This window comes from Pseudomonas imperatae (assembly GCF_057128625.1).
The window spans coordinates 105,343-160,882 of sequence record NZ_JBSKHP010000011.1 but is presented as its reverse complement, the minus strand read 5'-3'; the positions used below and the strand labels follow the sequence as shown (position 1 = coordinate 160,882).

Annotated in this window: 54 protein-coding genes (1 of these 54 cut by a window edge); 24 read left to right on the top strand and 30 right to left on the bottom strand. The window is 65.3% G+C overall.

From position 1 onward, the window contains the following. The 6 genes from ACWKWX_RS15970 to ACWKWX_RS15945 all read right to left on the bottom strand — a co-directional run. A protein-coding gene (locus ACWKWX_RS15970; RefSeq protein ID WP_483828267.1) for a CDP-6-deoxy-delta-3,4-glucoseen reductase crosses the window boundary here: on the bottom strand, positions 1-636 show its 5' portion. 333 nt of this gene lie to the left of the window's left edge; the window shows 636 of its 969 coding nt (coding positions 1-636); the start codon lies at positions 634-636; its stop codon lies off the left edge, out of view. After that, positions 636-2,102 (bottom strand): 4-hydroxy-3-polyprenylbenzoate decarboxylase, encoded by a 1,467-nt coding sequence (ubiD, locus tag ACWKWX_RS15965; protein ID WP_416421901.1) that lies wholly within the window; start codon positions 2,100-2,102, stop codon positions 636-638. Before ubiD ends, ACWKWX_RS15970 begins: the two co-directional genes overlap by 1 nt. A 69-nt stretch (positions 2,103-2,171) precedes the next feature. Next, positions 2,172-4,172 carry an acyltransferase family protein gene (locus ACWKWX_RS15960; RefSeq protein WP_483828266.1) on the bottom strand — a complete coding sequence of 667 codons (2,001 nt, stop codon included), beginning with the start codon at positions 4,170-4,172 and terminating at the stop codon, positions 2,172-2,174. A gap of 143 nt (positions 4,173-4,315) precedes the next feature. Next, a complete protein-coding gene (rho, locus tag ACWKWX_RS15955) occupies positions 4,316-5,575 on the bottom strand; it encodes a transcription termination factor Rho (protein ID WP_027979976.1) in 1,260 nt (419 codons plus the stop codon). Between the two features lie 247 nt (positions 5,576-5,822). Continuing rightward, positions 5,823-6,152: a thioredoxin TrxA gene (trxA, locus tag ACWKWX_RS15950; protein WP_027979977.1), complete on the bottom strand. Its 330-nt coding sequence runs from the start codon at positions 6,150-6,152 to the stop codon at positions 5,823-5,825. 119 nt (positions 6,153-6,271) lie between these two features. Next, on the bottom strand, positions 6,272-6,970 hold the full coding sequence (locus ACWKWX_RS15945; RefSeq protein ID WP_416427519.1) for a FadR/GntR family transcriptional regulator: 699 nt from the start codon (positions 6,968-6,970) through the stop codon (positions 6,272-6,274). Positions 6,971-7,191: 221 nt separating this feature from the next. Here ACWKWX_RS15945 and ACWKWX_RS15940 point away from each other — a divergent pair, with 221 nt between their 5' ends. The 5 genes from ACWKWX_RS15940 to ppx all read left to right on the top strand — a co-directional run bounded on the left by ACWKWX_RS15940 (position 7,192) and on the right by ppx (position 11,728). Further along, on the top strand, positions 7,192-7,977 hold the full coding sequence (locus ACWKWX_RS15940) for a transporter substrate-binding domain-containing protein (RefSeq protein WP_416421899.1): 786 nt from the start codon (positions 7,192-7,194) through the stop codon (positions 7,975-7,977). A 15-nt stretch (positions 7,978-7,992) separates the two neighbouring features. Then, positions 7,993-8,658, top strand: coding sequence for an amino acid ABC transporter permease (locus ACWKWX_RS15935; RefSeq protein ID WP_416421898.1), 666 nt, complete (start codon positions 7,993-7,995; stop codon positions 8,656-8,658). After that, positions 8,655-9,305, top strand: coding sequence for an amino acid ABC transporter permease (locus ACWKWX_RS15930; protein ID WP_416427518.1), 651 nt, complete (start codon positions 8,655-8,657; stop codon positions 9,303-9,305). Before ACWKWX_RS15935 ends, ACWKWX_RS15930 begins: the two co-directional genes overlap by 4 nt. Then, positions 9,292-10,023: an amino acid ABC transporter ATP-binding protein gene (locus tag ACWKWX_RS15925; protein ID WP_416421897.1), complete on the top strand. Its 732-nt coding sequence runs from the start codon at positions 9,292-9,294 to the stop codon at positions 10,021-10,023. The genes ACWKWX_RS15930 and ACWKWX_RS15925 overlap by 14 nt, the downstream gene beginning before the upstream one ends. 202 nt (positions 10,024-10,225) lie before the next feature. Continuing rightward, a complete protein-coding gene (gene ppx, locus ACWKWX_RS15920; protein ID WP_416421896.1) occupies positions 10,226-11,728 on the top strand; it encodes an exopolyphosphatase in 1,503 nt (500 codons plus the stop codon). Here ppx and ppk1 read toward each other — a convergent pair. Further along, positions 11,715-13,940 carry a polyphosphate kinase 1 gene (gene ppk1 / locus ACWKWX_RS15915; protein ID WP_416421895.1) on the bottom strand — a complete coding sequence of 742 codons (2,226 nt, stop codon included), beginning with the start codon at positions 13,938-13,940 and terminating at the stop codon, positions 11,715-11,717. The two genes, ppx and ppk1, sit on opposite strands and share 14 nt — an antisense overlap. A 393-nt stretch (positions 13,941-14,333) precedes the next feature. Here ppk1 and ACWKWX_RS15910 point away from each other — a divergent pair, with 393 nt between their 5' ends. Continuing rightward, complete coding sequence (locus ACWKWX_RS15910) at positions 14,334-14,918, top strand: DedA family protein (RefSeq protein ID WP_416421894.1); 585 nt, start codon at positions 14,334-14,336, stop codon at positions 14,916-14,918. Here ACWKWX_RS15910 and ACWKWX_RS15905 read toward each other — a convergent pair whose 3' ends face one another. Next, positions 14,919-16,163: a sterol desaturase family protein gene (locus tag ACWKWX_RS15905; RefSeq protein WP_483828265.1), complete on the bottom strand. Its 1,245-nt coding sequence runs from the start codon at positions 16,161-16,163 to the stop codon at positions 14,919-14,921. A 114-nt stretch (positions 16,164-16,277) separates the two neighbouring features. On the opposite strand from ACWKWX_RS15905, the gene elbB reads away from it, so the two are divergent. Then, positions 16,278-16,937 carry an isoprenoid biosynthesis glyoxalase ElbB gene (gene elbB, locus ACWKWX_RS15900; protein ID WP_483828264.1) on the top strand — a complete coding sequence of 220 codons (660 nt, stop codon included), beginning with the start codon at positions 16,278-16,280 and terminating at the stop codon, positions 16,935-16,937. A 122-nt stretch (positions 16,938-17,059) separates the two neighbouring features. On the opposite strand, the gene ACWKWX_RS15895 is transcribed toward elbB, so the two are convergent. The 3 genes from ACWKWX_RS15895 to ACWKWX_RS15885 form a co-directional block, all read right to left on the bottom strand. Continuing rightward, the gene (locus tag ACWKWX_RS15895; protein ID WP_416427517.1) at positions 17,060-17,512 is read right to left on the bottom strand and encodes a YaiI/YqxD family protein; all 453 of its coding nucleotides are present in this window, start codon (positions 17,510-17,512) and stop codon (positions 17,060-17,062) included. A 17-nt stretch (positions 17,513-17,529) separates the two neighbouring features. After that, positions 17,530-18,162 (bottom strand): LysE family transporter, encoded by a 633-nt coding sequence (locus tag ACWKWX_RS15890; protein WP_416421891.1) that lies wholly within the window; start codon positions 18,160-18,162, stop codon positions 17,530-17,532. Between the two features lie 149 nt (positions 18,163-18,311). After that, the gene (locus ACWKWX_RS15885; RefSeq protein WP_483828263.1) at positions 18,312-20,222 is read right to left on the bottom strand and encodes an ATP-binding cassette domain-containing protein; all 1,911 of its coding nucleotides are present in this window, start codon (positions 20,220-20,222) and stop codon (positions 18,312-18,314) included. A 50-nt stretch (positions 20,223-20,272) separates the two neighbouring features. On the opposite strand from ACWKWX_RS15885, the gene ACWKWX_RS15880 reads away from it, so the two are divergent. Continuing rightward, positions 20,273-20,740: a TIGR02444 family protein gene (locus ACWKWX_RS15880; protein ID WP_416421889.1), complete on the top strand. Its 468-nt coding sequence runs from the start codon at positions 20,273-20,275 to the stop codon at positions 20,738-20,740. Here ACWKWX_RS15880 and ACWKWX_RS15875 read toward each other — a convergent pair. Next, positions 20,737-21,660 (bottom strand): AlgP family protein, encoded by a 924-nt coding sequence (locus ACWKWX_RS15875; protein ID WP_483828262.1) that lies wholly within the window; start codon positions 21,658-21,660, stop codon positions 20,737-20,739. The two genes, ACWKWX_RS15880 and ACWKWX_RS15875, sit on opposite strands and share 4 nt — an antisense overlap. Before the next feature lie 239 nt (positions 21,661-21,899). Here ACWKWX_RS15875 and ACWKWX_RS15870 point away from each other — a divergent pair, with 239 nt between their 5' ends. Further along, on the top strand, positions 21,900-22,556 hold the full coding sequence (locus ACWKWX_RS15870) for an FKBP-type peptidyl-prolyl cis-trans isomerase (protein ID WP_483828261.1): 657 nt from the start codon (positions 21,900-21,902) through the stop codon (positions 22,554-22,556). A gap of 28 nt (positions 22,557-22,584) precedes the next feature. Here ACWKWX_RS15870 and rsd read toward each other — a convergent pair whose 3' ends face one another. The 8 genes from rsd to ACWKWX_RS15830 all read right to left on the bottom strand — a co-directional run bounded on the left by rsd (position 22,585) and on the right by ACWKWX_RS15830 (position 30,007). Continuing rightward, positions 22,585-23,061 carry a sigma D regulator gene (gene rsd, locus ACWKWX_RS15865; RefSeq protein ID WP_416421886.1) on the bottom strand — a complete coding sequence of 159 codons (477 nt, stop codon included), beginning with the start codon at positions 23,059-23,061 and terminating at the stop codon, positions 22,585-22,587. Between the two features lie 229 nt (positions 23,062-23,290). After that, entirely contained in the window at positions 23,291-23,806 is a 516-nt protein-coding gene (locus ACWKWX_RS15860) for a disulfide bond formation protein B (protein WP_473005074.1), read from the bottom strand. 195 nt (positions 23,807-24,001) lie between these two features. Further along, a complete protein-coding gene (locus tag ACWKWX_RS15855; RefSeq protein WP_416421884.1) occupies positions 24,002-25,240 on the bottom strand; it encodes a heme biosynthesis HemY N-terminal domain-containing protein in 1,239 nt (412 codons plus the stop codon). Beyond that, positions 25,237-26,349 carry a uroporphyrinogen-III C-methyltransferase gene (locus ACWKWX_RS15850; protein WP_483828260.1) on the bottom strand — a complete coding sequence of 371 codons (1,113 nt, stop codon included), beginning with the start codon at positions 26,347-26,349 and terminating at the stop codon, positions 25,237-25,239. The genes ACWKWX_RS15855 and ACWKWX_RS15850 overlap by 4 nt, the downstream gene beginning before the upstream one ends. 27 nt (positions 26,350-26,376) lie before the next feature. After that, entirely contained in the window at positions 26,377-27,141 is a 765-nt protein-coding gene (locus ACWKWX_RS15845; protein WP_416421882.1) for a uroporphyrinogen-III synthase, read from the bottom strand. Next, complete coding sequence (hemC, locus tag ACWKWX_RS15840; protein ID WP_483828259.1) at positions 27,138-28,079, bottom strand: hydroxymethylbilane synthase; 942 nt, start codon at positions 28,077-28,079, stop codon at positions 27,138-27,140. Before hemC ends, ACWKWX_RS15845 begins: the two co-directional genes overlap by 4 nt. A gap of 90 nt (positions 28,080-28,169) precedes the next feature. After that, positions 28,170-28,916 carry a LytR/AlgR family response regulator transcription factor gene (locus ACWKWX_RS15835; protein WP_416421880.1) on the bottom strand — a complete coding sequence of 249 codons (747 nt, stop codon included), beginning with the start codon at positions 28,914-28,916 and terminating at the stop codon, positions 28,170-28,172. After that, positions 28,913-30,007: a sensor histidine kinase gene (locus ACWKWX_RS15830; protein ID WP_483828258.1), complete on the bottom strand. Its 1,095-nt coding sequence runs from the start codon at positions 30,005-30,007 to the stop codon at positions 28,913-28,915. Before ACWKWX_RS15830 ends, ACWKWX_RS15835 begins: the two co-directional genes overlap by 4 nt. Positions 30,008-30,102: 95 nt before the next feature. Here ACWKWX_RS15830 and argH point away from each other — a divergent pair, with 95 nt between their 5' ends. Continuing rightward, on the top strand, positions 30,103-31,497 hold the full coding sequence (argH, locus tag ACWKWX_RS15825; protein ID WP_416421878.1) for an argininosuccinate lyase: 1,395 nt from the start codon (positions 30,103-30,105) through the stop codon (positions 31,495-31,497). A 19-nt stretch (positions 31,498-31,516) separates the two neighbouring features. Here the strand turns inward: argH and ACWKWX_RS15820 are convergent, their stop codons facing one another. Then, positions 31,517-32,191 carry a glutathione S-transferase family protein gene (locus tag ACWKWX_RS15820; RefSeq protein ID WP_416427516.1) on the bottom strand — a complete coding sequence of 225 codons (675 nt, stop codon included), beginning with the start codon at positions 32,189-32,191 and terminating at the stop codon, positions 31,517-31,519. Between the two features lie 145 nt (positions 32,192-32,336). Between ACWKWX_RS15820 and ACWKWX_RS15815 the strand changes: the two genes are divergently transcribed. From ACWKWX_RS15815 to ACWKWX_RS15805, 3 genes are all read left to right on the top strand, one after another. Further along, positions 32,337-32,633: a hypothetical protein gene (locus tag ACWKWX_RS15815; RefSeq protein ID WP_473005071.1), complete on the top strand. Its 297-nt coding sequence runs from the start codon at positions 32,337-32,339 to the stop codon at positions 32,631-32,633. Between the two features lie 129 nt (positions 32,634-32,762). Next, complete coding sequence (locus tag ACWKWX_RS15810) at positions 32,763-33,008, top strand: TIGR02647 family protein (protein WP_416421876.1); 246 nt, start codon at positions 32,763-32,765, stop codon at positions 33,006-33,008. A 155-nt stretch (positions 33,009-33,163) separates the two neighbouring features. Beyond that, complete coding sequence (locus tag ACWKWX_RS15805; RefSeq protein ID WP_483828257.1) at positions 33,164-35,998, top strand: class I adenylate cyclase; 2,835 nt, start codon at positions 33,164-33,166, stop codon at positions 35,996-35,998. Positions 35,999-36,001: 3 nt separating this feature from the next. Here the strand turns inward: ACWKWX_RS15805 and ACWKWX_RS15800 are convergent, their stop codons facing one another. Further along, positions 36,002-36,226: a DUF1289 domain-containing protein gene (locus ACWKWX_RS15800; protein ID WP_416421874.1), complete on the bottom strand. Its 225-nt coding sequence runs from the start codon at positions 36,224-36,226 to the stop codon at positions 36,002-36,004. A gap of 2 nt (positions 36,227-36,228) precedes the next feature. Then, positions 36,229-36,555, bottom strand: a complete 327-nt coding sequence (cyaY, locus tag ACWKWX_RS15795) for an iron donor protein CyaY (RefSeq protein ID WP_416421873.1) — start codon at positions 36,553-36,555, stop codon at positions 36,229-36,231. A 182-nt stretch (positions 36,556-36,737) separates the two neighbouring features. Here cyaY and lptM point away from each other — a divergent pair, with 182 nt between their 5' ends. The 6 genes from lptM to ACWKWX_RS15765 are packed head-to-tail and all read left to right on the top strand — an operon-like array spanning position 36,738 to position 41,330. Further along, positions 36,738-36,890, top strand: coding sequence for an LPS translocon maturation chaperone LptM (gene lptM, locus ACWKWX_RS15790; RefSeq protein WP_416421872.1), 153 nt, complete (start codon positions 36,738-36,740; stop codon positions 36,888-36,890). 9 nt (positions 36,891-36,899) lie between these two features. Continuing rightward, the gene (gene lysA, locus ACWKWX_RS15785; protein WP_416421871.1) at positions 36,900-38,147 is read left to right on the top strand and encodes a diaminopimelate decarboxylase; all 1,248 of its coding nucleotides are present in this window, start codon (positions 36,900-36,902) and stop codon (positions 38,145-38,147) included. A 4-nt stretch (positions 38,148-38,151) separates the two neighbouring features. Further along, positions 38,152-38,982: a diaminopimelate epimerase gene (gene dapF, locus ACWKWX_RS15780; RefSeq protein ID WP_473005068.1), complete on the top strand. Its 831-nt coding sequence runs from the start codon at positions 38,152-38,154 to the stop codon at positions 38,980-38,982. A gap of 13 nt (positions 38,983-38,995) precedes the next feature. Beyond that, positions 38,996-39,733: a DUF484 family protein gene (locus ACWKWX_RS15775; protein WP_473005067.1), complete on the top strand. Its 738-nt coding sequence runs from the start codon at positions 38,996-38,998 to the stop codon at positions 39,731-39,733. Positions 39,734-39,735: 2 nt separating this feature from the next. Further along, on the top strand, positions 39,736-40,635 hold the full coding sequence (xerC, locus tag ACWKWX_RS15770; RefSeq protein ID WP_416421868.1) for a tyrosine recombinase XerC: 900 nt from the start codon (positions 39,736-39,738) through the stop codon (positions 40,633-40,635). Next, positions 40,632-41,330 (top strand): HAD family hydrolase, encoded by a 699-nt coding sequence (locus ACWKWX_RS15765; RefSeq protein ID WP_416421867.1) that lies wholly within the window; start codon positions 40,632-40,634, stop codon positions 41,328-41,330. Before xerC ends, ACWKWX_RS15765 begins: the two co-directional genes overlap by 4 nt. 61 nt (positions 41,331-41,391) lie before the next feature. On the opposite strand, the gene sutA is transcribed toward ACWKWX_RS15765, so the two are convergent. The 4 genes from sutA to glnK all read right to left on the bottom strand — a co-directional run bounded on the left by sutA (position 41,392) and on the right by glnK (position 44,154). Further along, complete coding sequence (gene sutA, locus ACWKWX_RS15760; protein WP_416421866.1) at positions 41,392-41,715, bottom strand: transcriptional regulator SutA; 324 nt, start codon at positions 41,713-41,715, stop codon at positions 41,392-41,394. A gap of 101 nt (positions 41,716-41,816) precedes the next feature. After that, a complete protein-coding gene (locus tag ACWKWX_RS15755) occupies positions 41,817-42,242 on the bottom strand; it encodes a secondary thiamine-phosphate synthase enzyme YjbQ (protein WP_483828301.1) in 426 nt (141 codons plus the stop codon). Positions 42,243-42,442: 200 nt separating this feature from the next. Then, positions 42,443-43,780: an ammonium transporter gene (locus tag ACWKWX_RS15750; protein ID WP_416421864.1), complete on the bottom strand. Its 1,338-nt coding sequence runs from the start codon at positions 43,778-43,780 to the stop codon at positions 42,443-42,445. Positions 43,781-43,815: 35 nt separating this feature from the next. Then, positions 43,816-44,154 carry a P-II family nitrogen regulator gene (gene glnK / locus ACWKWX_RS15745; protein WP_002555808.1) on the bottom strand — a complete coding sequence of 113 codons (339 nt, stop codon included), beginning with the start codon at positions 44,152-44,154 and terminating at the stop codon, positions 43,816-43,818. A gap of 412 nt (positions 44,155-44,566) precedes the next feature. Between glnK and ACWKWX_RS15740 the strand changes: the two genes are divergently transcribed. The 3 genes from ACWKWX_RS15740 (at position 44,567) to ACWKWX_RS15730 (ending at position 47,877) form a co-directional block, all read left to right on the top strand. Then, positions 44,567-44,827, top strand: a complete 261-nt coding sequence (locus ACWKWX_RS15740) for an accessory factor UbiK family protein (protein WP_416421863.1) — start codon at positions 44,567-44,569, stop codon at positions 44,825-44,827. 129 nt (positions 44,828-44,956) lie between these two features. Further along, the gene (locus ACWKWX_RS15735; RefSeq protein ID WP_416421862.1) at positions 44,957-45,868 is read left to right on the top strand and encodes a LysR family transcriptional regulator; all 912 of its coding nucleotides are present in this window, start codon (positions 44,957-44,959) and stop codon (positions 45,866-45,868) included. A 515-nt stretch (positions 45,869-46,383) separates the two neighbouring features. Then, positions 46,384-47,877 carry a YifB family Mg chelatase-like AAA ATPase gene (locus tag ACWKWX_RS15730; protein ID WP_483828256.1) on the top strand — a complete coding sequence of 498 codons (1,494 nt, stop codon included), beginning with the start codon at positions 46,384-46,386 and terminating at the stop codon, positions 47,875-47,877. Position 47,878: 1 nt separating this feature from the next. Here ACWKWX_RS15730 and ACWKWX_RS15725 read toward each other — a convergent pair whose 3' ends face one another. Next, positions 47,879-49,876: an FUSC family protein gene (locus ACWKWX_RS15725; RefSeq protein ID WP_483828255.1), complete on the bottom strand. Its 1,998-nt coding sequence runs from the start codon at positions 49,874-49,876 to the stop codon at positions 47,879-47,881. A 144-nt stretch (positions 49,877-50,020) separates the two neighbouring features. Between ACWKWX_RS15725 and ACWKWX_RS15720 the strand changes: the two genes are divergently transcribed. Continuing rightward, positions 50,021-51,457, top strand: coding sequence for a mechanosensitive ion channel family protein (locus ACWKWX_RS15720; protein ID WP_483828254.1), 1,437 nt, complete (start codon positions 50,021-50,023; stop codon positions 51,455-51,457). 114 nt (positions 51,458-51,571) lie between these two features. Here ACWKWX_RS15720 and amaA read toward each other — a convergent pair whose 3' ends face one another. Continuing rightward, entirely contained in the window at positions 51,572-52,858 is a 1,287-nt protein-coding gene (amaA, locus tag ACWKWX_RS15715) for an L-pipecolate oxidase (protein ID WP_483828253.1), read from the bottom strand. Positions 52,859-52,905: 47 nt separating this feature from the next. After that, positions 52,906-54,396: an L-piperidine-6-carboxylate dehydrogenase gene (gene amaB / locus ACWKWX_RS15710; protein WP_416421852.1), complete on the bottom strand. Its 1,491-nt coding sequence runs from the start codon at positions 54,394-54,396 to the stop codon at positions 52,906-52,908. 145 nt (positions 54,397-54,541) lie between these two features. Between amaB and gcvA the strand changes: the two genes are divergently transcribed. Then, complete coding sequence (gcvA, locus tag ACWKWX_RS15705) at positions 54,542-55,429, top strand: transcriptional regulator GcvA (protein WP_416421851.1); 888 nt, start codon at positions 54,542-54,544, stop codon at positions 55,427-55,429. Positions 55,430-55,540: the final 111 nt, after the last annotated feature.

The window sequence follows — 55,540 nt, the reverse complement described above, 5'->3', positions numbered from 1 at the left end:
CTCGATCAGGCTGTGCATCTGCGCCATGCCGGTGCCAGCGGCGATCAGCACCAGCGGGCCGTCCGGCAACTCGGCCAGGTGGGTGTCGCCGAACGGCAGTTCCACGCGGGCCATGCGGTTGCGCTGCAGCTGCTCGACCAGGCTCTGGGCGCTGGCTTCGCGCACCAGCACGTGCAGTTCCAGGTCGCGGCCGCTGTGGGGCGCCGAGGCCAGGGAAAACGCCGATTTGTCGCCGTTCTCGCGCTCGATCATCAGGTACTGCCCGGCATGGTAGCGCGGCGGCTTGCCGGCCGGCGCGCGCAGGCGCACGCGCCAGACGTCGCCACCCACGGGGGTACAGTCGCTGAGCTGGCAGGCGAGGCTGCGCACCGGCAGCTCGCCCAGGGCCAGCACGCCGTCCCAGAGCACTACGCAATCTTCCAGGGGCTCGGCGATGCAGGTGTAGATTTCACCGTGGTCGCGCTCTTCTCCGTCCTGGCGCACACGGCCCTCCACCAACAACGCCGAGCACACGTGGCAATTGCCATTGCGACAGCTTTGCGGGCACTCGTGGCCTAGGCGCTGGGCGGCTTCCAGGATTCGTTCGCCGGGTAGCGTGTCCAGCACCGCGCCCGATGGCTGCAAGGTTACGCGCATCAATCTATTCCTAGCTGGTTCCACAGTTCATCGATGCGCTTGGTAACGGCGTCGTCCTTGACGATCACGCGCCCCCACTCACGGGTGGTTTCGCCGGGCCACTTGTGGGTGGCGTCCAGGCCCATCTTCGAGCCCAGGCCCGATACCGGCGAGGCGAAGTCCAGGTAGTCGATCGGGGTGTTGTCGATCATCACCGTGTCGCGCTTGGGGTCCATGCGCGTGGTGATAGCCCAGATCACGTCGTTCCAGTCCCGCGCGTTGATGTCGTCGTCGGTCACGATAACAAACTTGGTGTACATGAACTGTCGCAGGAACGACCACACGCCCAGCATCACCCGCTTGGCGTGGCCGGGGTACTGCTTCTTCATGGTCACCACCGCCATGCGGTAGGAACAGCCTTCGGGCGGCAGGTAGAAGTCGGTGATCTCCGGGAACTGCTTCTGCAGGATCGGCACGAACACCTCGTTCAGCGCCACGCCCAGGATCGCCGGCTCATCCGGCGGCCGGCCGGTGTAGGTGCTGTGGTAGATCGGCTTGATACGGTGGGTGATGCGCTCCACGGTAAACACCGGGAAGCTGTCGACCTCGTTGTAATAGCCAGTGTGGTCGCCATACGGGCCTTCGTCGGCCATCTCGCCAGGGTGAATCACCCCTTCCAGGACGATTTCAGCGCTGGCCGGCACCTGCAGGTCGTTGCCACGGCACTTCACTAGCTCGGTGCGGTTGTCGCGCAGCAGGCCGGCGAAGGCGTATTCCGACAGGCTGTCGGGCACCGGCGTCACGGCGCCGAGGATAGTGGCCGGGTCGGCGCCCAGGGCGACCGAGACCGGGAACGGCTGGCCCGGGTGCTTCTCGCACCATTCGCGGTAGTCCAGCGCGCCGCCACGGTGGCTCAACCAGCGCATGATGACCTTGTTGCGGCCGATGACCTGCTGGCGGTAGATGCCCAGGTTCTGGCGGTCCTTGTTCGGCCCGCGGGTGACGGTCAGGCCCCAGGTGATCAGCGGCGCGACGTCGCCCGGCCAGCAGGTCTGCACCGGCAGCATGCCCAGGTCGACGTCATCGCCCTCGATGACCACTTCCTGGCACGCGGCGTCCTTGACCACCTTGGGGGCCATGGCAATGATCTTCTTGAAGATCGGCAGCTTGGACCAGGCGTCCTTCAGCCCCTTGGGCGGCTCGGGCTCCTTGAGGAACGCCAGCAGCTTGCCGATTTCACGCAGCTCGCTGACGTCTTCGGCGCCCATGCCCAGGGCCACGCGGCCGGGGGTGCCAAACAGGTTGCCCAGCACCGGGATGTCGTAGCCGGTGGGCTTTTCGAACAGCAGCGCCGGGCCCTTGCTGCGCAGGGTGCGATCGCAGACTTCAGTCATTTCCAGCACCGGCGAAATCGGCACCTGGATGCGTTTCAACTCTCCGCGCTGCTCAAGCTGCTGCACGAAATCCCGAAGATCCTTGAATTTCATTGACCATGCCACTCGTAAAATAGGCGTACATCGTACCTGCTCCGGCGACGGCTGGCAGCCGCCGAACCGTCAATCTGCAGAATTGGCCTGGATTTGCGCGTTGGCATGGGCCGCCGCTGCCCCAGTGAACAGCGGCGCCAGCAGCGGTTGCAGGTAGGTGGCCGCCGCATCGCCGTAATGATTGGTATCCATATAGAGCGATTGGCCATTGCTTTCGACCCGGCAGATGCCGCCCCGGGCGCAGAACAGCGCCGTGGGATCGATCACCCGCACACCAGCGTCTCGGGCCGCAAGGCCCCCAAACAGCTGGTGAATGAATGCCTGGCGCGCCAAATGCTCGGCCACGGGCCGGCCGTCATCGGCCGCCGACCGGCCGAGCATGGCCAGCCGTGTCAGGCGCCAGGGCACCGGTTGCTTCTGCAGCGGCACCTCGGCCACCAGCCACACCCGGTGGCCATGCTGGCGCAGCAGCGTCACCAGCGTGCCCAACCGCTGCGCCAACTGCTGTTCGGCGTACGCGCGGTCAGCCTTGCCCGAATGAGGGTCGTGCAGCATGTAGGTGGTGTCGCCGTCTTCCTCCCCGTAAAGGTACAGGCTCCAGCGCGCCGCCAGCACCACATCGCTCACCCCCGGGGTGTCGGTCAAGGCCAGCATGCGCTGGTTGAACGCCTGGCAGCCGGGCTTGGTTTCAAGGCCCGGCACTGGGATGCACCCCGACTTGGCGGCCAGCGACACCGGCGTGGCGTGCTGCTCGGCGGCTATCTTCAGCGCGGGGCCCATGCCGGCCGCATGGCTGTCGCCCCATATCAGCGTCGCCGGCACGCCCTGCCCTTGCGGGCCCAGCCGGCAGACTGGCTTGGAGTCCTCGAAACCGGACAGGCAGTCACGTTCACCGCCCTCCCATTCCTTCGCCTGGGCATACCTGAGCGCCTGTTCAGGCAGGCGCGAGGGAATTCCGTCGGTCCAGCGCAGAGCCTGGCCCGCCAGGCTGATCGTCACCAGCACCACCAGCGCGCCCGCCAGCACCTGCCGCGGCGTGGCGGCGGGCCTGGCCTGGCGCAGCGGCTGCTCAACCCAACGCCAGCTGGCATAGGCCAGCACCAGGCTGAGCGCCAGCAACCCGGCCACCTGCCAGCCACCCAGGCCATCCACCGCGGCGTAGCTGGCGAACACGTGGACCGGCCAGTGCCACAGGTACCAGGAATAGGAGAGCAGCCCGATACCCACCAGCAGCCGCGTGCCCAGCAGGCGCGCAACCCAGGTAGCGTGGGCACCATTGGCCCAGATCAGCAACACGGTGCCCAGCACCGGCAACAGTGCCGCCGGGCCAGGGAACGGCGTGGCAGCATCGAACAGCAGGGTGGCCGCCAGCAGCATGGCCAGCCCACCCAGGCTGGCCGCCTGGTAGAGCCATGGCGCGCGGCGGTTCTGCGCCACCGGCGCCACGGCCAGCAGGGCGCCCGCCAGCAGCTCCCAGGCACGCAGGGGCAGCAGGAAGAACGCCGCCGAAGGGTCGTGTTTCACCGCCCAGGTGCTCATGCCCAGGGACAGCAGCGCAAGCCCCAGCAACCACAAGCGCCAGAGCGGGGCCCAGCGCATCAGCAGCCCCAGCAGCAACGGGAAGACGATGTAGAACTGCTCTTCCACCGACAGCGACCAGGTGTGCAGCAGCGGCTTGAGGTCCGAGGCCGTGTCGAAGTAGCCATCCTCGCGGCGGAACAGAATGTTGGAGGCGAACATGGCCTGGTAGCGCACGGTGCGGCCCAGGTCGCTGTAGTCATGCGGCGCCAACAGGAACCACCCTGCGACCAGGCTCGCCAGCATGACCACGCACAGCGCCGGCAGAATGCGCCGTGCCCGCCGGGTCCAGAAGTCGAGGAAGCTGAACTGCCCCGCCTGGCGTTGCCGCCAGATGATCGAGGTGATCAGGAAGCCGGAAATGACGAAAAACACGTCCACGCCGACGAACCCACCGGAAAATCCGGTGATGCCGAAGTGAAAGAGCACGACCACCAGGACAGCCAGCGCGCGCAGGCCGTCGATGTCGCGACGGTATGACAGTACAGCCATGACAGTCCCTTGTGTTCTTGTGTTCCCCGATATCGGGGGCATCGCATCCATAGAAGGGCTGGCTGTGTATCAGTTCCGAAAAAATGTAAAAAAAAATGGCGCCCCGCAGGGCGCCATTTTTTCAAGCAGGCTGAAAAGCGTGCTTACTTGCGTTTCATCGACAGGAAGAACTCGTCGTTAGTCTTGGTCTGCTTCAGCTTGTCGACCAGGAACTCGATGGCGGCAACTTCGTCCATCGGGTGCAGCAGCTTGCGCAGGATCCACATGCGCTGCAGTTCGTCATCGGCAGTCAGCAACTCTTCGCGGCGAGTGCCGGAACGGTTGATGTTGATGGCCGGGAAGACGCGCTTCTCAGCGATCTTGCGGTCCAGGGGCAGTTCCATGTTGCCGGTACCCTTGAACTCTTCGTAGATCACTTCGTCCATCTTCGAGCCGGTCTCGACCAGCGCAGTGGCGATGATGGTCAGCGAACCGCCTTCCTCGATGTTACGCGCAGCGCCGAAGAAACGCTTTGGCTTCTCCAGGGCGTGGGCGTCGACACCACCGGTCAGTACCTTGCCGGAGCTCGGGATGACGGTGTTGTAGGCACGGGCCAGACGGGTGATGGAGTCCAGCAGGATGACCACGTCCTTCTTGTGCTCGACCAGGCGCTTGGCCTTCTCGATCACCATCTCGGCAACCTGCACGTGGCGGGTTGGCGGCTCGTCGAAGGTGGAGGCAACCACTTCGCCGCGCACGGTGCGCTGCATTTCGGTCACTTCTTCCGGACGTTCGTCGATCAGCAGCACGATCAGGTGAACTTCAGGGTTGTTACGCGTGATGTTCGACGCGATGTTCTGCAGCATGATGGTCTTGCCCGCCTTCGGCGGAGCAACGATCAGGCCACGCTGGCCCTTGCCGATCGGTGCGCACAGGTCGATGACACGACCGGTGAGGTCTTCGGTGGAACCGTTGCCGGCTTCCATCTTCATGCGCACGGTCGGGAACAGCGGCGTCAGGTTTTCGAACAGAATCTTGTTCTTGGCGTTTTCCGGGCGGTCGAAGTTGATGGTGTCAACTTTCAACAGGGCGAAGTAACGCTCGCCTTCCTTTGGAGGGCGGATCTTGCCGACGATGGTGTCGCCGGTGCGCAGGTTGAAGCGACGGATCTGGCTTGGGGAGACGTAGATGTCATCCGGGCCCGCGAGGTACGAAGCGTCAGCCGAACGCAGGAAGCCGAAGCCGTCCTGGAGAATCTCCAGCACGCCATCACCGGAGATTTCCTCGCCGCTTTTGGCATGTTTCTTCAACAGGGAGAAAATCACATCCTGCTTGCGCGAACGGGCCATATTTTCTATGCCCATCTGTTCGGCCATTTCGAGCAGATCGGTAATCGGCTTTTGCTTGAGTTCAGTCAGGTTCATAAGGGAATGACGTAATCATGTATGGAGGGAGAAATTAAGCTTTGGGCTTAATGAGGCCGCGCCGCAGAGAAGGCGACAGGATCGCGTACTAATTCGAGTAGGAGTGCGTCGGCGACGGCTTGCAGGGGGCGCTAGAGATACTAGTGCGAGGCCGAATGTAACACCTGAATTTCTGGGCGTCTAGTCGTTCGCCCAAGAAAAAGCCCCGCAAGGTGCGGGGCTATTACCACTGGATATTTCAGCGCTATTACAGGCTGGCATCCAGGAAAGCGGCCAATTGCGACTTGGACAGGGCGCCGACCTTGGTCGCTGCCACTTCACCGTCCTTGAACAGCATCAGCGTAGGAATGCCACGCACGCCGTGCTTGGCTGGGGTTTCCTGGTTGTCGTCGATGTTCAGCTTGGCGATGGTCACTTTACCTTCGTAGGTACCGGCGATCTCGTCCAGCACGGGTGCGATCATCTTGCATGGGCCACACCACTCAGCCCAATAGTCAACGAGGACAGGGCCCTTGGCCTTGAGTACTTGCTCCTCAAAGGTTGCATCAGTGACGTGCACGATTTTGTCGCTGCTCATAACGGGCTCCGCGGTCGAATTCTGGAAAAACGTCGCCCATCATAACGGCACAGGCGCCCTACAGGAAGCCGATGATGATTGTCTCTAACTATAGTGATTCCAGATTTAACCAATCGCTATCAGGGCGCGACGAAGGCAATGCCCGTGCGCAGGGCCGCCGCGCGGATGTGTTCCTGCATGGCGCGGGAGGCCGGTGCGGCGGCGTGACGCGCCAGGGCACGAAGGATCTTGCGGTGCTCTTGCCAGGTCTCCATGGCCCGCTCGGCGCGGATGAACGGTAGCTTCTGGCTTTCCAGGAAGATATCGGCGCTGGCGACCAGGATGCTGGCCATGGCCTGGTTGCCGCTGGCCACCAGGATGCGCCGGTGGAAGTCGAAGTCCAGGCGCGCGGCGGCCTCGAAGTCGCCACCACGCAGCTCGGCGCGCATGGCCTCGACGTTATCCTGCAGGCCGTCCAGTTCGTCGGCGCTCAGGCGCACGGCCGCCAGGCCCGCGGCGAAGCTTTCCAGGGCGTAGCGCAGCTGGAAAATGTCCTCGGGCGTGGCCTGGGCCGCGAACGGCCAGGCCAGCCCGGCGGGTGCAGCCTGCCCCGCCCCCGGCGCTTGCACGAACACGCCCTTGCCCGGCTGGATACTGACCACCCCCAAGGCGCTGAGGGTCGACAACGCCTCGCGCAGCGACGCGCGGCTCACCCCCAATTGCTCCGCTAGGTCGCGCTGCGAGGGCAGCGCGGCGCCGGCTTCGAAGCCGTGCTGGCTGATCAGTTGGCGAATGCCCTGGATGGCGAGATCAGGTACCGCTCGGTTCATTGAATTCATCATGGGCGCAGGGCGTTTCGGGCGTATGGAATAACTGTTGTAACGCCATTTTTTCCGCCTGGCAAATCACGCCCTTTAACGGTTCACCCCCGTATTTATTGCTCGAAACCGGTGCAGCTGTTCAGACCAGTATGACCAACCAAAAGCCCGTGGCCAGGGGCTTCGGCGTTCCTGGCATGGGCTGTGCACTGGGCTTGGCACTCACTTTCGGAGACCGTGCCATGATCCAGCGCTGTACCGCCCTGCTCACCGCTCTGTTCGCCAGCCTGATGCTTTGCCAGGCCCCCGCCCACGCCGACGGCCTGGAGGACGTGGTCAAGCGCGGCACCCTGAAAGTCGCTGTGCCCCAGGACTTCCCGCCCTTCGGCTCGATTGGCCCGGACATGAAGCCGCGCGGCCTGGACATCGACACCGCGCAGCTGATTGCCGACCGCCTCAAGGTCAAGCTGGAACTGACCCCGGTCAACAGCACCAACCGCATCCCCTACCTCACCACCGGCAAGGTCGACCTGGTGATCTCCAGCCTGGGCAAGAACCCCGACCGCGAGAAGGTCATCGACTTCTCCAGCGCCTACGCGCCCTTCTACCTCGCGGTGTTCGGCCCGCCCGACGCGCCCATCGCCAGCCTCGACGACCTCAAGGGCAAGACCATCAGCGTCACCCGCGGCGCCATCGAGGACATCGAGCTGACCAAGGTCGCCCCCGAGGGCGTGACCATCAAGCGCTTCGAGGACAACAACTCGACCATCGCCGCCTACCTGGCCAACCAGGTGGACCTGATCGCCAGCGGCAACGTGGTGATGGTGGCCATCAGCGAGCGCAACCCCAAGCGCATCCCGGCGCTGAAGGTGAAGCTCAAGGATTCGCCGGTGTACGTGGGCCTGAACAAGGACGAGCCGCAGCTGCTGGCCAAGGTCAACGAGATCATTGCCGCGGCGAAACAGGACGGCGCCCTGGAAAAGAATTCGCAGACCTGGCTGAAGCAGCCGCTGCCCGCCGACCTCTGAGGTAGCAGACCCTATATGGCTTACCACTTCGACTTTGCACCCGTGCTGGCCAACACCGACCTGCTGCTCAAGGGCGCGCTGTTCACCCTGGAACTGACGGCCATCGGCGCCCTGCTGGGCGTCAGCCTGGGGATCGTGGGCGGGGTGGTGCGGGCCTGGAAGATCCAGCCGTTCGCCCGCCTGTTCGGCGTGTACGTGGAACTGATCCGCAACACGCCGTTCCTGGTGCAATTGTTCTTCATCTTCTTCGGCCTGCCGTCCCTGGGCGTGCAGATCAGCGAATGGCAGGCGGCGGTGCTGGCCATGGTGGTGAACCTGGGCGCCTACAGCACGGAAATCATCCGCGCCGGCATCCAGGCCATTCCCCGCGGCCAACTGGAGGCCGCCGCCGCGCTGGCCATGAGCCGCGCCGAGGCGTTTCGCCACGTGGTGCTGGTGCCGGCGCTGGGCAAGGTGTGGCCGGCCCTGAGCAGCCAGATCATCATCGTCATGCTGGGTTCGGCGGTGTGCTCGCAGATCGCCACCCAGGAGCTGAGCTTCTACGCCAACTTCATTCAGTCGCGCAATTTCCGCGCCTTCGAGACCTACCTGCTGACCACCCTGGTGTACCTGGCCATGGCCATGCTGATCCGCGCCCTGCTCAATTGGCTGGGCCGCCGTTACCTTGCAAGGAGTCGCTGATGGATTTCACCTTATGGGACATCGTGCGCAACCTGCTCACCGGCCTGCAGTGGACCCTGGCCCTGAGCCTGGTGGCGTTCATCGGTGGCGGGCTGATCGGGCTGCTGGTGATGACGATGCGCATCAGCGACAAGGCCCTGCCTCGCGGGCTTGCGCGCGGCTATATCGAACTGTTCCAGGGCACGCCGCTGCTGATGCAACTGTTCCTGGTGTTCTTCGGCGTGGCGCTGCTGGGCATCGATATTTCGCCCTGGGTGGCCGCCGCCCTGGCCCTGACACTGTTCACCAGCGCCTACCTGGCCGAGATCTGGCGTGGCTGCGTGGAATCCATCGGCAACGGCCAGTGGGAGGCCTCCGCCAGCCTGGCCATGACGCCTTATGAACAGCTGCGCCATGTGATCCTGCCCCAGGCCCTGCGCATTGCCGTGGCGCCCACCGTGGGCTTCTCGGTGCAGGTGGTGAAAGGCACCGCCGTCACCTCGATCATCGGCTTCACCGAATTGACCAAGACCGGCGGCATGCTCGCCAACGCCACCTTCGAACCCTTCACCGTCTACGGCCTGGTTGCGCTGGGCTATTTCGCCCTGTGCTACCCGCTGTCGCTCAGCGCCCGCTACCTGGAAAGGAGACTGCATGCCACTGCTTAGAATTTCCGCCCTGCACAAATACTACGGCGACCACCACGTGCTCAAGGGCATCGACCTGACCGTGGAAGAAGGCCAGGTAGTGGCCATCATCGGCCGCAGCGGCTCGGGCAAGAGCACCCTGCTGCGCACCCTCAACGGCCTGGAGTCGATCAACGACGGCGTCATCGAGGTGGACGGCGAATACCTGGACGCCGCCCGCGCCGATTTGCGCAGCCTGCGCCAGAAGGTCGGCATGGTGTTCCAGCAGTTCAACCTGTTCCCGCACCTGAGCGTGGGCGAGAACGTGATGCTGGCGCCGCAGGTGGTGCAGAAGGTGCCCAAGGCCAAGGCCGCGGCGCTGGCCCGGCAGATGCTCGAACGGGTGGGCCTGGGCGACAAGTTCGACGCCTTCCCCGACCGCCTGTCGGGCGGCCAGCAGCAGCGCGTGGCCATCGCCCGCGCCCTGGCCATGTCGCCCAAGGTGCTGCTGTGCGACGAGATCACTTCGGCGCTGGACCCCGAACTGGTCAACGAGGTGCTCAGCGTGGTGCGCCAACTGGCCCAGGACGGCATGACGCTGATCATGGTCACCCACGAAATGCGCTTCGCCCGCGAAGTGGGCGACAAGCTGGTGTTCATGCACCAGGGCAAGGTGCACGAGGTGGGCCACCCCAAGCAGCTGTTCGCCGAACCGCAGACCCCGGAACTGGCCAACTTCATCGGCATGCAGCACGCCTGACCCGACACCCCCCCCGCGGCCGCTGCTACATCCTGTGGGAGCTGGCTTGCCAGCGAGCTGTTGGGGCCATAAAAGCTCGCTGGCAAGCCAGCTCCCACAATACAGTTGCAGCTACGTATCGGCGGGCATCCTCTGCAAACGCGTTGGCGGCAGGGTTGGTTCGTGGCACGATGGCAGGGTTATCGACCGGGATTCTCAGACCATGCCGCAAGCCACCCCCAAGAACCTTTCCCTGATCGCCGCCATCGATCTGGGCTCGAACAGCTTTCACATGGTAGTGGCCAAGGCCCACCATAATGAAATCCGCATTCTCGAGCGCCTGGGGGAGAAGGTTCAGCTGGCAGCCGGCATCGACGAGCAGCGCAACCTGGACGAAGAGTCCATGCAGCGCGGCCTCGACTGCCTCAAGCGCTTTTCCCAGCTGATCAACGGCCTGCCCCTGGGCGCCGTGCGGATCGTGGGCACCAACGCCCTGCGCGAGGCGCGCAACCGCGGCGAATTCATCCGCCGCGCCGAGGAAATCCTTGGCCACCCGGTGGAAGTCATCTCCGGCCGTGAAGAAGCCCGCCTGATCTACCTGGGCGTCTCGCACACCCTGGCCGACACCCCCGGCAAGCGCCTGGTAGCCGACATCGGCGGCGGCAGCACCGAGTTCATCATTGGCCAGCGCTTCGAGCCGCTGCTGCGCGAAAGCCTGCAGATGGGCTGCGTGAGCTTCACCCAGCGCTACTTCAAGGACGGCAAGATCACCCCGGCGCGCTACGCCCAGGCCTACACCGCCGCGCGGCTGGAAATCATGAGCATCGAGAATGCCCTGCACCGCCTGACCTGGGACGAGGCCATCGGCTCCTCGGGCACCATTCGCGCCATCGGCGTGGCCCTGAAGGCGGGCGGCCATGGCACCGGCGAGGTCAATGCCGAGGGCCTGAGCTGGCTCAAGCGCAAGCTGTTCAAGCTGGGCGACGTCGACAAGATCGACTTCGACGGCATCAAGCCCGACCGCCGTTCGATCTTCCCGGCGGGCCTGGCGATCCTGGAGGCTATCTTCGACGCCCTGGAACTGCAACGCATGGACCACTGCGAAGGCGCCCTGCGCGAAGGCGTGCTGTACGACCTGCTGGGCCGTCACCACCATGAAGACGTGCGCGAGCGCACCCTGGGCTCGCTGATGGAACGCTACCACGTCGACCTGGACCAGGCCGAACGGGTGGAACGCAAGGCGCTGCACGCCTTCGACCAGGTGGCCGAGGACTGGGGCCTGGAAGACGGCGTATGGCGTGAACTGCTGGGCTGGGCGGCGAAAGTGCACGAAGTGGGCCTGGACATCGCCCACTACCACTACCACAAGCACGGCGCCTACCTGATCGAGCACTCGGACCTGGCCGGTTTCTCCCGCGAAGACCAGCAAATGCTGGCCCTGCTGGTGCGTGGCCACCGGCGCAATATTCCCAAGGACAAGTTCGCCGAGTTCGGCGACGACGGCATCAAGCTGATTCGCCTGTGCGTGCTGCTGCGCTTCGCGATCCTGTTCCACCACATCCGTGGTACCCAGGAAATGCCGACCGTGAAGCTGTATGCCGGCCAGGACAGCCTGGAAGTGGAATTCCCGGCTGGCTGGCTGGAAGAGAACCAGCTGACCCAGGCCGACTTCGCGCTGGAAGCGGAGTGGCTGACCCGGGTCGGCGTGATTCTTACCGTACGGTAAGAATCGGGATGCTCAGGCGCTCGAGCAGAGTGTCCTGGGCGCTGCGCGGGTTCTGGTTGCCGGTTGGCGAGCTACGCACGTAGCGGCCGTCCGGCTGCAGGATCCACGAGTGGGTGTTGTCGGTCAGGTAGCTTTCCAGCTCCTTCTTCACCCGCAGGATCAGTTTCTTGCCCTCTACCGGGAAGCACGTCTCCACGCGTTTATCCAGGTTGCGCTCCATCCAGTCGGCGCTGGAGAGGAACATCTGCTCTTCGCCCCCGTTGAGGAAGTAGAACACCCGGGTGTGCTCCAGGAAGCGGCCGATGATCGAGCGCACCTGAATGTTGTGCGACACCCCGGCAATGCCTGGGCGCAGGCAGCACATGCCACGCACCACCAGGTCGATACGCACGCCCGACTGGCTGGCCTTGTACAGCGCGCGGATGACCTTGGGGTCGGTCAGCGAGTTGAACTTGGCGATGATGTGCGCCGGCTTGCCTTCCAGGGCGAACTGGGTCTCGCGGGCAATCATGTCGAGCATGCCCTTCTTCAGCGTGAACGGCGCGTGCAGAAGCTTCTTCATGCGCAGGGTCTTGCCCATGCCGATCAGCTGGCTGAACAGCTTGCCCACGTCTTCGCACAAGGCGTCGTCGGAGGTCAGCAGGCTGTAGTCGGTGTACAGGCGCGCGTTGCCGGCGTGGTAGTTGCCGGTGCCCAGGTGGGCGTAGCGCACGATCTCGCCGGCTTCGCGGCGCAGAATCAGCATCATCTTGGCGTGGGTCTTGAAGCCCACCACGCCGTAGATCACCACCGCGCCGGCGGCCTGCAGGCGGCTGGCCATTTGCAGGTTGGACTCTTCGTCGAAACGGGCGCGCAGTTCGATGACCGCGGTCACTTCCTTGCCGTTACGCGCGGCGTCCACCAGCGCATCGACGATTTCCGAGTTGGCGCCGCTGCGGTACAGGGTCTGGCGCACGGCCAGCACGTGCGGGTCCTTGGCGGCCTGGCGCAGCAGGTCGACCACGGGGGTAAACGACTCGAACGGGTGCAACAGCAGGATGTCCTGCTTGCTGATCACGCTGAAGATGTTCTCGCTGTTCTGCAGCAGCTTGGGAATGGCCGGGGTGAACGGCTTGTATTGCAGCTCCGGGTGGCTGTCCAGGCCGGTGATGCTGAACAGGCGCGTGAGGTTGACCGGGCCGTTGACCTGGTACAGCTCCGACTCCGACAGGCTGAACTGCTTGAGCAGGTAGTCGGACAGGTGTTTGGGGCAGGTATCGGCCACTTCCAGGCGCACGGCATCGCCGTAGCGGCGCGAGAACAGCTCGCCGCGCAGGGCGCGGGCCAGGTCTTCGACGTCTTCGGAGTCCAGCGCAAGGTCGGCGTTACGGGTCAGGCGGAACTGGTAGCAGCCCTTCACCTTCATGCCCTGGAACAGGTCATCGGCGTGGGCGTGGATCATCGACGACAGGAACACGAAGTTGTCGCCGGTGCCCGACACTTCTTCCGGCACGCGGATGACGCGTGGCAGCAGGCGCGGCGCCGGGATGATGGCCAGGCCCGAGTCGCGGCCGAAGGCGTCGATGCCTTCCAGCTCGACGATGAAGTTCAGGCTCTTGTTCACCAGCAACGGGAACGGGTGCGTGGGGTCGAGGCCGATGGGGGTGATGATCGGCGCGATTTCGTCGCGGAAGTAGCGGCGCACCCAGGTCTTGAGCTTGGTGGTCCAGTTGCGGCGGCGGATGAAGCGCACCTGGTGCTTTTCCAGCTCCGGCAGCAGGATGTCGTTGAGGATCGCGTACTGGCGGTCCACGTGGCCGTGCACCAGCTCGCTGATGCGTGCCAGCGCCTGGTGCGGCTGCAGGCCGTCGGCGCCAGCCTGTTCACGGGCGAAGGTGATCTGTTTCTTCAGGCCCGCCACGCGAATCTCGAAGAACTCGTCGAGGTTGCTGGAGAAGATCAGCAGGAACTTGAGGCGTTCCAGCAGCGGGTAGGACTCATCCAGTGCCTGTTCCAGCACGCGGATGTTGAACTGCAACTGGGAAAGCTCGCGGTGGATGTACAGGCTGCTGTCATCCAGGCCCGGCACGGCCACCGGCGCCGGGGCGCTGGCAGGCGTGGCGTCGGCCACGGGCTCTTCGACCGGTTCCATGGCCGGTGGCGTTTCGATGATCTGCTCAAGCACGGGCTGTGCTTCTTTCACGGCAGTTTCGTGAAGTGCTTCGTTATTCATCTAGCGTTCCTGAAGGGCTCAATTGCCCTCTCATTCAGTTGAGCGGCACGGTTTGCAATCAGGTGAGGCAGCATCTGGCACGATCGTATCGTCGGCAGCGTGGCTATAGACACTGACGAGGCGGGACGCCAACTCATCACACTGACGGTGGCGGGAGGGCAGGCGCAGGGCGCGGGCACGGCTCACGGCAAACTCCTGGGCCCACGCGTGCGGGCCGGCGCGACAGTTATAAGCGGCCATTATGACGGTTGCATGACAATCTTGCGTCAACGCCATACAGATAGCCTCCGACATTGTCATTCTGCCCGCCGTTCACGTCGAGACACATTTCGACACTTTCCCGAATGGCCGCGACGGGTTAGGCTGCGCGTTCATTTCGCCAGCATCCAGACAATGCTCCAACAATTTCTGCAGGATTTCGGCTACCTGGCCCTCTTTCTTGGTACGTTTTTCGAAGGCGAGACGATTCTGGTCCTCGCCGGGTTTCTTGCGTTCCGCGGATACATGGATATCAACCTGGTCGTGGTGGTTGCCTTCTTCGGCAGCTACGCCGGCGACCAGCTCTGGTACTTCCTGGGGCGCAAGCATGGGCGCAAGTTGCTCGCGCGCAAGCCGCGCTGGCAGCTCATGGGCGACCGGGCGCTGGAACACATCCGCAAGCACCCCGACATCTGGGTGCTGAGCTTCCGCTTCGTGTACGGCCTGCGCACGGTCATGCCGGTGGCCATTGGCCTGTCCGGCTACCCGCCACGGCGCTACCTGCTGCTCAATGGCATCGGCGCCGCCGTGTGGGCCACGGTGCTGGCCCTGGCAGCCTACCACTTCGGCGCCATCCTCGAAGGGTTGCTGGGCAACATCAAGAAATACGAACTGTGGGTGCTGGGCGGCCTGCTGGTGCTGGGTGGCCTGCTGTGGCTGCGCCGGCGCATCAAGGCGGCACGCGTGGCCCGCAAGCTGGCCGCCCAGGAAGCCGAGTAGTCAACGCGCCGCGGCGCCCAGCCTGAGGCCCGCCCCGCGCTGCCAGGCCAGCCCGCCCAGGCTGGCCAGGCTGTACACCAGCAAGGCCGGCCAGGCCCAGGCACTGGCCGGCAACAGCCCCCAGGGCGCCGCCAGCGCCACCATCGGCACGTTCAGCCCCAACCGCAGCAGCTCCAGGCGCACGGCCTGCGGGCGCGCCTCCAGCGCCGTCCCCAGCACGAACAACCCCCACCCCATGCACAAGCAGCCCAGCAGCAGCCCCGCCAGCGGCATGCTCGCACCAAAGGCCAGCAGGTAGCTGCCCAGCGTCACATGCACGGCGAACTGCGCCACCACGTACGCCTGCTGGCGCGCCCCCAGTGGCACTTGGAACAGGCTGAACTGGCCCAGGTCGGGCTTGCCCATGGGGTAACGTGCCGCCACATCCGCCGGGCGCCAGCCGGTGGGCATGAACCATAGCCGCAGCTTGTCGCGCCAGCGCCGGGTGCGCCGTGCATCCGCCCACAACTGCGCGTAAAACTGCAGGTTGGCCCACACGGGATTCCAGCTGCGCAGCGGCGTGGTCACGCCGAAAATCACCGGCTCGCGCTCGTCTTCCTCCTGGAAGCTGCCGAACAGACGGTCCCAGACAATGAACACCCCGCCGTAATTGCGATCCATGTAAAGAGGGTTCTGCGCGTGATGCACCCGGTGATTGGACGGCGTGACCAGCACCCACTCCAGCCAACCCAGCTTCGGCACATGGAGGGTGTGCACCCAGAACTGGTACAGCAGGTTCAGCGCCGCCACCGTGGCGAACACCAGCGGCGGCACGCCCAGCAGCGCCAGCGGCAGATAGAACAGCCAGGCGAAGATAAACCCGGTGCTGGTCTGGCGCAGGGCGGTGCTCAGGTTGTACTCCTCGCTCTGGTGGTGCACCGAATGCGCGGCCCACAGTACGTTGCGCTCATGGCCCAGGCGGTGCAGCCAGTAGTAGCAGAAGTCGTAGCCAACAAACGCCAGCAGCCACACCCAGGCCCGCTCGGCCGGCAGGGCCAGCAACGCCAGGTGCTGCCAGGCGAAGGCGTAGGTCAATAGGCCCAGGCCCTTGGTGACCAGCCCCGTGGTGGTGGACAACACGCCGGTGCTGAGGCTGTTGATGGCATCGGCCAGGCTGTAGCTGCGACGCCCGCGCCAACGGTCGGCCAGCAGTTCCAGGGCAATCAGCAGGAAGAAAAACGGTACGGCGTAGAGGATCAGATCCATGGCGACAACCCGTGGGAAGATCAGCCAAGATTAGGCTTGTGGTAGGTAAAACCCTACGGCGGCCAGTGACAATTCAAGGGACATTAACGCCATGAATTCGGGAGAGAACCCAACATGACCAAGAAAGTTGCCGTGATCCTTTCCGGCTGCGGCGTCTACGACGGCGCGGAGATCCACGAGAGCGTCATCACCCTGCTGCGCCTGAACCAGCGCGGTGCGCAGGTGCAGTGCTTCGCGCCCAACGTGCAGCAGATGCACGTCATCAACCACCTCACCGGCGAGGAAATGCCCGAGACCCGCAACGTGCTGGTGGAGTCGGCGCGCATCGCCCGCGGCGAGGTCAAGGACCTGGCAGAAGCCGACGCCGATGCGTTCGACGCCCTGATCGTGCCGGGTGGCTTCGGCGCCGCCAAGAATCTCTCCACCTTCGCCACCCAGGGCGCCGGCTGCACGGTCAACGCGCAGCTGCTGGAACTGGCCGAAGCCTTCGCCGAAGCCGGCAAGCCGGTGGGGTTGATCTGCATCTCCCCGGCCCTGGCCGCCAAGATCTACGGGCCGGGCGTGACCTGCACCATTGGCACCGACGAGGAGACCGCCAAGGCGATCGACAAGATGGGCGGCACCCATGAGCGCTGCGCAGTCGGCGACATCGTCGAAGACACCGCACGCAAGCTGGTGAGCACACCGGCCTACATGAGCGCGAAGACCATCGGCGAAGCGGCGGAAGGCATCAACAAACTGGTAGACCGCGTGCTGGAGCTCACCACCGCCTGATCGTAGCCGCTGCCGCCAGGCTGCGCTGGCCCCTGGGTGCACTGAAGAGCTCCAGGGTGGACAAGGGCCAGCGCAGCCTGCGGCAGCGGCTACAGTGGGTTGGCGTTAGCGCGATGTGGGGTTCAGGCACGCGCCAGGCGGGTGAGGATGCGGTCCAGACTGTTGGCGAACGCCTGTTTGTCCTTGTCGCCGTACCCCGCCTGGCCGCCACCCACCTGCCCCTGCTCGCGCAGGTCGGTGAACAGGTTGCGCACGGCCAGGCGCTCGCCCATGTTGCGCTCGTCGAACTCCTTGCCGCGCGGGTCCAGGCAGGCCACGCCCTTCTTCACCAGGCGGTCGGCCAGCGGCACGTCGCTGCAGATCACCAGTTCGCCGGGCACGGCGTGCTCCACCAGGTAATCGTCCGCCGCATCCGGCCCCGCCGGCACCACCACCAGTTTCACGCAGGCGAACGCCGGCTTGATCAACGGCACCCCCGCCACCATCAGCACCTCGAACTGGCGCTTGAGGGCAAACTTGATGACCTGGTCCTTGGCCGCCTTGGGACAGGCGTCGGCATCGATCCATACGCGCATGGGCTGGCTGCTCATCCTTACACCGGCGCGCGGCGCAGGGTCGCCAGCAGGGTGGCCGCAGCGATGAACAGGCCGGCGAAGGTGCGGTTCACCCGCTGTTGCTGCCGTGGCGTGCGCAGCAGGCGCAGCACCTTGGCGGCAAGGCCGGTGTAGCCGGCCATGACCAGCAGGTCGACGGTGATCATGGTGGCTGCGATGGTCACGTACTGGGCCACCAGCGGAGCATGGGGATTGATGAACTGCGGCAGCACCGCCAGCATGAACACCAGCGCCTTGGGGTTGCTGACGTTCACCAGGAAGCCGCGGAACACCAGGCTCATGGGCTTGCCGATGGGGCGCACGGCCGAGTCGGCGGACATGTCCATAGGTAGCGCGCGCCACTGCTTGATCGCCAGGTAGACGAGGTAAAACACGCCGAACCACTTGATCAGGGTGAACGCGGTAGCGGAGGCGGCCAGCACGGCGCCAAGGCCGGCGGCGATGATGGCGATCTGCAGGATCAGGCCCAGCTGTAGTCCCAGGGCATTCCAATAGCCGCGTACGAAACCGTACTGCAGGCCGCAGGACATGGACGCGATGGCGCCAGCGCCCGGGGAAAGACTGATGATCCAGCAGGCGGCAAAGAATGCCAGCCAGGTTTGCAGCGCCATGACGCACCTCGTAACAAAATCAGTAGACCGGTAAACCTACTGCTTGTGGGGGGAAAACGCCACGAGAATATCGGTTCTGGGGCCGGACGCGGCCTATGGCCGCTGCTACGAATACCCGTAGCAGCGGCCATAGGCCGCGTCCAGGCCCCCTACGACAACGCCTCGAGCTCGGCCTGCATGGTTTCCAGGGTTTCCAGCGCCATCATCCAGGCCTCTTCCAGCTCGGCCTCGCGGGCCTTGAGCTTGGCCTGCTGGGCCAGCTGGTCTCGCAGCTCGTCCTTGCGGCCGGCCTCGTAGATGCCGCTGTCGCCCAGCGCCGCCTCGACTTTCGCCAGCTGCTCGTGGACCTTGCCCAGCTCAGCCTCCAGCTTGTCGGCCTCGCGCTTGTGCGGGGCCAACTGCTGACGCAGGGCTGCTGCGGCCTGGCGCTGGGCCTTCTTGTCGGTCTTGTCGGGGTTGACCGGGGTGCTGCTCACCGGCGCGTTGCGCAGGCGATAGTCGGCCAGCCAGCGGGTGTAGTCGTCCAGGTCGCCGTCGAAGGCCTCGACCTTGCCGTCCGCCACCAGCAGGAAGTCGTCGGTGGTGCTCTTGAGCAGGTGACGGTCGTGGGAGACCACCAGCACCGCGCCACTGAATTCCTGCAGGGCCATGGTCAGCGCCAGGCGCATTTCCAGGTCCAGGTGGTTGGTGGGTTCGTCGAGCAACAGCAGGTTCGGCCGCTCCCAGGCAATCAGCGCCAGGGCCAGGCGGGCCTTTTCGCCACCGGAGAAGTTCAGCACCGGCTCGTCGATGCGCGCGCCACGGAAGTCGAAACCGCCGAGGAAGTCGCGCAGGGTCTGCTCGCGCTCGGTCGGCGCCAGGCGCTGCAGGTGCAGCAGCGGGCTGGCCTTGCTGTCCAGCGAGTCGAGCTGGTGCTGGGCGAAGTAACCCACGGTGAGGTTTTCGCCGCGCACCAGGCGCCCGCCGATGGGCGACAGCTCGCCGGCGAGGTTCTTGATCAGGGTCGACTTGCCGGCGCCGTTGGGGCCCAGCAGGCCGATGCGCGCGCCTGGCGTCAGCTGCAGCTTGACCTTCTCCAGGATGACCTTGTCGCCATAGCCCAGGCGGCCTTCGGACAGGTCCAGCAGCGGGCTGGAGATTTTCTGCGATTCGCGGAAAACGAAGTCGAACGGCGAATCGACGTGGGCCGCGGACAGCTCTTCCATCCGCTCCAGCGCCTTGATCCGGCTCTGGGCCTGGCGGGCCTTGGTGGCCTGGGCCTTGAAGCGGGCGATGTACTTTTCCATGTGCGCGCGCTGGGCCTGCTGCTTCTCGTAGGCTTGCTGCTGCTGGGCCAGGCGTTCGGCGCGGGCGCGCTCGAAGGCCGTGTAGCCGCCACGGTAGAGGGTCAGCTTGCACTGTTCCACGTGGGCCACATGGTCGACCACGGCGTCGAGGAAGTCGCGGTCGTGGGAAATCAGCATCAGGGTGCCGGGGTAGCTCTTGAGCCACTCTTCCAGCCACAGGATGGCGTCGAGGTCCAGGTGGTTGGTGGGCTCGTCGAGCAACAGCAGGTCGGACGGGCACATCAGCGCCTGCGCCAGGTTCAGGCGCATGCGCCAGCCACCGGAGAAGCTGCCGACCGGGCGGTCCATCTGCTCGTTGGTGAAGCCCAGGCCAGCCAGCAGCTTGCGGGCGCGCGCATCGGCGGTGTAGCCGTCGGCGCTGTCCAGCTCGGCGTGCAGGCGGGCCTGCGCTGCGCCGTCATGGGCAGCCTCGGCCGCGGCCAGCTGCTGCTGGACCTCGCGCAGGCGCAAATCCCCGTCGAGCACGTAATCAACGGCTACTCTGTCGAGTGTATCGACCTCCTGGCGCATGTGAGCGATGCGCCAATCCGCCGGCAACTGGCAGTCACCGGAATCGGGCACGAGCTCGCCACGCAGCAGGGCGAACAGGGTGGATTTGCCGGCGCCGTTGGCACCGATCAGGCCGGCTTTCTGACCGGCGTGCAGGGTCAGCTCGGCGTCTTCTAGCAGACGCTGCGGGCCACGCTGTAAAGTAAGGCTTTGAAGTCGAATCATAATGGCGGCGGAGTCTACCAGCTTCGACGACAACTGGCGCGAGAAGGACTATGCACTCTGACCTGTGGAGCTTTTCCCTGGATCTTTACACTCGCCTGGGCATCGAGCAAGCCTGCCTTGAATTGCAGGCCGAAGGTGCCAATGTGTGCCTGCTGCTAGGCGCTGCGTGGCTGGGGCAACTGGGGGTGGCCTGCAACGGCGACCGCCTGGCACGCCTGCGCGACCTGGGCCAGCCCTGGCATGACGAAGTCATACGGCCCTTGCGCCAGCTGCGCCAGAACTGGCGCGAGGCCGCAGCCAGCGACCCGGAGCTTGAAGCGCTGCGCGAACAGGTCAAGGCCCTTGAGCTGGAAGCCGAACGGCAGTTGCTGGAACGTATCGAATTGCTTGCCCAGGATTGGCAGGCAGAAGGCGCCGACGACCTGGCGGCCTGGCTGGACGGCGTGGCGCCGCCCATTGCCCGGGAGAAACAACGCGGCGCGCTGCAAAGGCTGCACGCCGCGAGTGTCGCCGGTTAGGACGCGCTTGGCGCGCTGCTGCTGGCCGGGCTCGATGGCGCAGGCGAAGCGGCAGCCGGGGTTGGCGCGCTGGCCGGTGCTGGCGTAGCGGCCGCTGCCGGCTTGGCTGCAGGCGTTGCCGGCTTCTTCGCCGCAGGGCGCGCAGCGGCCTTGGCAGCCGGTTTCGCAGCGGGCTTGGCCGCAGGCTTCGCAGCAGCAGGCTTGGCTGCGGCTGGTTTCGCGGCCGCAGGCTTGGCTGCACTGGCTGGCTTGGCGGCGGCTTTTGCAGCTACCGGCTTGGCAGCAGCCCGCGCTGGCGCCTTGGCGGCGGCCGGTTTGGCGGCAGCGGTTTTCGCCGCTGGCTTGGCTGCGGCTGGTTTCGCGGCAGCTGGCTTGGCAGCCGGCTTGGCGGCAGCGGCCTTGGTGGCAGCCGGTTTGGCAGCGGCTGGCTTGCTGGCAGCAGCCTTGGTGGCAGTGGCTGGCTTGGCAGCGGTGCGAGCCGGGGCTTTCTTGGCAGCAGCAGCGGCCGCAGGCTTGGCCGAACGTTGGGTCAGCGCCTTGCCGGCTGCTTCATGTACACGGCCGACGCCTTGGGCCAACTTCAAACTTTCTTGCGCATCGCGCTTGAGTTGCACGATGTAATTACGTGTTTCGGCCTGACGATCTTTCAGGGCTTCCAGCAGTTCTTCAAGTTCAGCACCCGCCGCTTTTGCCTTGGCCTGGGCCTTGGCTTTGCCAGCGGTGGCGGCTTCTTGAAGTTTGCTGCGTGACTTGTGCAGTTTTTCCTGAGCCTTGCCACGTTGTTTTTCCAACTTGGCCAGCAGTTTCTCGGCATCAGCCAGGGCCTGGGAACAGGCGCTTTCCAAATGCTCGAGCAGGCTGCTCGATAGCTGTTGGAGCAAATGCAACGGGGTATTGACTGGCTTCTTGTTAGCCGACATGGGTTACCTCCTGGCTGACGTGATTGCGGCTCATACTAGACCTGTGCAAGTGTCACCGCTAGACATTGTTGACAGTGCCAAACGAGCCGCGTTGCATGCCTGGGCAAAGTTGTTGTTAAGGGCAGTTCGAGACAAGTGTAGAAGTTATGGAAAAGTCTGCTGTCATCGACCTGAAATCTCTTCGCTTGGCAACTTGCGAGACTGGCATAATCACCCGCCTCCGAACAGGGAAATTCTCCATGTCGCGTTACCTGCTGCTGTTGCCGTGGCTATTGATTGGCCTGGCCCATGCCGACACCCCCACCAGCCCGCACGACCTGGCCTACAGCCTTGGCGCCAGCCTGGGCGAGCGCCTGCGTGAAGAAGCACCCGGGGTGGACATCCAGGCGCTGCTGCAGGGCCTGCAGCAGTCCTACGAGGGCAAGCCCCTGGCGCTGCCGCCCGAGCGCATCGAGCAGATACTGCGCGAACACGACGAACAGGCCAGCGCCGAACCTGCCCCGTCGCCGGTGGAAAAAGCCTTGATGGCCGAACAGCGCTTCATGGCCGCCGAACGTGCGAAGGCGGGCGTGCATGAGCTGGCAGATGGGGTGTTGATGAGCGAATTGACGCCTGGCAGCGGGCCGCTGCCGCCGACCGATGGCCGCGTGCAGGTAACTTATACAGGCACCCTGCCCAATGGCACCGTGTTCGACCAGAACCAGCAACCGCAGTGGTTCCGCCTGGACGCGGTGATCGCCGGTTGGCGCACCGCCTTGTCGAAGATGCCGAAAGGGGCGAAATGGCGAGTGGTGATCCCTTCCCAGCAGGCCTATGGCGCCGACGGCGCCGGCGACCTGATTCCACCCTACAGCCCGCTGGTGTTCGAGATCAGCCTGCTCGACGTGGGCGCCTGACGCCCCGCCCAGCAGCGCCGGCGGGAAATCACGCCTGGACGGCGGTGGCTTCGTCCTTGTGCGCGTTGTGCAGCACTTCGATCAGGCAGTCTTCCAGCTCGAAGCGCTCGTGCAGCCTTGAGCCCAGCTCCTTGAGCTTGCCGGTCAAGGTGGTTGCGCAGGAGCAGTCGCCCTTGTCGCAGTGGTCGTTGAAATCCAGCGCGAACTGGGTAATGGCCTCGATGCGCGGGAAAATCGTATCGGCCAGTTCGAGGCCGCGCTCATCGTCGAACGCCTTGGCCTCGGCGATCAGTTGCTCGTAGATCTCGAAGTGCCCGGCGGACACATAGTCCACCAGCACGCCACAGAACTCCTTGAGCTTCTTGCGGTTGCCGGCCAGCGCTTCGGGCGTCTCGCCAAGCTTGTCGAAAGCCTCGACCAGCTTTTGCCGCTCCTGCAACCAGCGATCGATCAGCTTGTGCACCCCACCCCAGCGTTCCTGAGCATTCTGACAACTTTCCAACATGGTCTTTTCTTCCCTTTTGGGTCATGCCGCCATCGGCCCATTCCAAGACAGCTGGGATGCGGAACCGTTCGGAAAAAAGCAGCAATCAAAGCAGTCTGTTTTTCTATGGTGCGTGCTGGGAGATTATGCCCGTGCGTCTGCCGCTTCAAGTGTCCCTTCGATAAAGTTCATACAAGTGTTTAACCGGCGCACCCGCACGCCACCCCCGAAATCCGGGCACCGGCCCGAGTCAGGACGGCGCACGGGCGCCCAGGCGCAGCGCTTGCAGCCACCCACCCAAGGTCAACAGCAGCAAGCCGCTCAAGGCCAGCAGGCTCCATTCCGGGACGCTCATGTCCAACAGCGTCCAATTGACGCGGGCGCACTCCGGCGTCCCCAGGAGCAGGGTCTTGAGCGCCTCGGGAAACGGCAGCGTTGCCATCAGGTAGTCCAGCCCCGGCTGGCAGGCGACCTTCGGCTGCTCGCCATTGGCCTGCAGCCACAGCTGCCGCAAGGCCGCCGCGACAGCCGCGCTGATCAGCAGCGTATGCGCGACCAGATAACGACGAATACCCCGCAGGCCCGGGCCATGGACACAGGCTGCCAGGCAGGAAAGGGCCAGCAGGGCAATGAAGAAACGCTGCACCAGGCACAACGAACAGGGCACCAGCCCGATCTGCCATTGCAGGTAATATGCAGCGGCAAGGATGCCCATGGACATCAGGAAACCCAGCAGAAACAAGGAGCGCGATCGAGCCAGTACCATGGCAAATCCAGTTACGCGACAGTTGGAAAACTACGGTAGAGGAAAGCCCGGAATGCTTTCAAGCTGTGTCCTGAAGGACATTTCTCTATTCGTGTAGGGAAAATCCGACTGAAGCGCAGGGACAGGGCAAAGTCGGTCGAGGGAAGCGGCCCGGCAACGTGCAAGCCACGTTACCAGGCCGTTTATCACGCCCGTTCAGGCGCGGGCAGGTTCAGGCAAGGGCAACGCCAGCAGACGCTCGTCCAGCAGCCCCAGGCCTTCCTGGAACAGCTGGTTGCTGCGCTCGGTGTCTCCCAGGCGCGCCAGCAAGCGCGCCAGTTCAGCGCAGGCTTCGGGGTTGCGCTGCAGCCGCAGGCTGCTTTCCAGGTAATCGCGCGCCTTGCCCCACAGGCTGTTTTGCAGGCTCAGGCGGCCCAAGGTCAGCAGGAGGCTGGAGTCGTCGGCGTGCTGCTTGAGCCAGCCCTCGGCGGCCTGCAACTGCTTGGCGGGGTCGCTGCCTACCACCAGGCCATACAGCCGGGCCAGGTGGCTGTCGTAACCACGCTTGAGCGTGGCGCGCAGGATGGCCTCGGCGTCGGCCTGGGCGCCTAGCTGGCGCAGCTGGTCGGCGTAGGCCAGCACCAGCGCAGGCTCCTGGCGCTGGCCGGCGCTGAGCTGTTCCCAGGCACGCTTGAGCGCCTCGACCGCGGCTTCACCGTCTTCGCGGGTAGAGGTGAGCGTGAGGTTTTCGCCCCAGGCCCGGTGCTCCAGCTCGGTCAGTTCAGCAGCGGTGACCGCCTTGCTCTTGCGCAGCTCGGGCAGCAGGTGGATCACCGAGGTCCAGTCGCCACGCTGCTGGTGCAGGCGCTGCAACTGGCGCAGCACCTGGACGTTGCCGGGGTGGCGCTCGCGCATGGCTTCGAGGGTGTCGCGAGCGCCCTGCATGTCATTGCGGTCCACTTGCAGTTGGGCGTGGGTCAGGGCCACCGCAAGCTCGGCCTGGGGCTGACGCTCCAGGGCGCGCTCAAGCAGGTTGTCGCAGTCTTCGTGGCGGCCCAGCTCGTTGGCCGCGCGCGCAGCGCCCAGGTAATACAGCAAAGGTTGGCGCTCAGCCTCGGCGGCGCGGTGCAGGTTGCGCTGGGCGCTGGCCCAACGCCCCTCGGCCAGGTCCAGTTGGCCCTGCTCGATGGCCACCTGGGTGCGACGCTGGCGGTTGCGGCCAGACCAGGGATTGACTACCCCTGCAGAGGTCAGCACCAGGCTGAGCAACACCCACAGCACGAACACCGCCAGCACCAGCACCACCAACGCCGCCAGGGTGGACCACAGTCCCGACTCATAACGGAACACGTGGGGGTAGTCGATCAGCACGTAGCCTGGGTGCTTGGCGATGCCCAGCCCCAGGCCGACGGCCACGGCAATGGCGATGAAGACCAGGACATAGGCACGCTTCATGGGCGTGCCCCCGCTTGCGGCTGGGTCATCAGTGCCTCGGCAGGCATGTGCCGATGCTCCAGGTAGTTCTGCACCGCCTCGAGGCTGGCGTTGAGGTCCGGCGTGACCACCGACACCGGCTGCCCCTTGAGGGCATCCAGGCGGGCCAGCATCGAACGGCTCTCGGTGTTGTCCTGGTTGAAGCTGGCCAGCAGGATGCTGCGGGCCTCATCCAGCGCCTGCCCATAGACCTTCGGCTCGCCATTGAGCGCGGCCCACTGGGCCTGTTCCAGCGCCAGGCTCAACGCCAGGCGCACCTGGTTCAGGCTCTGCCCGGCCAGCAGCGGACGAATGTTCTCGTCGGGGCGGAAGTCAACGCGGAAATAGCTGGAAATCTTGTGCCACCAGCGCTCCCAGCGGTCATCGTCGCCGGCCAGGGTGGCACGCTCGGCGTCACCCTGGGCCTGGAACTCCGGCGCCAGGGCCGAGAGGCCCACGGTCTGGTCGCGCAGGGCGCCCAATTGCAGGAACAGGCCGGTGCGGTCCGGCTGGTCGACGCTGGCCAGCGACGCCAGGGACTTGGCCAGCTGTTCACGGGCGGCGAAGGCCGAGGGGTCATCCTGTTCGCGCAAGATCTCGTCCGCGCCCTGGACCAGCGCCCTGGCGCTGGCGATGTCCTGCAACGCCGACAGGCGCAGGCTGGCCAGGCGCAACAGGTGCTCGGCCTCGGCCAGGCGCCAATCCTTGCGGCTGGCACCCAGCACCGTTTCCAGGCGCTGGCTGAGGCGCTGCTGGTCGCCCTGCAACTGCGCCACCAGGCGGCGGCGGTCTTCCAATTCATCGGCGCTAGGCAGTTGCCCCAGGCGCGTGGTGAGCGCCTGCTCACCCTGGCTCAACGCCTGGGCCTGGCTGTCGAGCGCCTGCAGTTGCCCGGACTGGGCCTGGTGGCCCGCCTGCAACTGGCGCAACTGCCAGACGCTCCAGCCACCGACCGCGACGCCGGCAGCGCCCAGCAGCAAGGCCACGACCGCGATACCGGCGGCGCCACGGCCAGACTTCTTCACCACAGGGGGGACAGCCGCCTGGGGCGTCGACTGCAGATCATCTTGGGGCAAGACTGTTTCGCTCACGTATCCATCCTTTGCATAGGGCAGGTTTCACCCGGGTAGGCGGTGTTCTTGCAGGGCCGCCAGCAAGGCCGCGGCGCTGGCGCCACGGCAATCCACTACATGGCGAGCGCCGGCGGCCTGGGCCAGGGCGGCGACTCGCGGGCTGGGCACGAACAGCGGTAACCCGGCCAATTGTGGCCAGTGCTCACCGGCCAGTTGCTGCAAATGCTCGAAACCCTGCCCACTGCTGACCACCAGCGCGTTCAGGCGTTCCGCCGTTACCCGCTGGTACAGCGCCTGCGCCGGGTAATCGGGCAGGCTGCGACGGTAGAGTTGCAGATAATCGACAGTAGCACCCTGCTCGCGCAAGTGCTCGGCCAACAATTCGCGGCCGCCCTCGCCGCGCAGGATCAGCACCCGCGGGTAAGGCTGCTGCAGCGCCTGGGCCAACTCCGGCAGGGCCAGCAACGCTTCGCTGTCGTCGCCCTGGGGCGGCACGTGCACGCGCAGGCCGTAGTCCTCGAGGATGGCCGCGGTGGCCGCGCCCACGCTGAACCAGCTTTGCAGCGGCGGCTGCGGCCAGTACTGGTCAATCAGGTCCAGGCCCAGCCGTGCGGCCGGCTTGCTGACGGCGATCACCGCGCAGTACTGCGCCAGGTTCAACACCTGGGTGACCATTTGCGGCGTGACCGGCAGGGGCTCGATATCGAGCAGGGGCATGCTGGCGCTGTAGATGCCGGCGGCGTCCAGCGCTTGCGCCACCGCGGCCGATTCCTCGGCAGGGCGCGTCAGCAGCAGGCGCCAGCCCGTCACGGGTGGCCGTCCTCGCCATAGACGGCCTTGAGGATCTGGTCGGCGCCCTGGTGCAGCAGCGCTTCGGCGACCTCGATGCCCAGGCGCTCGGCGTCGCCCCGCGGGGCGCGAGCCTGGGCGCTGAGCAGGCGGCCGCCATCGGGCTCGCCCACCAGGCCACGCAGCCATAGCTGCTCGCCTTCCAGCACGGCGTAGCAGGCGATAGGCACCTGGCAGCCACCGTTGAGGTGCTTGTTCAGGGCACGCTCGGCAGTGACCCGGGCGGCAGTATCGCTGTGATGCAGCGGCGCCAGCAGCGCGTGGATTTCGCTGTCGGCGGTGCGGCATTCGATGCCCACGGCGCCCTGGCCGCCGGCTGGCAGGCTGTCTTCGATGCTGATGCTGTCGGTGATGCGCTCCTCGAAGCCCAGGCGGATCAGGCCGGCGGCGGCCAGGATGATGGCGTCGTACTCACCGGCGTCGAGCTTGGCCAGGCGGGTATTGACGTTGCCGCGCAGGAAGCGGATCTGCAGGTCGGGGCGGCGCGCCAGCAGCTGGGTCTGGCGACGCAGGCTGGAGGTGCCGACCACGCTGCCGGCAGGCAGGGCTTCGAGGCTTGGGAAGGTGTTGGAAACGAAGGCGTCGCGCGGGTCTTCGCGCTCGCAGATGCAGTACAGGCCCAGGCCTTCGGGGAAGTCCATGGGCACGTCCTTCATGGAGTGCACGGCAATGTCGGCTTCGTTGTCGAGCAGGGCGTTTTCCAGCTCCTTGACGAACAGGCCCTTGCCGCCGATTTTCGACAGGGGCGAATCAAGCAACTTGTCGCCGCGGCTGACCATCGGCACCAGGGTCACCACCAGGCCGGGGTGAGCCTGTTCCAGGCGGGCCTTGACGTATTCGGCCTGCCACAGGGCCAGGGCGCTTTTACGGGTGGCGATGCGGATCTCGCGAGTAGGCATGAATCAATCCGTGCTGGGTAGATGGGCCGATCATACCAGCATCGCGGGAGCAGCATGGCGGCCGGAGCGGGTTCGCCCGCTCCGGACGGCCTACAACTGTTGCATCATTTTGCGCACACCGGCCACGTGGCGGCGGCTGACGATCAGCGCATCGCCATTGAGGCCCTTGAGGAACAACTGGAAATGCCCCAAGGGCGTGCGTTGCAGGCGTTCGATGCGGTCGCGGGCGACCAGCGCGTTGCGGTGGATACGCACGAAGCGGTCGCCGAACTCGTCCTCCAGTGCCTTGAGGGGCTCGTCGAGCAGCACCTCGCCGCCTTCATGGCGCAGGGTCACGTACTTGTGGTCGGCAATGAAATAGATGACCTGGTCCAGCGGAATCAGCTCGATACCCTTGCGCGTGCGTGCGCTGATATGGGTGCGCGGGCCGCTGCCGCTTTCGGCGGCGGGACGGGTCAGCGCGGAGAGCTGCGCACGGTTGGGGCGTTCGGCTTTTTTCAGCGCTTCGAGCAGGTGCTCGGGGCGCACCGGTTTCACCAGGTAGCCCAGGGCGCTGGTCTGGAAGGCGTCCAGGGCAAATTCATCATGGGCGGTACAGAACACAACCGCCGGCGGCGCCTCGCGCTCGCACAGCTTGGCTGCAACCTGCAGTCCATCAAGGCCGGGCATGCGGATGTCGAGCAACACCACGTCGGGCTTGAGGCTGTCGATAAGGGCCAGGGCCTCCTCGCCATTGGTGGCGCTGGGCTCTAGCACACTGTAACCCTCGAGATCGCTGACCAATCGGGTCAGGCGCTCGCGGGCCAGGGGTTCGTCATCAACGATCAGGACATTCATATAGCACTGGATTCCTGCGTGAGTCTCGCACAAGGATAGCGTAGACAGGTGAAGTGACGACCGTCACGGCGATCCACGCTCAGACTCGCGCGCGGGCCAAAAAGTGCCGCAAGTCGAGCACCAATATTTGTCAGTGCCTGGTGAGTACCGCCCGAAGCCCGCGGCGGGGCGGCTTCGTCGTAGGGATTGCTTACACACAATATGAACTCTCCCCCTTTATAGTCGGCTTCCACCCGGATCACACCCCCTTCTATGCGTGGGGCCACTCCGTGGATCAGGGCGTTCTCCAACAACGGTTGTAAGGTTAGCTGCGGGATCGGCAGGTCATCGGGAATTGTGTCGACCCTCCAGTCCAACTGTAGACGCTCGCCAAGACGATATTGCTCAATCCGTAAATATCGTTTCGACAGGGCCAGCTCCTCGCGCCAGCTCACCAGGTTGCCGGCCTTGCCGAGGCTGGCGCGGAACAGGTCGGAGAGGTCGAGCACCGCCTGCTCGGCGCGCACCGCGTCCACCGGCACCAGGCTGGCGATACTGTTAAGCGTGTTGAACAGGAAGTGCGGCTTGATGCGCGCCTGCAAGGCTTCCAGCCGTGCCTGGAGCTCGGCCCGTTGCTGGATGCGCCATTGGCTCTGCAGGTAAAAATAGCGCAACAACAGCGCCGACATGATCAGCGCAATCAGCCCGTGCCGCAGGTAACGGTTGAATATGCCGAAGGAAAGATTCGAAGCAGGCGTAGCCGGCACCAAATGCAGGTAATCGGTCAACCCGGTGGCCAGCAGGGTCAACGCCACCACCATCGCACAGCAGGCGCCGCCGGCAGCGCCGGGGTGCAGGCGCGCCAGCCAGGGGCGCAGGCCACACAGCAGCGCCGCCGACAACAGCACCAGCCACTGCACGAACAGCGACGTCAGGGCCAGCCGCGACCAGTCGAAGCCCGGCGCACCGGGATCGGCCAGCACCAGTACCAGCACCAGCAGTTCGGCCAGCATCACCAGCACCAGCAATGCCTGCGCCTCGCACAGCACCGGGAGGAAGAACTCCTGTTGCGCACGCTGGCGGCGTGCGGCCTTGCGTCCATCTGTAGGCATTATGTGCATTCCACTGGGCACTCAATCCCCGAGCGGATTGAAGCCCTGTTATTATTGCAGCCAATTTCCCGTTCACGCCTTCAACGAGCGAATTCATGAGTACTGACAAGACCAACCAGTCCTGGGGCGGCCGCTTCAGTGAGCCCGTCGACGCCTTTGTCGCCCGCTTCACCGCATCCGTCAACTTCGACCAGCGCCTCTACCGTCACGACATCATGGGCTCGATCGCCCACGCGACCATGCTGGCCAAGGTCGGCGTGCTCACCGAGGCCGAGCGCGACACCATTGTCGATGGCCTGAAGACCATCCAGGGCGAGATCGAAGCCGGCACCTTCGAGTGGCGTGTGGACCTGGAAGACGTGCACATGAACATCGAGGCACGCCTGACCGACCGCATCGGCATCACCGGCAAGAAGCTGCACACCGGCCGCAGCCGCAACGACCAGGTGGCCACCGACATCCGCCTGTGGCTGCGCGACGAGATCGACCTGATCCTGGGCGAAATCACCCGCCTGCAAAAAGGCCTGCTGGAGCAGGCCGAGCGCGAAGCCGAGACCATCATGCCCGGCTTCACCCACCTGCAGACTGCACAGCCGGTTACCTTCGGCCACCACCTGCTGGCCTGGTTCGAAATGCTCAGCCGCGACTACGAGCGCCTGGTGGACTGCCGCAAGCGCGCCAACCGCATGCCCCTGGGCAGCGCCGCGCTGGCCGGCACCACCTACCCGATCGACCGCGAACTGACCTGCCAGCTGCTGGGCTTCGAAGCCGTGGGCGGCAACTCGCTGGACGGCGTGTCGGACCGTGACTTCGCCATCGAATTCTGCGCCGCCGCCAGCATCGCCATGATGCACCTGTCGCGCTTCTCCGAAGAGCTGGTGCTGTGGACCAGCGCCCAGTTCCAGTTCATCGACCTGCCCGACCGCTTCTGCACCGGCAGCTCGATCATGCCGCAAAAGAAAAACCCCGACGTGCCCGAGCTGGTGCGTGGCAAGAGCGGCCGCGTGTTCGGCGCGCTGATGGGCCTGCTGACCCTGATGAAAGGCCAGCCACTGGCCTACAACAAGGACAACCAGGAAGACAAGGAACCGCTGTTCGACGCCGCCGACACCCTGCGCGACTCGCTGCGTGCCTTTGCCGACATGATCCCGGCCATCAAGCCCAAGCACGCCATCATGCGCGAAGCGGCCCTGCGCGGTTTCTCCACCGCCACCGACCTGGCCGACTACCTGGTACGCCGCGGCCTGCCGTTCCGTGACTGCCACGAAATCGTCGGCCACGCCGTGAAATACGGCGTGGACAGCGGCAAGGACCTGGCCGAGATGAGCCTGGAAGAACTGCGCCGCTTCAGCGACCAGATCGACCAGGACGTGTTCGAGGTGCTGACCCTGGAAGGCTCGGTCAACGCCCGCGACCACATCGGCGGCACCGCACCGGCCCAAGTACGCGCCGCCGTGATCCGCGGCCAGGCCCTGCTGGCCCAGCGCTGATCGCCTGTAGCCGCTGCCGCTAGCCTGCGGCAGCGGTTACCGGGTTGAGTTGCGCCAGGAACCGCAGTTGGTCATTGGCCCTGCGGCTGGCGACCTCCACCACGTTGGGGTTGAGCGCCAACAGCGCCAGCAGCGCTTGCGCACCCGGCAGGCCCTCCAGGAAATCGATGTCGAAAAGCTTCAACCCTACCTCCCTGGCCAGGTCCACGCTGTACAGGAAGTAGATATCGGCAACCGTAGGCTCGCCCCCCGCGACGTACGGGGTAAATGATGCTCCTTCAGCCAACGCGGCAAACCCCTTGACCAGGTCTCGCCTGGCCTTCTCCTTCAAGGCCGGTGGCGTTGCGCGCCCGCCGAAGAACACCTCCGGGTAACAGAGCCGCGCGGGCAGTTCGATGTACAGCTCTATTTCCTTGGCCAACGCCTTCACCCGCGCCCTGTCGAACGGGTCGCGAGGCAATAATTGCCGTTGCGGGTACACCTCCTCCAGATAACCGAGGATCACGTCCGTTTCAGTCAAATATCCGTCCGGGGTGCCCAGCACCGGGATTTTTCCACGACGGCTCACCGCCATGACCCCGGGGCTCTGGCAGCCGTGTAGCAACACCTCTTCGAACGGCAGGCGTTTCTCCAGCAATGCCAATTGCACCATGTTGAAATAGTTACTGGATGCAAACCCGTACAACTTGAGCATCACCTGACCTCCATGGCCTTGAACGAGAGCGGCCAAACTAGGCAGCCGCCGATGGGCGATGGGCCATTCTGTATTTCAAGACGCGTCAGCTGATGCAAAGCCGACCAATACCGTTAAACTGGCGGCCTACCGTGAGGAACCTGCAATGACCGACGCCACCCAACGCGACGACGAAGACGAACAATTCGCCGAAGACACCCTGATCCAGGCCATCGAGAACCAGATCGAGAGCGACAACCCGCCTGCAGCCAAGGCCACGTTCAACAAGCTGACGCTGGTCGGCTACGAGCGCGACGATATCCTCGAAATGATGGCCCACGTGCTTGCCGTCGAAATCGATAAGATCCTGGAAGAAGACCGCGCGTTCGACACCGAATGGTACGAAAAGGCCCTGCGCGCCCTGCCCGAGCTGCCACCCGAGGCAAAGCCCGAGCAGGACTGAGTTTCCCGGCAGAATCGCTGCGGCCTTACTACACTGGAAATGCCCCGCTGCCCTCCATGCAAACCGGGGCCTCCACGGCCTGCCCCCGCTGGGGCTGGCCGTCTATTCCTAGAAAAGTCCGGAGTACCTATGTCGTATACCCCTGAGCTGGTCGCCGAACTGGAAATCCTCGCGCTGTTCAATCTGGACAACACCCAGGAAGGCCTCAAGATCCACCACACCGCCACCCCACAGGCCATCGCGGCGGCCAAGCGGCTGCACGACAAGGAACTGATCACCCAGGTCGACGGCGGCTACCTGACCAGCGGCGGGCTACAGGCTGCGCAGCACGCCCAGGCGCTGCTGACCGTACTGGGTGTCGGCGAACCCGCCTGACGCCACTGCTCGCGCCGGCGCCGAATGGGGTGCCGGCGCTGCCGTTATTTTTGCCAAACTGGCTCAAACTCTTCTCAAGGCTGCCGATAACCGGCTGAAGGCGGGTGTTCCGCCCTGCCCACGTTACGTCGCCCAGCAGTCGATTCGAGCCACAGATGCCGCGCACCCATGAAATCCGCCCCGATCTGGACGAGGGAATCGATCGCAAGGTTCTCGCGACCCTGCGCGCACGCTTCCTGACGCTGAACCAGGGCCGACTGGGCCGCGCCATGGAAGGGCTGTCGACCCGCCAGCAACAGGTGCTGACGCTGTTGCCGCTGTTCTTTCACGTCAACCACCCGCTGCTGCCCGGCTATGTCTCGGGCAATACCCCGGCCGGCCTGTCGAACTACGAGCCCGAGCCCGAGGTGCTGGCCGAAGCCCAGCGCCTGACGCGCTCGTTCTCCTACAAGGCTCGCCATGGCAACCCGCCACGCCCGCTGCACGGGCTGTTCCTGATGGGTAGCCTGGGCACCCTGGCCCAGGCCGAACAGAGCGACATGGACTTCTGGGTGTGCCACGACACCGAACTGGGCGCTGAAGCAATCGCCGAGCTGCGCAAGAAATGCCAGCTGCTGGAAGCCTGGGCCGCGACCCAGGGCGCCGAGGCGCACTTTTTCCTGATCGACCCGCCGCGCTTCGTGCGTGGCGAGCGCGACACCGAACTCAGCTCCGAAGACTGCGGCACCAGCCAGCACTACCTGCTGCTGGATGAGTTCTACCGCACCGCCATCTGGCTGGCCGGCCGCACGCCGCTATGGTGGCTGGTGCCGGTTTACGAAGAGGCGCGCTACGCCCAGTACACCGAGACCCTGCTGGGCAAGCGCTTCATCCGCGCCGAAGACGTGCTGGACCTGGGCCACATGGCGCATATCCCCGCCGGCGAGTTCATCGGCGCCGGCCTGTGGCAACTGTTCAAGGGCATCGACTCGCCCTACAAGTCAGTGCTCAAGCTGCTGCTGACCGAGGCCTACGCCAGCGAACATCCACAGGTGCGCTGCCTCAGCCTGCGCCTCAAGCAGGCGGTGTACGCCAACCAGGTCGACATCGACGAACTGGACCCCTACATGGTGGTGTACCGGCGCATCGAGGAATACCTGCTGGCACGCGGCGACATCGACCGCCTGGAACTGGTGCGCCGCAGCCTATACCTGAAGGTCAACAAGAAGCTGACCGCCGGCTCCCGGCAACGCCCGCCCAGCTGGCAGCGGCAGGTGATGCAGCGCCTGGCGGCGGAATGGGGCTGGGACAACCGCCACCTGGCGTTGCTGGACAGCCGCAGCCAGTGGAAGGTGCGCCAGGTGACCAGCGAACGCCGGGCGCTGGTCAATGAACTCAACTACAGCTACCGCTTCCTGACCCAGTTCGCCCGCGACCAGCAGGCGGTGAACCGCATCAACAGTCGCGACCTGAGCATTCTCGGGCGGCGCCTGTACGCCGCCTTCGAGCGCAAGGCCGGCAAGGTCGAATTCATCAACCCCGGCATCGCCCCGGACCTGGCCGAGGACACCCTGACCCTGGTGCAATCGCCCAACCGCAAGGAACCGGGGCAGGTACTGTGGGGCCTGTACAACGGCAACCTGGGCGCCTACGAGTGGGAACACTTCGCGCCCTTCAAGCGCAGCCGCCACCTGCTGGAAATGCTGGTGTGGTGCCACCGCAACGGCGTGATCGACAGCAGCACGCGCCTGGCCTTGCACCCCGGCGAAAGCGACCTGACCGAGTTCGAGCTGTTCAACCTGATCGCCAGCCTGCAACAGAGCATCCCCCTGCCCCTGGGCACGGTGGCCGATGAACAGCTGCTAAGGCCCACGGTGCCGGTTGAAGTGCTGTTGCTGGTGAACGTGGGCATCGACCCGCTCAAGCATCACCGCGACCTGAACATCCTGATGACCACCGAACGCACCGACTCGCTGAGCTATGCGGGGGTGCGGGAGAACCTGGTGCTGACCCTGGACCAGGTCGTGCTCAACAGCTGGAACGAGGTGCTGGTCAACCGTTTCGACGGCCCGACGGCCTTGATGGATTGCCTGCGCGACTACCTCAACCACCTGCCCGCCGGCAACGCGCCACGGGTGCGGGTGCGCTGCTTCTGCCACAACCGCGCCCAGGCCATCGCCCAGCGCGTGGAGGCCTTGCTGGCCACCGCCCAGCAACTGCTGCGCAGCGGCCTGCACTACCGCTACCTGATCCAGGTGCAGCAGCAGTATCACGTGCTGGAATTGGTACCGGGCAACGTGCGCCACATGGCGTTGCCTACGGTGGCGGCACTGGTGCAATACCTGGGCGAGGACCTGCCGGGCTACAGCCCGCTGCACCTGGACGGCAACGCGCTGGAAGATCACGACCTGGCCGTTGTGCTGCCGCTAGGGCAACCCGAATGCGTGCAGCTGTTCTACCGCCTGCAGGACAGCTGGGCGGACGTCTACGTGCTGGATGAGTTGAACGCGCTATGGCACCAGCGCCTGCCGCTGCACGACGAGGCTAGCCTGTTGGTGCCGATGCAGCGTTTCCTGCAGTCGGTGCTGCGCCGCCGCAACGCGCTGCAGGCCGTGGAAGGCCATGACGAGCAGGTGCTGTATTACCAGCTGCTGCCCACCGGCAGCGGCCGCGCCCGCAGCGCCGAACCTCGGCCGGGGCCGCCGACGGCCACCAGCAAGCGTTACTACGATGTGCAGGCGATTATCGAACGCTCGCCACCCGGCCAGGTGCACGTGACCCTGTACTGCAATCAACGCGAGTTCTCCGAGCTGGAGCATGGCGAGCAGTTGTTCAGCGTGGTAGCCCGGCAGATCCTGAAGCAGCGCACCGAGCCCATGGCCTACCGCTGCTACCTCACCGACCTGGACCTGTCGGGCCTGCTGGGCGACACGCCGGGCGCCACCCACCTGTACCTGCGCTACAAGGCCGACCTTGAGCGCTCACTGAACAACGCCTTGAGCCAGATGTAGGCCTCAGGCCGTGCCGGCGCGGCGCTCGGCGGCCTGGTCGCAGATCTGCCGGCGACGGGCGTCGTCGGCCGAACGCCATTCGCGGATGTCTTCCACGTGGCGGAAACAGCCCTTGCAGACCTTCTGCTCATCGAGCCGGCACAGGCTGATGCAGGGTGACGGCACCGCCGGGCTGACGTTGCTGAACAGGGGCTTGGGCGCACGGGGCGCTGGCGCTTGGGTGGTCACGCTCAGATCTCTTCGAAGTCCAGCTTCACGCCGGCCTGTTCCCAGGTGGCGCGGGTGAGGATCTCGCCCAGCAGCTCTTCGGACTTCTCGCATACCCACTTGCCCATCTCTTCGTCGTAGTCGAAGTGGTAGCCACCCGAACGCGCGGCCAGCCACAGCTGGCGCAGGGGTTCCTGGCGGCTGATGATCAGCTGGCTGCCGTTGTCGAACTTGATGGTCATCAGGCCGGACGAAATCTCGACGTCGTCGGCGTGGTCTTCGAACAGTTCTTCCAATGCCTGTTGCGTGGCATCGACCAGGTCATGAAAGCGCGCTTCGGTCAAACTCATTGCGGGAACCTCGTAAGTGTCCAATCACACTGCAAGCGCGGGAAGATACGAGCAGCGCGCGCTGATTGCAAAGTTATTACGACCAGTTACCCCCTCGGGCGCGGCGACCGGGCATCAATAGGCAAGGCGTCGGGTGGCCGGTATACTCGGGCGCAATTAATGCTTTTACAAAGGATTTCGCCATGAAGCGCCTGATTTCCGCCCTTGCCGCGCTGGTCGCGGCTGCCTGCCTGCTGTCCGCCTGCGGCCAGAAAGGCCCGCTGTTCCTGCCGGACGGCCAAAAATCCACCGTGCAACAGGACGGCTCGTCGAAATCGCACAAACACATGATGTAAGGGAAGACCATGGACGCTTTCAACTACCGCGGCGGTGAGCTGTTCGCGGAAGGCGTGTCGTTGGCTTCCATTGCCGAGCGTTTCGGCACGCCAACCTATGTCTATTCCCGTGCGCACATCGAACAGCAGTACCGGGCCTATGCCGACGCCCTAGCCGGCATGTCGCACCTGGTCTGCTTCGCGGTCAAGGCCAACTCCAACCTCGGCGTGCTGAACCTGCTGGCCCGCCTGGGCGCAGGCTTCGACATTGTCTCGGGCGGTGAGCTGGAACGCGTCCTGGCCGCTGGCGGCCGTGCCGACCGCGTGGTGTTTTCCGGCGTCGGCAAGACCCGCGAAGACATGCGCCGCGCCCTGGAAGTCGGCGTGCACTGCTTCAACGTCGAGTCCACCGACGAACTGGAGCGCCTGCAACAAGTAGCCGCCGAGCTGGGCGTGCGCGCCCCGGTGTCGCTGCGGGTGAACCCCGACGTCGACGCCGGCACCCACCCGTACATCTCCACCGGCCTTGCGGAAAACAAGTTTGGCATCGACATCGTCGCCGCCGAAGACGTCTACGTTCGCGCAGCCCAGCTGCCGAACCTGGAAGTGATCGGCGTCGATTGCCACATCGGCTCGCAGCTCACCAGCCTGGAACCCTTCCTCGACGCCCTCGACCGCCTGCTGGGCCTGGTCGACCGCCTGGGCGACTGCGGCATCTTCCTGCAACACATCGACCTGGGCGGTGGCCTGGGCGTGCGTTACCAGGACGAGCAACCACCGCTGGCCGGCGACTACATCAAGGCCGTGCGCGAGCGCCTGCAAGGCCGCGACCTGGCGCTGGTGTTCGAGCCGGGCCGCTACATCGTCGCCAATGCCGGCGTGCTGCTGACCAGGGTCGAGTACCTCAAGCACACCGACCACAAGGACTTCGCCATCGTCGATGCGGCCATGAACGACCTGATCCGCCCGGCCCTGTACCAGGCCTGGATGGACGTCAGCGCCGTGCAGCCGCGCGAAGGTGAAGGCCGCAGCTATGACATCGTCGGACCGATCTGCGAGACCGGCGACTTCCTGGCCAAGGCGCGCCAGCTGGCCCTTGCCGAAGGTGACCTGCTGGCCGTGCGTTCGGCCGGGGCGTATGGTTTCGTCATGAGCTCGAACTACAACACCCGCGGCCGTGCCGCTGAAGTGCTGGTCGATGCCGACCAGGCGTTTGAAGTGCGCCGCCGTGAAACGGTCGCCGAACTGTTCGCGGGCGAAAGCCTGTTGCCGGAGTAAACCCATGCTGCTTCGTTTTACCAAGATGCATGGGCTAGGCAATGACTTCATGGTCCTCGACCTGGTCAGCCAACACGCTCATATCCTGCCCAAGCACGCCAAACAATGGGGCGACCGCCACACCGGCGTCGGCTTCGACCAACTGCTGTTGGTGGAGGCGCCGAGCAACCCGGACGTCGACTTCCGCTACCGCATCTTCAACTCCGACGGTTCGGAAGTGGAACAGTGCGGCAACGGCGCGCGCTGCTTCGCCCGCTTCGTGCTGGACAAGCGCCTGACCGCCAAGAAGCGCATTCGCGTGGAAACCAAGAGCGGCATCATCGAGCTGGATATCCGTAACGACGGCCAGATCAGCGTCGACATGGGCCCGCCACGCCTGGTGCCCGCCGACATCCCGTTCGTGGCCGACGCCCAGGCGAAGAACTACGACGTCGAAGTCGACGGCCAGGTGGTGAACCTGGCTGCAGTCTCCATGGGCAACCCCCATGCGGTGCTGAAGGTCGACGACATCAACGCCGCGCCGGTGCACCAGCTGGGCCCGAAAATCGAACACCATCCGCGCTTCCCGGCGCGGGTCAACGTCGGCTTCCTGCACGTGATCGACCGTCAGCGCGCGCAACTGCGCGTCTGGGAACGCGGCGCCGGGGAAACCCAGGCCTGCGGTACCGGCGCCTGCGCCGCCGCGGTCGCCGCCATCAGCCAGGGCTGGATGGATTCACCGCTGTTGATCGACCTGCCCGGCGGGCGCCTGTCCATCGAATGGGCGGGCCCCGGCCAACCCGTGCTGATGACCGGTCCTGCGGTGCGCGTCTACGAAGGACAAGTGCGTCTATGAGCGAGCCACGACCATGACCAAGAAGCCCCAGGCACCTGCACCACAGCCCCTTGATAACGTTGAGGACAGCACGGCGCCGGCCCCCGGGGCTGACGCGGTCGCGGCGTTCCTGCAAGCCAACCCGGAGTTCTTCGTGGAACGCGAGGAACTGCTTATCAGCCTGCGCCTGCCGCACCAGCGCGGCGACACCGTGTCGCTGGTGGAGCGGCAGATGAAGCTGCTGCGCGAGCGCAACATCGAGATGCGCCACCGCCTGTCGCAGCTCATGGACGTGGCCCGCGACAACGACCGCCTGTTCGACAAGACCCGCCGGCTGATCCTCGACATCCTCGATGCCGCCAGCCTGGAAGAAGTGGTCATCGCCGTGGAAGACAGCCTGCGCCAGGAATTCCAGGTGCCCTTCGTCAGCCTCATCCTGTTCAGCGAGATCGCCACCCCGGTGGGCCGCTGGGTCAGCAGCAGCGAGGCGCACCAGGCCATCGGCGCGCTGCTGTCGGGCGGCAAGACCGTCAGCGGCAGCCTGCGCGACCATGAGCTGGACTTCCTGTTCGGCGAGGAACAGCGCAAGCAGGTCGGCTCCACCGCCGTGGTCGCGCTGACCCACCAGGGCCTGCACGGCGTGCTGGCTATCGGCAGCCGCGACCCGCAGCACTACAAGAGCTCGGTGGGCACGCTGTTCCTGAGCTACATCGCCGAGGTGCTGGGCCGCGTGTTGCCGCGCTTCACCGGCAGCCTGCGCTCGGTACGCTGACCATGCAGGCGCACCTGGACGCTTACTGCGCGCACCTGCGCAGTGAGCGGCAAGTGTCCGACCACACCCTGCAAGCCTACCGGCGCGACCTGGACAAGGTGCTGGCGTTCTGTGAAAAAGAGCAGCTGGCCAGCTGGAACGCCCTCGACATCCAGCAGCTGCGCCGCCTGGTCGCCCGCCTGCACCAGCAAGGGCAATCCTCGCGCAGCCTGGCGCGCCTGCTATCAGCGGTGCGCGGCCTGTACCGCTACCTCAACCGCGAAGGTATCTGCAGCCACGACCCGGCCAACGGCCTGTCGCCACCCAAGGGCGAGCGGCGCCTGCCGCGCACCCTCGACACCGACCGCGCCCTGCAGTTGCTGGAAGGCGCCGTGGAGGACGATTTTCTCGCCCACCGCGACCAGGCCATGCTGGAGCTGTTCTATTCCTCGGGCCTGCGCCTGTCGGAGCTGACCAGTCTGAACCTCGAGCAGCTGGACCTGGCCGACGGCCTGGTGCAGGTGCACGGCAAGGGCAGCAAGACCCGCGTGCTGCCAGTGGGCCGCAAGGCGCGCGAGGCACTGCAGCAGTGGCTGCCCCTGCGCGGCCTGAGCAACCCCGCCGACGACGCCGTGTTCGTCAGCCAGCAGGGCCGGCGCCTGGGCCCACGGGCCATCCAGCTGCGGGTCAAGGCGGCCGGCGAGCGCGAGCTGGGCCAGAACCTGCACCCGCACATGCTGCGGCACTCTTTCGCCAGCCACTTGCTGGAGTCGTCCCAGGACCTGCGCGCGGTGCAGGAAATGCTCGGCCACGCCGACATCGCCACCACGCAGATCTACACCCACCTGGACTTCCAGCACCTGGCCACGGTCTACGACAGCGCCCACCCACGGGCCAAACGCAGCAAGGACAGTGACACATGAGCATCGAGCTGATCACCTTCGACCTCGACGACACCCTGTGGGACACCGCGCCCGTCATCGTCAGCGCCGAAGCGGTGCTGCGCGATTGGCTGGCCAGGCACGCACCGAAATTGGGCGGCGTGGAAGTCGAGCATCTGTTCGCCATTCGCCAGCGCCTGGTGGATGCCGAACCTGGCCTGAAGCACCGCATCAGTGCGCTGCGCCGCCTGGTGCTGCTGCACGCCCTGCGCGAAGCCGGCTACCCGGAGGCCGAAGCCGTGCCGCTTGCAGAAAAGAGCTTCGAGGTATTCCTACACGCCCGTCACCAGATCGAGGTGTTCCCCGAAGTGCTACCGGCACTGGAACAACTGGGCCAGCACTACACCCTGGGCGTGGTCACCAACGGCAACGCCGACGTGCGCCGACTGGGCCTGGCCGACCGCTTCGGCTTTGCCCTGTGCGCCGAGGACCTGGGCATCGGCAAGCCAGACCCGGCGCTGTTCAACGAGGCGCTCAAGCGCGCCGGTGGCGTAGCGGCCAGTGCCGCGGTGCATGTGGGTGACCACCCCGGCGACGACATTTTCGGCGCCCAGCAGGCCGGCTTCCGGGCCATCTGGTTCAACCCGCAGGGCAAGGCGTGGGAGGCGGACCACAAGCCGGACGCCGAAGTGCGCAGCCTGCTGGAAATCCCGCAAATCCTCGCACGCTGGAAATAACCAACGCCCAGGCATGAAAAAGCCCGCAGCGACGGCGGGCTTTTTTCACGCAAGCAGGGACTCAGATAGGGCGGCTGCCGTATTTGTTGTCCGGCTTCTTGGGCGGGTCGGCGACCACGTTGGCCTCGACTTCCTGCACCTTGCCACCACGAGCCAGGAATTCTTCCATGGCGCGGGCAAGGGCATCACGCTCCTTGTTCTTGGCTTCAATGCTAGGCAGTTCGTCTACCGACACTGCAGCCTTGGATTTGCCTTTGGCCGAGGGCGCGGGGGTATCGTCGCCACTGTCGTCGGCAACGTCTTCAGCTGCCGCTTCCAGGCCTTCCTCGGTATCGTCCTCGTCACCTACTTCGAGTTCGTCGTTTTCCAGATCATCGTCGCTCATGTTCTACCTCATGACTTGCGAAAAGCAGATTATTTATAGCGCAGCCTGACCGTCTGTCGATGGCTGCCAGGAAAAATTCATATCCGTCGGTTTGCCGACGGTCATTTGGCCTCGCCCTGCAACGTGGCGAGCACCCTGCGAGCTCCGCCATGATCACGGTGCTCACCCAAATACACACCCTGCCAGGTACCCAGCGCCAGCCGCCCGTCCCACACCGGCAACGTCAGTTGACAGCCTAGCAAACTGGCCTTGAAGTGTGCCGGCAGGTCATCCGCGCCTTCGTCGTTGTGTTCATAGCCGCCGTCGCCCTGGGGCACCAGGCGGTTGAAGAAACGCTCGAAATCACGCCGAACCGCAGGGTCGGCGTTCTCGTTGATGGTCAACGACGCCGACGTATGTTGCAGCAGCAGGTGCAGCAGGCCGATACGGCATGCACGCAACTCTGGCCAGTCGTGCAGCAGCTCATCCGTTACCAGGTGAAAGCCGCGCGGCCTTGGCTTCAAGGTGATCAACCGTTGCTGCCACATACCATTCTCCACACGTTCGGGGCGCATTCTAGCGCGCTCTGGGAAAAAGCAAAGGGGCTAAATTCATCATTGCCTGTAAGCCTTTCGCCTACATGGCACGGTTGCTGGAACTTGGCTGGCAGAAACCGTTTGCGCCCTGGACAAATGACAAATCGCAGGCAAAAAAATGCCCGGCAAGCCGGGCATTTTTTCGCAGGCGGTTACAGGTTGTAGCCGCGCTCGTTGTGTTGCGCCAGGTCCAGGCCAACCGACTCTTCTTCGTCGTTGACGCGCAGGCCCATGACCACGTCCAGCACCTTGAGGATGACGTAGGTCACCACGGCGGTGTAGACGATGGTGAACGCCACGCCCTTGCACTGAATCCAGACTTGGGCAGCGATGTCGGTCACGGTGCCGAAGCCGCCCAGCGACGGGGCTGCGAACACGCCGGTCAGGATAGCGCCGAGGATACCGCCGATACCGTGCACGCCGAAGGCGTCCAGGGAGTCGTCGTAGCCCAGCTTGCGTTTCAGGGTGGTGGCGCAGAAGAAGCACACCACGCCAGCCGCCAGGCCAATGACCAGGGCGCCCATCGGGCCCACGGTACCGGCAGCCGGGGTGATGGCTACCAGGCCGGCAACCACGCCCGAAGCGATACCCAGGGCGCTAGGTTTGCCGTGGGTGATCCACTCGGCGAACATCCAGCCCAGTGCGGCGGCAGCGGTGGCGATCTGGGTGACCAGCATGGCCATGCCGGCGGTGCCGTTGGCAGCGGCGGCGGAACCGGCGTTGAAGCCGAACCAGCCTACCCACAGCATCGCTGCGCCCATCAGGGTGTAGCCCAGGTTGTGCGGGGCCATCGGGGTGGTCGGGAAGCCTTTGCGCTTGCCCAGCACCAGGCACGCCACCAGGCCTGCGATACCGGCGTTGATGTGCACCACGGTACCACCGGCAAAGTCCAGCACGCCCCAGTCACCCAGCAGCGAGCCCGGACCGGACCAGACCATGTGCGCGATCGGTGCGTACACCAGGGTGAACCAGATGCCCATGAACACCAGCATAGCCGAGAATTTCATGCGCTCGGCGAAGGCACCCACGATCAGCGCCGGGGTGATGATGGCGAAGGTCATCTGGAAGGTGACGAACACCGCTTCCGGAATCAGCGCCGCAGGGCCGGTGATGCTGGCCGGGGTGATACCCGCCAGGAACGCCTTGGCCATGCTGCCGAAGAAGGAGTTGTAGTTGACGACGCCAGCTTCCATACCGGTGGTATCGAACGCCAGGCTGTAGCCATAAATGGTCCACAGAATGCTGACCAGGCCGGTAATGGCGAAGCACTGCATCATCACGGAAAGAATGTTTTTCGAACGAACCATGCCGCCGTAGAACAACGCCAGGCCAGGAATGGTCATGAACAGCACCAGGGCGGTGGACGTCAGCATCCACGCGGTATCGCCCGAATTGAGCACCGGTGCCGGGACCGGATCAGCCGCCAGGGCCATGCCGGGTATTACGAGGGACAACAGGGCTCCTAGCCCTGCGAATTGACGCAGAGTCATATTGTTTTCTCCTGGGGCGTTGGGTTTGGGGCGGCTTAGATCGCGTCGGTATCGGTTTCGCCGGTACGGATGCGAATGGCCTGTTCCAGATTGACCACGAAAATCTTGCCGTCGCCGATCTTGCCGGTGTTGGCAGCCTTGGTGATCGCCTCGATCACCCGGTCCAGATCCTTGTCGTCAATGGCGACATCGATCTTCACCTTGGGCAAAAAGTCGACCACGTATTCCGCGCCGCGATACAGCTCGGTGTGACCCTTCTGGCGCCCGAAGCCTTTCACCTCGGTTACGGTAATGCCCTGCACGCCGATTTCAGACAGCGACTCGCGGACGTCGTCCAATTTGAACGGCTTGATGATGGCAGTGACTAGCTTCATGAAACTCTCTCCCGAATTAGTGGACTTGCCCCAGGAAAACAAACCCAGCTCAAGTCTAAGCGCAGTGCCTGGCTTTGTAACGCGTCGTCGGTCCCACATCCCCAGACCAACCACCAGTACCGCTCCTGACGAAACACATCCCGCTCCGCCTGCGCACTGCATTCGTCACATCGACTGCATCAGTGCATGGGTCAATGCTGTGTAAGCAGAAAGCTTGCCATGTCCGTGCAACCCAACAAATTCGGCGTGTTTCCCCTTGCTTGTCGCCCTCGCCCCACATCTGATCAACGGTTGCGCCCTATCCTGGTGCGCACTCGAACGTGGCGATGCGCAAAAACCGTGCGGCCGCCACGCCACTGACTATAGACGCCTGCGTGTTACACTCCAGGCCATCAGATTCAGGAATTTCACCATGCTTGCGCCCAAAGCCTTCCTCGACGCCCTTGGCGACCACGCCTCGCGCCTGTTCAGCAGCGACACCAGCCAGCCCCGCGCCGAGCTGGAAAGCCAGTTCAAGGTGCTGCTGCAAAGCGGCTTCAGCAAGCTGGACCTGGTAAGCCGGGAAGAATTCGACAGCCAGATGGTGGTGCTGGCCCGCACCCGCGCGCGCCTTGAAGCGCTGGAAGCGAAGATGGCCGAACTCGAAGCCCGCCTGGCGCCACCTGCGGAATAACCACTCAGCTCGCGCCCGGTGACGCGGCCTGCGGCCGCTGCTACGGGGCGGTGGGTTTGTAGCATTGCGTCATACAAACCCGCACCTCTACACTCCAGCCATATGCGAATGGACTGGGGGCAGCCGCCGATGAACCGCAATGAATTGCGCAAGGCCGACATCAACCTGATGGTGGTGTTCGAGACCTTGATGCTCGAGCGCAACGTCACCCGCGTCGCCGAAAAGCTGTTCCTCGGCCAGCCCACCATCAGCTCGGCGCTCAACCGCCTGCGCAGCATGTTCAACGACCCGCTGTTCGTGCGTGTCGGCCACCGCATGGAGCCCACCGCCCGCGCCGAGGAACTGGCCCGGCACCTGTCGCCGGCCCTGGACGCGCTGTCCATCGCCATCAGCCTGAGCCACGACTTCGACCCCGCCGTCAGCAACTCCACCTTCCGCATCGGGCTGTCGGACGACGTCGAGTTCGGCCTGCTGCCGCCGCTGCTGCGCGCCCTGCGCCAGGAGGCGCCGAAGGTGGTGTTCGTGGTGCAGCACGTGGACTACTGGCGCGTGCCCGACCTGCTCGCCTCCGGCGAAATAACCGTGGGCATCAGCCAGACCCGCGGCCTGCCGGCCAACGCCAAGCGCAAGCTACTGCGGCGCATCCAGCCGCGCATCCTGCGCGCCGACAAATCCGACCACCCCCTGACCCTCGACGAATACTGCGAACGCCCCCACGTGCTGGTCTCGCACATGGCCAACACCAGCGGCGTGGTGGACGAGTGGCTGGAAGAAATCGGCCGCAAGCGCAACGTCGTCCTCTCCGTCCCCCAATACAGCGCCCTGCCCGCCCTGCTGGCCGGCACCGACCTGCTCGCCGGCGCCCCCGACTACGCGGCGAACGCGATGGTGGGCTACGGCAACCTGTACACCGAGCCGCTGCCGTTCGACACGCCTACGCTGGACCTGTCGATGGTGTGGTTGAGCGTGATGGATACGGACCCGGGGGAGCGGTGGTTGAGGTCACGGCTGGAGGCGTTCATGAGTGATTTGCCGCGCTGACTTCGCCACGTAGCCGCTGCCGCAGGCTGCGCTGGCCATTGCGTGCACTGAAAATGTTGGTCTGCAATGAGGGCCAGCGCAGCCTGGCGGCAGCGGCTACGGTGCAACGCCCTCCCTTCTGGCGCCCATCCGCAGCTATAACGAAGCAGGTCTTACTTTCCCACGCCCACTGAGCTGAAGGAAAATTCCGAATTTTCCGTATAGCCTTGCGCGGGCGCCGCGTATCGAACCGAAAGAATCACATGCTCCGCTGGGACCTGGGAGGTCCTGATCCTGAGTGGATCGGGCGTCTACGCATTGCTCCTGTACCACTGCTCTGCCGAGAGCCGTGGTCTGCGGCGCTGGCTCACACACGATGTGATTCCGGCGCTTGACGGCATGAGGCAAGCGAGCGTTCTGGAATAGCAGAATCTGAAACACCCCGACGCAATACCCCCCTGGCACTCCCCTCACCAGCCACTACCCTGAAAGCACCGCAAGGAAGCGGTCCTTCCCTACCCCTGCACGGAGCAATCATGTCCCTAGCCATCGTCCACAGTCGCGCCCAGGTCGGGGTCGGCGCGCCGGCCGTCACGGTGGAAACCCACCTGGCCAACGGCCTGCCTTCGCTGACGCTGGTGGGCCTGCCGGAAGCCTCGGTCAAGGAGAGCAAGGACCGGGTGCGCAGCGCCATCGTCAACTCGAACCTGAATTTCCCCGCGCGGCGCATCACCCAGAACCTGGCGCCTGCGGACCTGCCCAAGGACGGGGGCCGCTACGACCTGGCCATCGCCCTGGGCATTCTCGCCGCCAGCGGGCAGTTCCCCACGGCGGCGCTGCAGGATGTGGAATGCCTGGGCGAGCTGGCGCTGTCGGGGGCGATACGGCCGGTGCAGGGCGTGCTGCCTGCCGCGCTCGCTGCCCGCGAGGCCGGGCGGGCGCTGGTGGTGCCCTGCGAGAATGCCGAGGAGGCCAGCCTGGCGTCAGGGCTGGTGGTCATTGCCGCCAGCAACCTGCTGGAGCTGGTCTGCCATTTCAACGAGCAGCAACGCATCAGCCCCTTCAGTTCCAACGGCCTGATACTGCTGGACCGCCCCTACCCCGACCTCAGCGAAGTGCAGGGCCAGCCGGCGGCCAAGCGTGCCCTGCTGGTAGCCGCAGCCGGGGCGCACAACCTGCTGTTCAGCGGCCCGCCCGGCACCGGCAAGACCCTGCTCGCCAGCCGCTTGCCCGGGCTGCTGCCGCCGCTGGATGAGCGCGAGGCGCTGGAGGTTGCGGCGATACAGTCGGTGGCCAGCCTGGCGCCGTTGAAGCACTGGCCGCAGCGGCCGTTTCGCCATCCCCATCACTCCGCTTCCGGGGCGGCGCTGGTGGGCGGCGGTAGTCGCCCACAACCCGGCGAAATCACCCTCGCCCACCACGGTGTGCTGTTTCTCGACGAACTGCCCGAGTTCGACCGCAAGGTGCTGGAGGTGCTGCGCGAGCCGCTGGAGTCTGGCGAAATCGTCATCGCCCGCGCCCGCGACAAGATCCGCTTCCCCGCGCGCTTCCAGCTGGTGGCCGCCATGAACCCCTGTCCCTGTGGATATCTCGGCGACCCCAGCAGCCGTTGCAGCTGCAGCACCGACCAGATCGCCCGTTACCGCAACAAACTCTCCGGCCCCTTGCTGGACCGTATCGACCTGCACGTCACCGTCGCCCGCGAAACCACCGCCCTCAACCCAACCCCACAGCCCGGCGATGACACCGCCCACGCCGCCGCACGCGTGGCCGCCGCACGCGATCGGCAACTGCGGCGCCAGGGCTGCGCCAACGCCTTTCTCGACCTGCCGGGGCTGAAGGAACACTGCAAGTTATCCACAGCCGATGAGCAATGGCTGGAAACCGCCTGCGAGCGGCTGACGCTGTCACTGCGGGCAGCGCATCGGCTGTTGAAGGTGGCGCGCACCTTGGCGGACCTGGAAGAGGTGGAGCAGGTTGGGCGGGGGCATGTGGCGGAGGCGTTGCAATATCGGCCCAGCAGCACTTAGCTCAGGAGCTCTTCTTGCACCACCCCCGCCAAACAAACCGCAACTGCACCACCGCCGCCCGCGCCAGCTCCCGGCGCCTATCAGTCAACTGCGTATCCACCTCCAGCACCGCCAGCAATCGCTCGCTCGGCTCATCCAGCATCGCTACCCGCGCCGGCGCCGGCGGCCCCTGCTTGAGCAGGCGCGCTACCTGCCGCAGGTAGCGGTCACGCGCCGCCGCGACGGTGCCCGTGGCGTCCACCAGGCAGCCGCGCAGGTGCAGCAGTTCGCCGCCCAGGTCCAGGCCGTAGAGGCCGTCGTGCCAGTGCAGGTTGGGTTCGTCCGGGTGTTGGGTGCGGTAGCGCGCCAGGCGCATCAGGCGGTCGGCCATGCGCCCGCCGAACCAGCCCTCGGCGTGGCTCAGCGGGCGTTGGGTGAGCTGGGACAGGTCGACGAGCGACGCCTGCACCAGGCGCCGGTAGTGGCGCAGGCCGGGGCCCAGGGTGACCAGGCGGAACACCACCACCGAGATGCCGACGCCGAACAGGGTGGCCAGGGCCTTGTTGAGGAACTGTTCCAGGTCGTAGCTCATGACGTTGTTGGGGGCGACGTTGTTGACGAAGAAGATACAGAACGACGAGGCGATGGGCGCGATGCTCGGCTGGCTCAGGCACAGCGAGGCCATGAACAGCGGCACGCCCAGGCCCAGGCACAGCATGGGGAAGCCTTCCCAGCCCGGCAGCAGCCCGTAGGCCACCAACGCCGCCACGGGCACGGATAGGGCGATACCCTTGAGGAAGTTCAGCGCCGCGCCAGCCGGGGCTTCGCGGCCGGCGAACAGGCTCAGCACCACGCCGCAGATGGACACCGCGCCCAGGCCCGCCGGCCAGGCGGTGAACACCCACAGCGCGGCCACGGCGAGGAACGCCAGGGCGCTGCGCAGGCCGGAGATGGCGCCTTGCTCGACATCGCGGTGCCAGGCCAGCGGGCCGGGGGCGTTGCTGACCGGGTCACCTTGCTCGACGGCGCGCAAGGTCTGCACTGCCACACTAGCCAGGCGCACCACCACGGTCAGGCGCATCAGGCAGGTGTGCACCTGGGGTTCGAGGCTGGGGTCGAGCAGGCTTTCGTCCAGCACCACGCCCTGCTGGTTGAGGGCTGTTTCGCTGCCGTCGGCCAGGGCCTGGGCCACGCCCTGGATCATCGGGTCGAGGCGTTCGCCTGCCGCTTCATCCAGCATCTGCCGCAAGCGCGCCACACCCCGCGCCACCCGCAACAGGCTGAGCAAATCCCGGCTCATTACCCGCAACGCCTGGGCCCGCAGCCGCCCCAGCGGACCCTCGAAGGCGGCGTGGTCGCGCTGGGCGTCCACCGAGACGATGCGCCCCAGGGCATCCAGCAGGCCTTGGCGCTGGTCCACGCCCAGCAGCTCCGAGGCTGCCGCGGCCATGCCGGCCTGCCAGGCGCCGCGGGCCTGCGCAGCCAGTTGCCGTTCGACACGGCGCGGCCACAGCACGGTGCTGACCAGCGAGGCGCAGAGGATGCCCAGGGTGATCTCGAAGAAGCGCGCCTGAGCCTGGTCGAACACGTTCAGGGGCGCGGCGGTGGACGGCAAGGCGATGATCGCCGTGGTGTAGCCCGCCAGCACGAAACCGTAGGAGGCGTTGTTGCGGTACAGCGACGCGCCGGCGGTGCAGAAGCCCAGCCACAGCGCCATGCACAGCAGGAACATCAGCGAGGCCTGGCCGAACGCGGCGATCATGCCCAGGGAAACCACGGCACCAACGAAGGTGCCCAGCAGGCGGTAGATGCCCTTGGACAGCACCATGCCACTCAGTGGCTGGTTGACGATGAACACTGTGGTCAGCGCCCACTGTGGCTGCTGCATCTGCAGGATGAACGCCAGGTACAGCGCCAGGCCGCCGCCCAGCATGTTCTTGAGGGCGAACTGCAGCGCCGGGGTCGAGGGGTTGAAGACCGCCTTGGAAAAGTCGCTCAGTGCGCGGGGGAATATCGCCATTGCCTGCAAATCTGCATAGCTAGCTAACGATTAGCATCGTAGCCATATCCCGGCGCAAGAACCAGCCCATTCATTCAAGATCCACAGTGGCGGCGCGGCAGATACTCGAACACACTAGAACAGCCGAATCGCCCTGGGGCCGCCATGTTCTCATTGATCAGTAATCATCCGTTGGCCATCGGTACCGTGCTGCTATTGATCGACCTGGCCGTGTGGCACTCGATCCCGCAGAAGCACCGCATGGCTCGCCTGGCCACCCGCGCCAGCGCCTTCATCCTGTTCAGCTGGGTGCTCAATTCCACCGGCATGAGCCCGCTGACGCCAGCGCCCTGGCCCGACGACGCCACGCTGAACATGGTGGCGACGCTGCTGGAAATAGTCTGGTGGCTGTTCGCCGCGCGGCTGTTGACGGTGATCCTCGGCGCCGTGCTGTTCCAGCGCAATGGCCACACCGGGCGCCTGCTGCAGGACGTGATGGGCGCGGTGATCTTCCTGATCGCCATCGTCGCCGCCGCAGCCTACGTGATGCAGTTGCCGGTGAAAGGCCTGCTGGCTACCTCCGGCGCCATGGCCATCATCGTCGGCCTGGCGCTGCAGAGTACCCTCAGCGACGTGTTTTCCGGCATCGTGCTGAACACCACCAAGCCCTACCAGGTGGATGACTGGATTGCCATCGACGGCACCGAAGGCAAGGTGGTCGACATCGACTGGCGCGCCACCCACCTGATGACCAGCAACGGCGCCATGGCGGTGATCCCCAACTCGGTGGCGGCCAAGGCGAAAATCCTCAACTTCAGCCGGCCGAGCAATATTCATGGCGTGTCCATCAGCATCGCCGTGCCCGCCCAGGTGCGCCCGCGCAAGGTGCTGGACGCGCTGGAAAAGGCCCTGCAAGGCACCACGGCGCTGCTGATTTCACCCAAGCCCAAGGCGGCGGTGAAGGCCTCGACCCTGGAATACATGGAATACGAGGCCAGCGGCTTCATACGTTCCATGGACCAGAAGACCGAAGCGCAGAACCTGTTGTTCGACCTGGCGCACCGGCACCTGCAGGCCTCGGGCGTGAGCTGGGCGCTGGAAGCTGCGGAGCGGCCCTGGTCGCGGCAGCGCAGCCTGCTCGAAGAGGTGCGGGTGTTCCGTTCGCTGAGCAACGAGGACAAGGACCACCTGGCCGAAAGCATGAGCCCGGTAGAATACCCCGAGGACCATTTGATCCTGGCTTACGGCGCTACCTCCGAATTCCTGCTGGTGATTGGCACCGGGGTGGTGTCGGCGCGCATCAAGGACGGCGACAGGATGATCGAGGCGGGGCGCATGGGGCCCGGGGAGATACTGGGCGAGGACAACCTAGTGTCCGAGGGTACCTCGATGGCGGAGTTTCGCTCGCTGACCACCTGCATCCTGTACCGCATCGACAAGCAGGCGCTGAAGGCCTGCATGGGCGAGCGCAGCGAGGTGCTGGCGGCGTTCACCAAGCTGCAGCATTACCGGCAGCGCAAGAGCCAGTCGTTGTTGCTGCAGAAGCCGACGGAAATCCGCAAGGGTGGATTCCTGAACTGGTTGCACCTGAAGGAACGCTGAGCACCTGTAGCCGCTGCCGAAGGCTGCGCTGGCCGTTATGAACGCCGGAGATCTTCAGCGTGGTCAAGGGCCAGCGCAGCCTTCGGCAGCGGCTACAGGTGGTACGTCCGCGCGCTACAACACCACCCGCAAACACTGCCCCGCGTGGTACAGGGAGAACCCTGTCTCGTAGAACCCGGTGCGCAGCGCCGGGCGCGTCACCGGCTTGTCCAGCGAGAACGGCAGCGGCAGCCCCGCAGGGTCGTCGCTCAGCAGGTAGTCTGCCAGCGCCTTGCCCACCACCGTGCCAGTGGTGTTGCCGCGGCCGTTGTAGCCGGTCACCGAAACCACGCCGGGCGCCGGTTCGAACAGGCGCATCAGGTGGTCAGGGGTGAAGTCGATGATACCGGTCCAGTGCATCTCCCAATCCACCTTGCCCAAGGCCGGGAAGTAATGGCCCTGGATGCGGTCGGCCCAGCGCCGCACGAACCAGGCGGGCTTGTTGTCGACCCTGCCCATGCTGCCCAGCAACAGGCGGCCATCGGCATCGCGACGGATGCTGCTGAGCACCGTGCGGGTGTCCCACGAGCCCTGGCCGTGACGCAGCACTGCATCAGCCGCTGCGCCCACCAGCGGCTTCGACGCCACCTGGTAGTAATAGCCACGGAAATAGCGGCGCTTGAGGTCGGTCCAGTCGCCCTCGGTGTAGGCGCCCGTGGAGATCACCACCTTGGCGGCGCTGACCTCCCCCTTGGCAGTCTTCACCAGCCAGCCATCGCCCTGGCGTTGCAGCTGCTCCACCGGCGAATGTTCGTGAACCGCGCCACCCAGGCGCTTCACCGCGGCCGCCAGGCCCTGGGTGTAGGCCATGGGGTTGATGGTGCCCGCGCGGCGGTCCAGCAGCGCGGCGGCGATTTTCGTGGTGCCGCAATACGCTTCGCAGCGCGCGCCGGTCAGCAATTCCACGTCGGCACCGCGGCGGCGCCACTGCTCGTTGCGGCTTTCCAGGTCAGCCACGCCGGTGGCGTTGTGGGCCATGTGCAGGGTGCCGGCGTTGCGCGCCTGGCAGTCGATGCCCAGGCGCTCGATCATGGCGAACACCGCAGCCGGCGCTTCACCCAGCACCTTGTTCAAGCGGCTGCCCTGCTCGCGGCCCAGGGTGGCTTCGACGTCGTCGGGGCGTATCCAGGTGCCGGCGTTGACCAGCCCCACATTGCGCCCCGAGCCGCCATGGCCGACCTGATGCGCCTCAAGCAGCACCACCCGCTGGCCTTGCTCCAGCAAGGCGATGGCGGCGTTGAGCCCGGTGATGCCGCCGCCAATCACACAGACATCGGCCTTGGCCGAGCCCGCCAGGGCCGCGGTGGCGGCTGCTGGCGGAGTAAGGTGTTCCCAAAGACATTCCTGACGCAATTGAGTCATGACGCGAACCCGGTCAAATCAAAGGAAAGGGGCCACGGGGGCCGGACTCAATCGAACACGATGCCCTGGGCCAGCGGCAGTTCGCGCGAGTAGTTCACCGTGTTGGTCTGGCGGCGCATGTAGGCTTTCCAGGCATCGGAGCCCGATTCGCGACCACCGCCGGTTTCCTTCTCGCCGCCAAACGCCCCGCCAATTTCCGCGCCGCTGGTGCCGATGTTGACGTTGGCGATGCCGCAGTCGCTGCCCGAGGCGCTCTGGAAGCGCTCGGCTTCGCGCAGGTCGGTGGTGAAGATGCACGACGACAGGCCTTGCGGCACTTCGTTGTTGAGGCGCAGCGCCTCTTCGAAATCGTCATACGCCAGCACGTACAGGATCGGCGCGAAGGTCTCGTGGCGCACCACCTCGCTCTGGCCTGGCATTTCGGCAATGGCCGGGCTTACGTAGTAGGCGTTAGGGTATTGCTGCGCCAGTTGGCGCTCGCCGCCGAACACCTGGCCGCCTTCGTCGCGGGCCTTGGCCAGCGCGCCCTGCATGGCGTCGAACGAGGCCTTGTCGATCAGCGGGCCGACCAGGTTGTCCTTGCGCGGGTCGCCGATGCGCACCTTGGCGTAGGCGGCTTTCACCCGCGCCACCACTTCATCCTTGATGGAGGAGTGCACGATCACCCGGCGCAGGGTGGTGCAGCGCTGGCCTGCGGTGCCCACGGCAGAGAAGAGGATGCCACGCACGGCCAGGTCGAGGTCGGCGCTGGGGGCCAGGATCATGGCGTTGTTGCCGCCCAGTTCGAGAATGCTGCGGCCAAAGCGGGCGGCCACGCGCGGGCCCACTTCGCGGCCCATGCGGGTGCTGCCGGTGGCGCTGACCAGCGGCACGCGCGGGTCGTCCACCAGGGCCTCGCCGGCGTCGCGGTCGCCGATCACCAGCTGGCACAGGCCCGCAGGCGCTTCGCCGAACTGCTTCAGGGCTTTTTCGAACAGGGCCTGGCAGGCCAGCGCGGTAAGCGGGGTTTTTTCCGACGGTTTCCAGATCACCGAGTTGCCAGCCACCAGCGCCAGCGCGGTGTTCCACGACCACACCGCCACCGGGAAGTTGAAGGCGCTGATCACGCCGACCACGCCCAGCGGGTGCCAGGTTTCACGCATGTGGTGGCCAGGGCGCTCGGAAGCGATGGTCAGGCCGTACAGCTGGCGCGACAGGCCCACGGCGAAGTCGCAGATGTCGATCATCTCCTGCACTTCGCCCAGGCCTTCCTGGGTGATCTTGCCGGCTTCGATGGACACCAGCTCACCAAGCTGGGCCTTGTGCTGGCGCAGCACTTCGCCGAACAGGCGCACCAACTCACCGCGGCGCGGCGCCGGCACGTTGCGCCAGGCCAGGAAAGCCTGCTGCGCGACGTCGATCTTGGCCAGCACCTGGGTTTTGTCTTCCAGGGTCACCGAGGCGATCTGGCTGCCATCGATGGGGGTGTGAACGGGATGGTTGCCGTGGGTGTAGGCACTGGCCGCGACGCCGAGGCTCTGAAGCAGTCCATCAACCATTTTCTTCTCCTGCATGCGATGAGTTGTTGAAATCAAGCGATGGGATCAGTATTAATCCGAATAGTGATACGCAACAAACGACCTTTATTCAGCACATCATTCCTCCAGGGCATGATGTTTCCCCCGTTTGCCCGCCGAGATCGACATGTCCAAACGCCTGGTGCCCTCGATGGCCGCCCTGCAGTGCTTCGAAGCCGCCGCCCGCCACCTGAGTTTTACTCGCGCCGCCGAGGAATTGCATCTCACCCAGAGCGCGGTGAGCAAACAGGTGGCCCAGTTGGAAGAGATGCTGCGCCACCACCTGTTCCTGCGCATCCGCCGGCGCCTGCAACTGACCCCGGCCGGCAGCCTGTACCTGGCTGAGGTGAACAAGATCCTGGTGCAGGTGGACATGTCCAGCCGCTACATCCTCTCCTACGGCCAGGAAACCGAAGTGTTGACCGTGGCCACCCAGCCCAGCTTCGGCGTGGGCTGGCTGATCCCGCACCTGAAGGGCTTCGGCAAGCGCCACCCCAACATCCACCTGGACATCCGCAACGAACTGGAGCCCTTCAACCTGCTGCAGGCCAAGGCCGACGTGGTATTTTTCTTCGGCCAGGGCACCTGGCCGGGCGCCACCTGCATGGAGCTGTTCACCGAAGAAGTGGTACCGGTGTGCGCCCCAGACCTGCTGGGCGGTCGCGAGTTGGCCAGCGCCGAGGAGCTGTCGCAACAGGTGCTGCTGCAAAGCACCTCGCGGCCCGAGACCTGGCACGAATGGTTCCTGGAACAGGGCCTGCACTCGGCCAACAGCTACCACGGCCCCCGCTTCGACACCTTCTACATGTGCATCAGCGCGGCGTTGTCGGGCTGCGGCGTGGCGCTGGTGCCGCGCTACCTGGTGGAACGCGACCTGGCCGAAGGCAAACTGGTGGTGCCGTGGCAACACGCGATGCGCAGCAACGGTGCGTATTTCCTGGCGTACCAGGAACATGCGGCGGAAGTGCCGAAGGTGCGGGCGTTGGTGGATTGGGTCACTGACCAGTTGGCCTAGCCCTACGACGCAGCCTACGGCAGCTGCTACGGGGGCGCGCAGCCCGCCGATCGCGCCGTTTGCATCGCGGCCAAGGCCGGCTCCTACCCCGCACGCGGTAGGAGCCGACCT

Coding starts and splice junctions, on each gene's coding strand:
- ACWKWX_RS15775 (WP_473005067.1), top strand. CDS start 38,996: ATGACCAAGAAGCCCCAGGCACCTGCACCACAGCCCCTTGATAACGTT.
- ACWKWX_RS15860 (WP_473005074.1), bottom strand. CDS start 23,806: ATGGTACTGGCTCGATCGCGCTCCTTGTTTCTGCTGGGTTTCCTGATG.
- ACWKWX_RS15735 (WP_416421862.1), top strand. CDS start 44,957: ATGAACCGCAATGAATTGCGCAAGGCCGACATCAACCTGATGGTGGTG.
- ACWKWX_RS15960 (WP_483828266.1), bottom strand. CDS start 4,172: ATGGCTGTACTGTCATACCGTCGCGACATCGACGGCCTGCGCGCGCTG.
- glnK (WP_002555808.1), bottom strand. CDS start 44,154: ATGAAGCTAGTCACTGCCATCATCAAGCCGTTCAAATTGGACGACGTC.
- ACWKWX_RS15730 (WP_483828256.1), top strand. CDS start 46,384: ATGTCCCTAGCCATCGTCCACAGTCGCGCCCAGGTCGGGGTCGGCGCG.
- ACWKWX_RS15755 (WP_483828301.1), bottom strand. CDS start 42,242: ATGTGGCAGCAACGGTTGATCACCTTGAAGCCAAGGCCGCGCGGCTTT.
- rho (WP_027979976.1), bottom strand. CDS start 5,575: ATGAACCTGACTGAACTCAAGCAAAAGCCGATTACCGATCTGCTCGAA.
- sutA (WP_416421866.1), bottom strand. CDS start 41,715: ATGAGCGACGATGATCTGGAAAACGACGAACTCGAAGTAGGTGACGAG.
- ACWKWX_RS15905 (WP_483828265.1), bottom strand. CDS start 16,163: ATGGATCTGATCCTCTACGCCGTACCGTTTTTCTTCCTGCTGATTGCC.
- lysA (WP_416421871.1), top strand. CDS start 36,900: ATGGACGCTTTCAACTACCGCGGCGGTGAGCTGTTCGCGGAAGGCGTG.
- ACWKWX_RS15830 (WP_483828258.1), bottom strand. CDS start 30,007: ATGCCTACAGATGGACGCAAGGCCGCACGCCGCCAGCGTGCGCAACAG.
- gcvA (WP_416421851.1), top strand. CDS start 54,542: ATGTCCAAACGCCTGGTGCCCTCGATGGCCGCCCTGCAGTGCTTCGAA.
- ACWKWX_RS15880 (WP_416421889.1), top strand. CDS start 20,273: ATGCACTCTGACCTGTGGAGCTTTTCCCTGGATCTTTACACTCGCCTG.
- hemC (WP_483828259.1), bottom strand. CDS start 28,079: ATGCCTACTCGCGAGATCCGCATCGCCACCCGTAAAAGCGCCCTGGCC.
- xerC (WP_416421868.1), top strand. CDS start 39,736: ATGCAGGCGCACCTGGACGCTTACTGCGCGCACCTGCGCAGTGAGCGG.
- ACWKWX_RS15725 (WP_483828255.1), bottom strand. CDS start 49,876: ATGGCGATATTCCCCCGCGCACTGAGCGACTTTTCCAAGGCGGTCTTC.
- ACWKWX_RS15835 (WP_416421880.1), bottom strand. CDS start 28,916: ATGAATGTCCTGATCGTTGATGACGAACCCCTGGCCCGCGAGCGCCTG.
- ACWKWX_RS15720 (WP_483828254.1), top strand. CDS start 50,021: ATGTTCTCATTGATCAGTAATCATCCGTTGGCCATCGGTACCGTGCTG.
- ACWKWX_RS15740 (WP_416421863.1), top strand. CDS start 44,567: ATGCTTGCGCCCAAAGCCTTCCTCGACGCCCTTGGCGACCACGCCTCG.
- ACWKWX_RS15925 (WP_416421897.1), top strand. CDS start 9,292: ATGCCACTGCTTAGAATTTCCGCCCTGCACAAATACTACGGCGACCAC.
- ppx (WP_416421896.1), top strand. CDS start 10,226: ATGCCGCAAGCCACCCCCAAGAACCTTTCCCTGATCGCCGCCATCGAT.
- ACWKWX_RS15885 (WP_483828263.1), bottom strand. CDS start 20,222: ATGATTCGACTTCAAAGCCTTACTTTACAGCGTGGCCCGCAGCGTCTG.
- ACWKWX_RS15940 (WP_416421899.1), top strand. CDS start 7,192: ATGATCCAGCGCTGTACCGCCCTGCTCACCGCTCTGTTCGCCAGCCTG.
- ACWKWX_RS15890 (WP_416421891.1), bottom strand. CDS start 18,162: ATGGCGCTGCAAACCTGGCTGGCATTCTTTGCCGCCTGCTGGATCATC.
- ACWKWX_RS15810 (WP_416421876.1), top strand. CDS start 32,763: ATGTCGTATACCCCTGAGCTGGTCGCCGAACTGGAAATCCTCGCGCTG.
- argH (WP_416421878.1), top strand. CDS start 30,103: ATGAGTACTGACAAGACCAACCAGTCCTGGGGCGGCCGCTTCAGTGAG.
- ACWKWX_RS15815 (WP_473005071.1), top strand. CDS start 32,337: ATGACCGACGCCACCCAACGCGACGACGAAGACGAACAATTCGCCGAA.
- ACWKWX_RS15805 (WP_483828257.1), top strand. CDS start 33,164: ATGCCGCGCACCCATGAAATCCGCCCCGATCTGGACGAGGGAATCGAT.
- cyaY (WP_416421873.1), bottom strand. CDS start 36,555: ATGAGTTTGACCGAAGCGCGCTTTCATGACCTGGTCGATGCCACGCAA.
- trxA (WP_027979977.1), bottom strand. CDS start 6,152: ATGAGCAGCGACAAAATCGTGCACGTCACTGATGCAACCTTTGAGGAG.
- amaB (WP_416421852.1), bottom strand. CDS start 54,396: ATGGTTGATGGACTGCTTCAGAGCCTCGGCGTCGCGGCCAGTGCCTAC.
- ACWKWX_RS15750 (WP_416421864.1), bottom strand. CDS start 43,780: ATGACTCTGCGTCAATTCGCAGGGCTAGGAGCCCTGTTGTCCCTCGTA.
- ACWKWX_RS15895 (WP_416427517.1), bottom strand. CDS start 17,512: ATGCGCGTATGGATCGATGCCGACGCCTGTCCCAAGGCGGCCAAGGAC.
- amaA (WP_483828253.1), bottom strand. CDS start 52,858: ATGACTCAATTGCGTCAGGAATGTCTTTGGGAACACCTTACTCCGCCA.
- ACWKWX_RS15820 (WP_416427516.1), bottom strand. CDS start 32,191: ATGCTCAAGTTGTACGGGTTTGCATCCAGTAACTATTTCAACATGGTG.
- ACWKWX_RS15945 (WP_416427519.1), bottom strand. CDS start 6,970: ATGAATTCAATGAACCGAGCGGTACCTGATCTCGCCATCCAGGGCATT.
- elbB (WP_483828264.1), top strand. CDS start 16,278: ATGACCAAGAAAGTTGCCGTGATCCTTTCCGGCTGCGGCGTCTACGAC.
- lptM (WP_416421872.1), top strand. CDS start 36,738: ATGAAGCGCCTGATTTCCGCCCTTGCCGCGCTGGTCGCGGCTGCCTGC.
- ubiD (WP_416421901.1), bottom strand. CDS start 2,102: ATGAAATTCAAGGATCTTCGGGATTTCGTGCAGCAGCTTGAGCAGCGC.
- ACWKWX_RS15855 (WP_416421884.1), bottom strand. CDS start 25,240: ATGAAGCGTGCCTATGTCCTGGTCTTCATCGCCATTGCCGTGGCCGTC.
- ACWKWX_RS15910 (WP_416421894.1), top strand. CDS start 14,334: ATGCTCCAACAATTTCTGCAGGATTTCGGCTACCTGGCCCTCTTTCTT.
- rsd (WP_416421886.1), bottom strand. CDS start 23,061: ATGTTGGAAAGTTGTCAGAATGCTCAGGAACGCTGGGGTGGGGTGCAC.
- ACWKWX_RS15875 (WP_483828262.1), bottom strand. CDS start 21,660: ATGTCGGCTAACAAGAAGCCAGTCAATACCCCGTTGCATTTGCTCCAA.
- ACWKWX_RS15935 (WP_416421898.1), top strand. CDS start 7,993: ATGGCTTACCACTTCGACTTTGCACCCGTGCTGGCCAACACCGACCTG.
- ppk1 (WP_416421895.1), bottom strand. CDS start 13,940: ATGAATAACGAAGCACTTCACGAAACTGCCGTGAAAGAAGCACAGCCC.
- ACWKWX_RS15870 (WP_483828261.1), top strand. CDS start 21,900: ATGTCGCGTTACCTGCTGCTGTTGCCGTGGCTATTGATTGGCCTGGCC.
- dapF (WP_473005068.1), top strand. CDS start 38,152: ATGCTGCTTCGTTTTACCAAGATGCATGGGCTAGGCAATGACTTCATG.
- ACWKWX_RS15765 (WP_416421867.1), top strand. CDS start 40,632: ATGAGCATCGAGCTGATCACCTTCGACCTCGACGACACCCTGTGGGAC.